47 protein-coding genes and 3 pseudogenes (1 of these 50 only partly in view) are annotated in these 57224 nt (G+C 70.4%); 24 read left to right on the top strand and 26 right to left on the bottom strand.

Translation table 11 applies throughout. The features are described 5' to 3' along the window. The 3 genes from ACZ7GJ_RS26950 to ACZ7GJ_RS26940 form a co-directional block, all read left to right on the top strand. Positions 1–1084, top strand: partial view of an ABC transporter permease gene (locus tag ACZ7GJ_RS26950; RefSeq protein WP_470755475.1) — the 3' portion only. Its footprint begins 17 nt before the window's first position; 1084 of the gene's 1101 nt are visible here — the last part of the coding sequence; its start codon lies beyond the left edge, outside the window; the stop codon is at positions 1082–1084. Continuing rightward, positions 1081–2103 (top strand): galactofuranose ABC transporter, permease protein YjfF, encoded by a 1023-nt coding sequence (gene yjfF / locus ACZ7GJ_RS26945; RefSeq protein ID WP_470755473.1) that lies wholly within the window; start codon positions 1081–1083, stop codon positions 2101–2103. Before ACZ7GJ_RS26950 ends, yjfF begins: the two co-directional genes overlap by 4 nt. A 118-nt stretch (positions 2104–2221) precedes the next feature. Next, positions 2222–3346: an aldose epimerase family protein gene (locus ACZ7GJ_RS26940; RefSeq protein ID WP_470755472.1), complete on the top strand. Its 1125-nt coding sequence runs from the start codon at positions 2222–2224 to the stop codon at positions 3344–3346. Positions 3347–3417: 71 nt separating this feature from the next. Here ACZ7GJ_RS26940 and ACZ7GJ_RS26935 read toward each other — a convergent pair whose 3' ends face one another. After that, on the bottom strand, positions 3418–4494 hold the full coding sequence (locus tag ACZ7GJ_RS26935) for a LacI family DNA-binding transcriptional regulator (RefSeq protein WP_470755471.1): 1077 nt from the start codon (positions 4492–4494) through the stop codon (positions 3418–3420). 336 nt (positions 4495–4830) lie between these two features. On the opposite strand from ACZ7GJ_RS26935, the gene araD reads away from it, so the two are divergent. Both araD and ACZ7GJ_RS26925 read left to right on the top strand, forming a co-directional pair. Next, positions 4831–5568, top strand: coding sequence for an L-ribulose-5-phosphate 4-epimerase AraD (gene araD / locus ACZ7GJ_RS26930; RefSeq protein WP_470755469.1), 738 nt, complete (start codon positions 4831–4833; stop codon positions 5566–5568). Between the two features lie 630 nt (positions 5569–6198). Next, positions 6199–8670: a glycoside hydrolase family 9 protein gene (locus ACZ7GJ_RS26925; protein ID WP_470755467.1), complete on the top strand. Its 2472-nt coding sequence runs from the start codon at positions 6199–6201 to the stop codon at positions 8668–8670. A gap of 125 nt (positions 8671–8795) precedes the next feature. Here the strand turns inward: ACZ7GJ_RS26925 and ACZ7GJ_RS26920 are convergent, their stop codons facing one another. From ACZ7GJ_RS26920 to ACZ7GJ_RS26905, 4 genes are all read right to left on the bottom strand, one after another. Beyond that, the gene (locus ACZ7GJ_RS26920; RefSeq protein WP_470755494.1) at positions 8796–10094 is read right to left on the bottom strand and encodes an RICIN domain-containing protein; all 1299 of its coding nucleotides are present in this window, start codon (positions 10092–10094) and stop codon (positions 8796–8798) included. Positions 10095–10191: 97 nt separating this feature from the next. Continuing rightward, a complete protein-coding gene (locus tag ACZ7GJ_RS26915; protein ID WP_470755465.1) occupies positions 10192–11622 on the bottom strand; it encodes an endo-1,4-beta-xylanase in 1431 nt (476 codons plus the stop codon). 327 nt (positions 11623–11949) lie between these two features. Continuing rightward, a complete protein-coding gene (locus ACZ7GJ_RS26910; RefSeq protein WP_470755463.1) occupies positions 11950–13239 on the bottom strand; it encodes a glycoside hydrolase family 6 protein in 1290 nt (429 codons plus the stop codon). Between the two features lie 57 nt (positions 13240–13296). After that, positions 13297–14268, bottom strand: coding sequence for a glycoside hydrolase family 6 protein (locus ACZ7GJ_RS26905; protein ID WP_470755461.1), 972 nt, complete (start codon positions 14266–14268; stop codon positions 13297–13299). A 270-nt stretch (positions 14269–14538) separates the two neighbouring features. Here ACZ7GJ_RS26905 and ACZ7GJ_RS26900 point away from each other — a divergent pair, with 270 nt between their 5' ends. After that, on the top strand, positions 14539–15570 hold the full coding sequence (locus ACZ7GJ_RS26900) for a LacI family DNA-binding transcriptional regulator (RefSeq protein ID WP_470755460.1): 1032 nt from the start codon (positions 14539–14541) through the stop codon (positions 15568–15570). A 106-nt stretch (positions 15571–15676) separates the two neighbouring features. Here the strand turns inward: ACZ7GJ_RS26900 and ACZ7GJ_RS26895 are convergent, their stop codons facing one another. The 4 genes from ACZ7GJ_RS26895 to ACZ7GJ_RS26880 form a co-directional block, all read right to left on the bottom strand. Then, positions 15677–18403, bottom strand: a complete 2727-nt coding sequence (locus ACZ7GJ_RS26895) for a beta-L-arabinofuranosidase domain-containing protein (protein ID WP_470755458.1) — start codon at positions 18401–18403, stop codon at positions 15677–15679. A gap of 242 nt (positions 18404–18645) precedes the next feature. Then, the gene (locus tag ACZ7GJ_RS26890; protein WP_470755457.1) at positions 18646–20145 is read right to left on the bottom strand and encodes a glycoside hydrolase family 43 protein; all 1500 of its coding nucleotides are present in this window, start codon (positions 20143–20145) and stop codon (positions 18646–18648) included. Continuing rightward, positions 20142–22361: a glycoside hydrolase family 3 N-terminal domain-containing protein gene (locus ACZ7GJ_RS26885; RefSeq protein WP_470755455.1), complete on the bottom strand. Its 2220-nt coding sequence runs from the start codon at positions 22359–22361 to the stop codon at positions 20142–20144. The genes ACZ7GJ_RS26890 and ACZ7GJ_RS26885 overlap by 4 nt, the downstream gene beginning before the upstream one ends. 9 nt (positions 22362–22370) lie before the next feature. Further along, entirely contained in the window at positions 22371–23384 is a 1014-nt protein-coding gene (locus ACZ7GJ_RS26880) for a LacI family DNA-binding transcriptional regulator (protein ID WP_363178598.1), read from the bottom strand. 230 nt (positions 23385–23614) lie between these two features. On the opposite strand from ACZ7GJ_RS26880, the gene ACZ7GJ_RS26875 reads away from it, so the two are divergent. The 9 genes from ACZ7GJ_RS26875 to ACZ7GJ_RS26835 all read left to right on the top strand — a co-directional run bounded on the left by ACZ7GJ_RS26875 (position 23615) and on the right by ACZ7GJ_RS26835 (position 33339). Further along, positions 23615–24907, top strand: a complete 1293-nt coding sequence (locus ACZ7GJ_RS26875) for an extracellular solute-binding protein (RefSeq protein WP_470755453.1) — start codon at positions 23615–23617, stop codon at positions 24905–24907. Further along, on the top strand, positions 24900–25889 hold the full coding sequence (locus ACZ7GJ_RS26870; protein ID WP_470755452.1) for a carbohydrate ABC transporter permease: 990 nt from the start codon (positions 24900–24902) through the stop codon (positions 25887–25889). Before ACZ7GJ_RS26875 ends, ACZ7GJ_RS26870 begins: the two co-directional genes overlap by 8 nt. Further along, complete coding sequence (locus tag ACZ7GJ_RS26865) at positions 25886–26716, top strand: carbohydrate ABC transporter permease (RefSeq protein ID WP_330300575.1); 831 nt, start codon at positions 25886–25888, stop codon at positions 26714–26716. The genes ACZ7GJ_RS26870 and ACZ7GJ_RS26865 overlap by 4 nt, the downstream gene beginning before the upstream one ends. Positions 26717–26785: 69 nt before the next feature. Beyond that, positions 26786–28129: a glycoside hydrolase family 30 protein gene (locus tag ACZ7GJ_RS26860; RefSeq protein WP_470755450.1), complete on the top strand. Its 1344-nt coding sequence runs from the start codon at positions 26786–26788 to the stop codon at positions 28127–28129. A gap of 29 nt (positions 28130–28158) precedes the next feature. Beyond that, positions 28159–29217 (top strand): glycoside hydrolase family 10 protein, encoded by a 1059-nt coding sequence (locus ACZ7GJ_RS26855; protein WP_470755448.1) that lies wholly within the window; start codon positions 28159–28161, stop codon positions 29215–29217. Further along, complete coding sequence (locus ACZ7GJ_RS26850; protein WP_470755444.1) at positions 29214–30260, top strand: Gfo/Idh/MocA family protein; 1047 nt, start codon at positions 29214–29216, stop codon at positions 30258–30260. Before ACZ7GJ_RS26855 ends, ACZ7GJ_RS26850 begins: the two co-directional genes overlap by 4 nt. Next, entirely contained in the window at positions 30257–31117 is an 861-nt protein-coding gene (locus tag ACZ7GJ_RS26845; protein WP_470755440.1) for a DUF6807 domain-containing protein, read from the top strand. The genes ACZ7GJ_RS26850 and ACZ7GJ_RS26845 overlap by 4 nt, the downstream gene beginning before the upstream one ends. Beyond that, the gene (locus ACZ7GJ_RS26840; RefSeq protein WP_470755438.1) at positions 31069–31788 is read left to right on the top strand and encodes a cupin domain-containing protein; all 720 of its coding nucleotides are present in this window, start codon (positions 31069–31071) and stop codon (positions 31786–31788) included. Before ACZ7GJ_RS26845 ends, ACZ7GJ_RS26840 begins: the two co-directional genes overlap by 49 nt. Positions 31789–31857: 69 nt before the next feature. After that, positions 31858–33339 carry a non-reducing end alpha-L-arabinofuranosidase family hydrolase gene (locus ACZ7GJ_RS26835; RefSeq protein WP_470755436.1) on the top strand — a complete coding sequence of 494 codons (1482 nt, stop codon included), beginning with the start codon at positions 31858–31860 and terminating at the stop codon, positions 33337–33339. 45 nt (positions 33340–33384) lie between these two features. Here ACZ7GJ_RS26835 and ACZ7GJ_RS26830 read toward each other — a convergent pair whose 3' ends face one another. The 4 genes from ACZ7GJ_RS26830 to ACZ7GJ_RS26815 all read right to left on the bottom strand — a co-directional run bounded on the left by ACZ7GJ_RS26830 (position 33385) and on the right by ACZ7GJ_RS26815 (position 36296). Then, positions 33385–34161 carry a hypothetical protein gene (locus ACZ7GJ_RS26830; RefSeq protein WP_470755493.1) on the bottom strand — a complete coding sequence of 259 codons (777 nt, stop codon included), beginning with the start codon at positions 34159–34161 and terminating at the stop codon, positions 33385–33387. An 8-nt stretch (positions 34162–34169) separates the two neighbouring features. Then, on the bottom strand, positions 34170–34700 hold the full coding sequence (locus ACZ7GJ_RS26825; protein WP_470755432.1) for a SigE family RNA polymerase sigma factor: 531 nt from the start codon (positions 34698–34700) through the stop codon (positions 34170–34172). An 84-nt stretch (positions 34701–34784) separates the two neighbouring features. Next, positions 34785–35747 carry an expansin EXLX1 family cellulose-binding protein gene (locus tag ACZ7GJ_RS26820; RefSeq protein ID WP_470755430.1) on the bottom strand — a complete coding sequence of 321 codons (963 nt, stop codon included), beginning with the start codon at positions 35745–35747 and terminating at the stop codon, positions 34785–34787. A gap of 156 nt (positions 35748–35903) precedes the next feature. Continuing rightward, on the bottom strand, positions 35904–36296 hold the full coding sequence (locus ACZ7GJ_RS26815) for a hypothetical protein (protein ID WP_470755426.1): 393 nt from the start codon (positions 36294–36296) through the stop codon (positions 35904–35906). Here ACZ7GJ_RS26815 and ACZ7GJ_RS26810 point away from each other — a divergent pair. Then, entirely contained in the window at positions 36283–36486 is a 204-nt protein-coding gene (locus tag ACZ7GJ_RS26810) for a hypothetical protein (RefSeq protein WP_470755424.1), read from the top strand. The two genes, ACZ7GJ_RS26815 and ACZ7GJ_RS26810, sit on opposite strands and share 14 nt — an antisense overlap. A gap of 15 nt (positions 36487–36501) precedes the next feature. Then, positions 36502–37550 (top strand): annotated as a pseudogene (locus ACZ7GJ_RS26805) (TIM-barrel domain-containing protein); the annotation flags it as partial. A gap of 151 nt (positions 37551–37701) precedes the next feature. Here the strand turns inward: ACZ7GJ_RS26805 and xylA are convergent. Next, positions 37702–38874, bottom strand: a complete 1173-nt coding sequence (xylA, locus tag ACZ7GJ_RS26800) for a xylose isomerase (protein ID WP_470755420.1) — start codon at positions 38872–38874, stop codon at positions 37702–37704. A gap of 96 nt (positions 38875–38970) precedes the next feature. On the opposite strand from xylA, the gene xylB reads away from it, so the two are divergent. Together xylB and ACZ7GJ_RS26790 are read left to right on the top strand one after the other, a co-directional pair. Then, on the top strand, positions 38971–40401 hold the full coding sequence (gene xylB, locus ACZ7GJ_RS26795) for a xylulokinase (RefSeq protein WP_470755417.1): 1431 nt from the start codon (positions 38971–38973) through the stop codon (positions 40399–40401). A 72-nt stretch (positions 40402–40473) separates the two neighbouring features. Then, on the top strand, positions 40474–41682 hold the full coding sequence (locus tag ACZ7GJ_RS26790; RefSeq protein WP_470755492.1) for an ROK family transcriptional regulator: 1209 nt from the start codon (positions 40474–40476) through the stop codon (positions 41680–41682). On the opposite strand, the gene ACZ7GJ_RS26785 is transcribed toward ACZ7GJ_RS26790, so the two are convergent. Further along, a complete protein-coding gene (locus ACZ7GJ_RS26785) occupies positions 41648–41911 on the bottom strand; it encodes a hypothetical protein (protein ID WP_470755415.1) in 264 nt (87 codons plus the stop codon). The genes ACZ7GJ_RS26790 and ACZ7GJ_RS26785 overlap by 35 nt on opposite strands. Positions 41912–42006: 95 nt before the next feature. Between ACZ7GJ_RS26785 and ACZ7GJ_RS26780 the strand changes: the two genes are divergently transcribed. Both ACZ7GJ_RS26780 and ACZ7GJ_RS26775 read left to right on the top strand, forming a co-directional pair. Beyond that, positions 42007–42435 carry an amidohydrolase family protein gene (locus ACZ7GJ_RS26780; protein ID WP_470755413.1) on the top strand — a complete coding sequence of 143 codons (429 nt, stop codon included), beginning with the start codon at positions 42007–42009 and terminating at the stop codon, positions 42433–42435. Next, complete coding sequence (locus tag ACZ7GJ_RS26775) at positions 42435–42644, top strand: hypothetical protein (RefSeq protein ID WP_470755412.1); 210 nt, start codon at positions 42435–42437, stop codon at positions 42642–42644. Before ACZ7GJ_RS26780 ends, ACZ7GJ_RS26775 begins: the two co-directional genes overlap by 1 nt. A gap of 181 nt (positions 42645–42825) precedes the next feature. On the opposite strand, the gene mmsB is transcribed toward ACZ7GJ_RS26775, so the two are convergent. From mmsB to ACZ7GJ_RS26735, 8 genes and pseudogenes are all read right to left on the bottom strand, one after another. Then, positions 42826–44079 carry a multiple monosaccharide ABC transporter permease gene (gene mmsB / locus ACZ7GJ_RS26770; protein ID WP_470755410.1) on the bottom strand — a complete coding sequence of 418 codons (1254 nt, stop codon included), beginning with the start codon at positions 44077–44079 and terminating at the stop codon, positions 42826–42828. A gap of 3 nt (positions 44080–44082) precedes the next feature. Further along, positions 44083–45633 (bottom strand): multiple monosaccharide ABC transporter ATP-binding protein, encoded by a 1551-nt coding sequence (mmsA, locus tag ACZ7GJ_RS26765; protein WP_470755408.1) that lies wholly within the window; start codon positions 45631–45633, stop codon positions 44083–44085. Between the two features lie 108 nt (positions 45634–45741). Beyond that, positions 45742–46824: a multiple monosaccharide ABC transporter substrate-binding protein gene (chvE, locus tag ACZ7GJ_RS26760; protein ID WP_470755406.1), complete on the bottom strand. Its 1083-nt coding sequence runs from the start codon at positions 46822–46824 to the stop codon at positions 45742–45744. A 459-nt stretch (positions 46825–47283) separates the two neighbouring features. Further along, positions 47284–47598, bottom strand: a complete 315-nt coding sequence (locus tag ACZ7GJ_RS26755) for a hypothetical protein (protein ID WP_470755405.1) — start codon at positions 47596–47598, stop codon at positions 47284–47286. A gap of 95 nt (positions 47599–47693) precedes the next feature. Next, a pseudogene (locus tag ACZ7GJ_RS26750) lies at positions 47694–47810 on the bottom strand (SDR family oxidoreductase); the annotation flags it as partial. Between the two features lie 2 nt (positions 47811–47812). Next, a pseudogene (locus tag ACZ7GJ_RS26745) lies at positions 47813–48506 on the bottom strand (zinc-dependent alcohol dehydrogenase); the annotation flags it as partial. Next, positions 48503–48769, bottom strand: a complete 267-nt coding sequence (locus tag ACZ7GJ_RS26740; protein WP_470755403.1) for an RbsD/FucU domain-containing protein — start codon at positions 48767–48769, stop codon at positions 48503–48505. The pseudogene ACZ7GJ_RS26745 and the gene ACZ7GJ_RS26740, both read right to left, overlap by 4 nt. Continuing rightward, on the bottom strand, positions 48721–49056 hold the full coding sequence (locus tag ACZ7GJ_RS26735) for an RbsD/FucU domain-containing protein (RefSeq protein WP_470755402.1): 336 nt from the start codon (positions 49054–49056) through the stop codon (positions 48721–48723). Before ACZ7GJ_RS26735 ends, ACZ7GJ_RS26740 begins: the two co-directional genes overlap by 49 nt. 415 nt (positions 49057–49471) lie before the next feature. On the opposite strand from ACZ7GJ_RS26735, the gene ACZ7GJ_RS26730 reads away from it, so the two are divergent. Genes ACZ7GJ_RS26730 through ACZ7GJ_RS26720 form a run of 3 tightly spaced genes read left to right on the top strand, consistent with a single transcriptional unit; the run spans position 49472 to position 53811 of the window. Then, the gene (locus tag ACZ7GJ_RS26730; protein ID WP_470755400.1) at positions 49472–50122 is read left to right on the top strand and encodes a DUF6338 family protein; all 651 of its coding nucleotides are present in this window, start codon (positions 49472–49474) and stop codon (positions 50120–50122) included. After that, positions 50119–50286 (top strand): hypothetical protein, encoded by a 168-nt coding sequence (locus ACZ7GJ_RS26725; protein WP_470755398.1) that lies wholly within the window; start codon positions 50119–50121, stop codon positions 50284–50286. Before ACZ7GJ_RS26730 ends, ACZ7GJ_RS26725 begins: the two co-directional genes overlap by 4 nt. Before the next feature lie 3 nt (positions 50287–50289). Further along, positions 50290–53811: a CHAT domain-containing protein gene (locus ACZ7GJ_RS26720; protein WP_470755397.1), complete on the top strand. Its 3522-nt coding sequence runs from the start codon at positions 50290–50292 to the stop codon at positions 53809–53811. Between the two features lie 87 nt (positions 53812–53898). Here ACZ7GJ_RS26720 and ACZ7GJ_RS26715 read toward each other — a convergent pair whose 3' ends face one another. From ACZ7GJ_RS26715 to ACZ7GJ_RS26705, 3 genes are all read right to left on the bottom strand, one after another. Then, the gene (locus ACZ7GJ_RS26715) at positions 53899–54753 is read right to left on the bottom strand and encodes an MBL fold metallo-hydrolase (RefSeq protein WP_470755395.1); all 855 of its coding nucleotides are present in this window, start codon (positions 54751–54753) and stop codon (positions 53899–53901) included. A 227-nt stretch (positions 54754–54980) separates the two neighbouring features. Further along, positions 54981–55361 (bottom strand): nuclear transport factor 2 family protein, encoded by a 381-nt coding sequence (locus tag ACZ7GJ_RS26710; RefSeq protein WP_470755393.1) that lies wholly within the window; start codon positions 55359–55361, stop codon positions 54981–54983. 875 nt (positions 55362–56236) lie between these two features. Further along, a complete protein-coding gene (locus ACZ7GJ_RS26705; protein WP_470755391.1) occupies positions 56237–56791 on the bottom strand; it encodes a class I SAM-dependent methyltransferase in 555 nt (184 codons plus the stop codon). Between the last annotated feature and the right edge of the window lie 433 nt (positions 56792–57224).

The following is a 57224-nucleotide window of genomic DNA, read 5'->3' as shown; positions in this document are numbered from 1 at the left end:
CAGGTCCGAGGCGGCCGGCGCGATCGGGAGACGGCTGGCCGGCCACCGCCTGCTGTGGCCCGCGCTCATCCTGCTGGCCCTGCTCCTGGGCAACCTCGCCTTCCACCACGACTTCTTCTCCGTCCGCGTACGCGACGGCCACCTCTACGGCAGCCTCATCGACATCCTGCAGTTCGGCGCACCCCTCATCCTGGTGGCGCTCGGCATGACCCTGGTCATCGCCACCCGCGGGATCGACCTCTCGGTGGGTGCCACCGTCGCCATCGCCGGTGCCCTCGCCTGTGGGCACATCTCCACCGCCGCAGATCCCGGCAGTGTCGCCACCATGCTCACGGCCGTTGCCCTCGCGCTCGGCGTCGCCCTCGTGCTGGGCCTGGCCAACGGCTTCCTGGTGTCCGGGCTGGGGGTGCAGCCCATCGTGGCCACCTTGATCCTCATGGTCGCGGGCCGCGGCGTGGCCCAACTGATCACCGACGGCCAGATCATCACGGTGACCAGCGCCCCCTACAAGATGATCGGAGGCGGCTACTGGCTGACCTTCCCGTTCGCCGTCCTCCTGGCAGCCGCCCTCGTCGCGCTCACCGCCTTCGCCACCCGTCGCAGCGCACTCGGCATGCTGATCGAATCCGTCGGCGGCAACCCCGCCGCCAGCCGCCTGGTCGGCATCCGGGCCGGCGGACTGATCGCCCTGGTCTACGTCTTCAGCGCGCTCTGCGCCGCCGTCGCCGGGCTGATGATCAGCTCCAACGTCTCCAGCGCCGACGGCAACAACGCCGGCCTGTGGATCGAGCTCGATGCGATCCTCGCCGTCGTCGTCGGTGGTACCACCCTGACCGGAGGACGCTTCTCCCTCGGCGGCACCGTCCTGGGCGCCCTGATCATCCAGACCCTGTCCACCACCGTCTACACCCTGGGTGTCCCACCCGAGACCACCCTCGTCTTCAAGGCCTTCGTCGTCATCGTCGTCTGCCTCGTGCAGTCCCCGGTCTTCCGGGCCAAGGTCCTGCGCCGCCGCAGGACGACCACTCCCCGATCCCACACCACAGCGGGCGCCGCCCCGCAGCAGCAGGAGGCAGGCGCATGAGTACCGGCATCGCGAGCGCCGCCGCTGGGCTCACCCGCCCCTTCGCGACCGTGTCGCCGCGCACCCGCACCCGTATCCCACTGATCGTCACGGCCGTCCTACTGGTCGTCATGTTCGGCGTCGGGTCGGTGCGCTACGAGGGCTTCCTCTCCGCGCAAGTGGTGCTGAACCTGCTGATCGACAACGGATTCCTCCTGGTCGTCGCGGTCGGGGCGACCTTCGTCATCCTCACAGGCGGCATCGATCTGTCCGTCGGCTCCATGGTGGCCCTCTCGACCATGATCACCGCCTGGCTGGTCGAGTCGCACGGCTGGCCCCTGGCCACCGTCATCCCCCTGGTCCTGCTGGTCGGCGCCGCGAGCGGGGCGCTCATGGGCTGGATCATCCACACCTTCGAGATCCAGCCGTTCATCGTCACCCTGGCCGGCATGTTCCTCGCCCGCGGGCTCTGCTACACGATCAGCACCGAATCCATCACGATCAGCGACCCCGCAACGGCGAAGATCGCGCAGACCCGGCTGTACGGCCCGGGGGGCCTGTTCGTATCGATCCCGGTGGTCATCGCGCTGGCCGTGCTGGTGATCGCCTTCGTCGTACTGCACCACACGCGCTTCGGTCGCAACGTGTACGCGCTGGGCGGCAACGAGTCCTCCGCACGCCTGATGGGTCTTCCGGCGGGCTCCACCAAGATCGGCGTGTACGCCGTCAGCGGCCTGTGCTCCGCACTCGGTGGCCTGCTGCTGACCTTCTACATGCTCTCCGGCTACGCCCTCCACGCCATGGGCATGGAACTCGACGCGATCGCCGCCACCGTGATCGGCGGCACGCTGCTGACCGGCGGCTCCGGCTTCGTCCTGGGCACCGCCCTCGGCGTGCTCGTCCTCGGCATGATCCAGACGGTCGTGAACTTCCAGGGCACGCTCAGCTCCTGGTGGACCCGGATCGTCATCGGCGCGCTGCTGCTCGTGTTCATCGTGCTGCAACGTCTGATGAGCGGCCGCCGCGCCGCCACCGACTGACTCCGGCTCCGGCTCCGGCTCCGCAGCCCATCAGCCCGTGCCTCCGCGGTTGCGCGCCGCGATCTCAGCTCGCTTCCCGGCGCGCCCCGCGGTGGACCGACTTCCAGGGAATACCGTCATGGAACACGCATACGAATCCGTCGAGCGGGCAGCCGAGCCCAGGCGGACCGCCGCCAGTCCGCGGACGGCCCGCCCTCTGCGCCTGGACGATGAAGGACCGGGGGAGAGGTGGCGGTTCGGCTTTCCCGGAGGGGCCTGCGCGGAGGTCCACACGCGCGGCGCCCGCCTCCATTCCCTGATCCTGCCGGACCGCTGGGGCCACACCGCCGACGTGGTGCTCGCCGCCCGCGACGCCGGCGCCTGCGAGGGCTCCGCACGCTACTTCGGTGCGACGGTGGGCCGTTATGCCAACCGCATCGCGCGCGGCCGGTTCGTCGTCGACGGCGTCACCCACCGGCTCGCCACCCAGGAAGCCGGGCACACGCTGCACGGCGGTCCCGACGGGTTCGACCAACGCGTGTGGCGGTGCGAGCCCTTCCACTCCGCGCACCGCACCGGTGTCCGTCTGTTCCTGCACAGCCCCGACGGCGACCAGGGATTCCCCGGCGCCCTCAACGTGCGCGTCACCTACACCCTGGACCGGGACGACAACCTGACCCTGTCGTACCAGGCGGTCGCCGACGCGCCGACGATCGTCAACCTCACCAACCACGCCTACTGGAACCTCGAAGGGGAGGGGCGCGGCAACGTCCTGGCCCACCATCTCCAGGTCGAGGCCCCCCTCTACACCCCCGTCGACAGCGAGCTGATCCCCGACGGTCCCCACCGCTCGGTCAGCGGCACCCCGTTCGACCTTCGCCGGTCCCGGCGGCTGTCCGACGTACTGACCCATACGGATGTGCAACTGGCCCTCGCCGGTGGCGGCTTCGACCACAATTGGGTCCTCGACGGCGCCCGGGGAGCCCGTCCCCGCAAGGCCGCCGTGCTGTACGCCCCCGTATCCGGCCGCCGCATGGACGTGCTCACCACGGAACCGGGCATCCAGGTCTACACCGCCCAAGGCCTGACCGGTGACATCACGGGCAAGGGAGGCAGGCCCTACCAGGCCTACGCGGGCATCGCGCTGGAAACCCAGCACTTCCCGGACTCGCCGAACCGCCCCGACTACCCGACGGTCCTGCTGCGCCCGGGCGAGCTGTACCGGTCCACCACGATCCACAGTTTCACCGCGGTCACCGCCTGAGGGGGGCTGCGTCGACCGTCGCCGCTGTCCGGTGCCGCAGGGGCACCGGGCGCGTGCGGGTCAGGTGGGGTTCACTTGCCGGGGGGAGTGATCCTGCGGGCCGTGCTGGCCCGCACGATGAGCTCGGGCGCCACCACCAGGTGCGTCGACTCGTCGGTCCGGCCTTCGATGTGGTCCAGGAGCAGCCCGATGCTGTCGCGGCCGAGCGAGGCGAAGTCCTGACGGATGGTCGTCAGCGGAGGTGGGAAGAACTCCGCCTCGGGGATGTCGTCGAAGCCGGCGACCGCTACGTCCTCCGGCGTGCGCAGGCCCGCCTCCCGCAGGGCCCGCAGGACTCCGAGGGCCATCTGGTCGTTGGCGACGAACACCGCGGTGAGGCCCGCTCCCTGCCCTCGTGACGCCCGGACCCGGCCCGCGAGCTGCTGGCCGGCCTGGTATCCCGACAGCGGACTCCAGTCGCCGCGCAGCAGGGGCGGCACCTCGGCGCCGGCATCTCGTAGCGTGTCCTCCCACCCCTGCGTGCGGGCCTCGCTCTCGAGCCAGTCGGCAGGGCCCGCGACATGCCACACGGTGGCGTGGCCCGACGCGAGAAGATGTTCCGTGATCATGCGAGCGCCGAGGCTCTGGTCCAGGGACACCCCTGGCAGGTCGAGGGTGTGGCCGCCTTCCACGGTGACCACGGGGCACGGTGCCTCCAATGCCGCCAGGGCCCTCACCGCGGCGCGTTGGGGGGTGACGGCGACGATCCCCTCGACGCCCCACCCGGCGAGGTGCTGCATGGCTTCGGCGAGGGCCGTCTGCGTGGCGGTCCGGAGCGTCACGGCGGACGTCAGATAGCCGCGATCGCGAGCCGCCTCCTGAACTCCCGCCACGGTGCTGGCGGGCCCGTGCAGGGTGGTGTTCACCGCGATGACGCCCAGCGTGTGGGTCCGGCGAGTGGCCAGGGCCCGGGCTGCCGAGTTGCGGCGGTACCCCAGCTGCTCGATGACCTCTGTTACGGCGGCCCGGGTCTTGGCGCTGACGTTCGGGTGGTCGCTGAGCACCCGCGAAACGGTCTGGTGGGACACACCGGCGACACGTGCGACGTCCGTCATGGTGGGCGCTCGCGAGACGTCTGGGAGCTGGGTCAACTCTCTTCCTTTCCTCATCGAGCGGCCTTCCCTCAAGGTATCGAACCAGCCGCGGCCCGCACATGTCTCGGACCGGCCGGGGGTTCGTCGATCAGGATCGATGTGGGCGTTCACATTATGCAGCGTTGGTCGCATGGTGGGGACATGAATCTTCTCGTACCTCTTGAGGTTACTGCTTGTTAGCGTTAACAATTCGATCGGGGTGGCTCTGTGGAGTGGGACAGGTGCGACAGCGCAGCCGAGATGCCCGGAGCGGCCCCGGATCAGTCCAGCCCGCTCATGCGCGACTGCGGGGCCGGCGGGACGCCGGTCCAAAGAGGCCGCCGCGCATGTCAGACAGACGGTGAGAGCGTAGTGAGCGAGACCATTCCCAAGGACCTCCGTCGCGAGGTCCTCGCGGCCAACCTGCGCATCCCGGAGGCCGGTCTGGCCACCCTCACCTGGGGAAACGTCAGTGGGGTGGATCGAGACGCCGGCGTCTTCGTCATCAAGCCGTCCGGGGTCTCCTACGCCGACCTCACCGAGGACGACCTGGTGGTGGTGGCGCTGGAGGACGGGAGGGTCGTCGACGGACACCTCAGGCCGTCCACCGATACCGAAACCCATCGGTGCCTCTACCGGGCCTTCCCCTCCATCGGCGGCGTCACTCACACGCACTCGGCGCACGCCGTCGCCTTCGCCCAGGCACGCCGCCCGATCCCCGTGCTCGGCACGACGCACGCCGACACCTTCAACGGGCCCGTCCCCGTGACGGCGGACCTCACCGCCGAGCAGTGCGCGCGGGACTACGAGTACAACACCGGGCAGGTGATCGTCGCCCGGCTCGACGGCGACCCCCGCCGGGCCGACGAGGTCCCCGGCGCGCTCGTCTCACGGCACGGCCCCTTCACCTGGGGTGCCACCGCGAAGGCTGCGCTGGAGAACGCCATCGTCTGCGAGGCCGTGGCGGAGATGGCGCTGCACACGCTGGCACTGGGCTCCCGCCTCGGAGACACCTCCGAACCGCCGAGGCATCTGCTGGAGCGGCACTTCACCCGCAAGCACGGACCGGACGCCTATTACGGCAACGCCCCTCACGCCCCGGGCGTCTGAGGCCGAGTACCGCCTCACGGCGCGGCGACCTGCGGCAGACCGCCGACGGCCTGCGGCGCCGGTGGGGGAGGGGGCGTCGGGCGATCGCGAGGTTCTGTCGCCCGCAGCACGTGAGCTCGCCCCCCTGGGTGGACGCCTCGCGGTCGCCGATGCCACGGCGCCGGCCTGGTACGACCCCGGATCGCCTGGGTCGGCCCTGTGCCGGGGCGCGACCTTTCCCGGTCGCCGGTGGCCGGTCGACTGGCTGGCGCCGCCCCCGTAGCGGTAGGCGCGGCCTGCCCGGGTCCGTCACCGCCGCGACCGGCACCTTCCCCTACGGGCGCCGCCTCCACGTGGTGCGCGACCGGGCTGGCCGCCCGTCGATGTCCAGGCACCCGGCCGACGCATGGGTGAGGCTCGGGGGTGGGGGTTGGGACGTGCGAGTCTCCTTCGCGAGGCCGGAGCCGCCTCTGATCGTCGGTTTCGGGCCACCGGTTCACGTGCGCCGAAGCCGTGGTGGCAGTCGGCCTGTTCCCGGATGCGGTTCGCTCAACCGCCGGTTCGTACCGGTGGCTTGACGGGTCCGTCAGGTGCCTGGCTTGATTGGGAGCGCTCCCACCCTGCCCCTCACCCACCGAGGAAGGCCTCACCGTGCCTCCTGTCACCCCCGCCCGCGGCGTGCCACGTCGCGCGGCCGCCGTGCTCGCCGGCTTCGCGCTGGCTGTCGGCGGCCTGTCCACGGCTGCCCTGGCCGGTCCGGTCGCGGCTGCCGCCACTGTGGCCGCCGCTGCCGACACGCCCGTCCGGGTCAACCAGCTCGGCTACCTGCCCGACGGCCCCAAGCGGGCCACCGTGGCCAGCTCCGCGACCGCCCCGCTCGCCTGGCAACTGCGCGACGCCTCCGGCGCGGTGGCCGCTTCGGGCGCCACCACGGTGCGCGGCTCCGACCAGGCGTCCGGCCAGTCCGCGCACCTGGTGGACTTCGGCGCGTACGCCGGCACCGGCACCGGCTTCACCCTGATCGTCGACGGTCGGGCGAGCCACCCCTTCGACATCTCCGCGTCGCTGTATGACGGACTGCGCGCCGACAGCATGTCCTTCTTCTACCAGCAGCGCAGCGGCATCGCCATCGACGCCGCCCTGGCGGGCGGCAGCGCGTACGCCCGCCCCGCCGGGCACCTGGGCGTCGCCCCGAACAAGGGCGACACCGGCGTCCCCTGCCAGCCCGGTGTCTGCGACTACCAACTGGACGTGCGCGGAGGCTGGTACGACGCCGGCGACCAGGGCAAGTACGTGGTCAACGGTGGCATCTCGGTCTGGGAGATGGTCAACTCCTACGAGCGGGCCCGCCGTTCGGGTGGCGACTCGGCGCTCGGCGATGGGACGCTGCGGGTCCCGGAGCGCGGCAACGGGACGCCGGACGTGCTGGACGAGGCTCGTTGGGAATTGGAGTTCCTGCTGCGGATGCAGGTCCCGTCCGGGAAGCCGATGGCCGGGATGGCCTTCCACAAGATGCACGACGCCAAGTGGACTGCCCTGCCGACGCGGCCGGAACTGGACGCCGAGCAGCGTGAGTTGCACAAACCTTCGACTGCCGCGACGCTGAACCTGGCGGCCTCGGCCGCGCAGTGTGCCCGGGTGTACGCGCCGTACGACTCCGCGTTCGCCGCGCGCTGCCTGGACGCGGCCCGGCGCGCCTGGACGGCCGCCAAGGCCAACCCGAACGTGCTCGCCCCGGCGGGGGACAGCACCGGCGGCGGTGCCTACGAGGACGCCGACGTGTCCGACGAGTTCTACTGGGCGGCGGCGGAACTCCTGGCCACCACCGGCGAGTCTCAGTACCGGGACGCCGTCACCTCCTCCCCGCACCACGCCAAGCCCGTCGACGCGTTCTGGTGGGGCGGCACCGCGACGCTCGGCCGCATCACCCTCGCCACCGTCGCCGGCGTGACCCTGCCCGCGGACGACGTGACGCGGCTGCGCGGCCTGCTGGCCACGGCCGCCGACGGCCACCTGGCCACCATGTCAGGACAGGGCTATGCAGTGCCTCTCTCCGCCACCGGTTATGTGTGGGGCTCCAACGGTTCCGTCACCAACAACGCGATGGTGCTGGCCGTCGCGTACGAGATCACCGGGCAACAGCGCTACCGGGCCGGAGCGTTGGAGTCCTTGGACTACCTGCTCGGCCGTAACGCGCTCGACCTCTCCTACGTCACCGGCTACGGCGACCGCACTTCCGAGAACCAGCACCACCGGTTCTGGGCGCATCAGAACGACGCCTCGCTGCCGCACCCGCCTGCCGGTTCCTTCGCGGGAGGGCCGAACGCCGGGCTGGAGGACCCGGTGGCCAAGGAGAAGCTGGCGGGCTGCGCACCGGCGGCGTGCTACGTGGACGACATCGGCTCGTACTCCACCAACGAGGTGGCCATCAACTGGAACGCCTCGCTGGCCTGGCTGGCGGCCTTCGCGGCTGAGCGGCGCGGCGCCCCGGCGGCGCCCGTGGTGCAGGTGGCACCGGCGGCCGTAACGGTCCCGGAGGGCGGCTCGGCGACGGTGGGCGTGCGGCTCTCGGCCGCGCCCGCGCAGAACGTGACGGTGACGGTGGCCGGGAACTCCGGCGACGAGGACCTCTCGGCAGCCGCGACCTTGGTATTCACCCCGGCCGACTGGGCGACGGCGCAGCAGGTTTCGGTCCTTGCGGCGCCGGACGCCGACGCGTCGTCGGGCAGCGCGACATTCACGGTCGGTGGTCCCGGCGTGCAGTCGGCGACGTTCACGGCGACGGAGGCGGACGACGACGCTTCGGCGGCTTCCTGCACGGTGGCGTACCGGATCGACAACGCCTGGGGCAACGGTTTCACCGCGACGGTGACCGTGAGGAACACCGGAACCTCGACGATCTCCGGCTGGACCCTCGGCTGGAGCTTCGCGGGTGATCAGCGGATCAGCAACGGCTGGAACGCCACGGTGACCCAGTCGGGCAGTACGGTCACCGCCCGGGACGCCGGGTGGAACGGCACGCTGGAACCCGGCGGCAGCGTGGGCTTCGGCTTCCAGGCGACGTATTCGGGCACCAACGCGATCCCGGCGCGCTTCACGCTGGGCGGTGCACTCTGCTCCTGAACGGTCACCACGCCCTGCCCGCCCGCCGCACCGGAATCTCCGGTGCGGCGGGCTGCCCTCGGTTGGCTCAGCTCTGATGGAGGGGAGCCAGGATGATCCTGGCTCCCCTCCATGGTGCGGGCGTGTCACTGGAACTGTGCGAAGAACCTCCAGATCTCGCCCTTGGTCCAGGTGGTGACGCCGCTCTCGTTGGGGGAGCCGTCGACCGGGCCGGGCAAATGGCCTCCGTCGAACGCGGCCCATTGGACCGGGTACCCGGCACGGCAGCCCGAGTAGGTGGTGGTGATGTGCGTCCGGCTGCCCGGCGCGGGCTCGCGCGGGCTCTGTGACGTGCAGCCGTTGTTGCTGACGAACCTGTCGCGCAGGGACCTTCCTTGCGCGATGTTGAGGACGGAGTCGCCGACGCCGTGGATTCCGAAGTAGGCGATGGGTTGGGTTCCGCCGCTGCACCCGCTGATCTCGCCGCCGGAGATCACCGCGACACCCCTGAAGACGTTCGCGCGGGTGCACGCAAGTGCGTGGCTCATTCCGCCGCCCCAGCTGAAACCGGTGGCGAAACGCTGCGCCGTGTTGACGCAGAGGCCGCCCTCGATCCGCCGGATCATGTCGTCGACGAAGGTGACGTCCTCACCGCCCGGATTGGCCCAGCCGTTGCCGAGGCCCTGGGGGGCGACGAGGATCGCGCTGTTGTTGGATTGTTCCTGTTGGCCGTAGTAGGACCAGGCGTTCCCGCTCGTTCCGCCCGAGGCGACGTCGCCGGCGGTTCCGCCCCGCCAGTGGAACGCGAGGATCAGCCGGTAGGGGTGGCTGTTGGAGTAGTTGTCGGGAACCCTGAGGATGAAGCTGCGGCTCTTGCCGCTGCTCTGGATCGTGTGCGTACCGCTTGCCAGCGTCGGGGCGCTGCCGCATCCGCCGCCGCCGGACGACAGCTTGACCATCTGCCATTGCTGGTTGGCGCCGCCCCAGTCGGTGTACTGGACGACGTTGCCGCCGTCGGCGGTGGAAGCGCCCTGCACCTCGACGGCCTTGCCGCTGTTGCGGTTGATCAGCCGGACGTGGCCCGCGTCGGAGTCGGCCAGTCGGAACTGCTGGTTGGCCCCGTTGCCGTCGGCCCGCTGCGCGATCACGGCACCGTCGGCGGTCGAGGCGCCGGCCACGTCGAGAACCCTGCCCGAATGCCGGGCCTTGAGCCGGTAGAAGCCACCGCCGGAGTCCACGAACTGCCACTGCTGGTTGGCCCCGTCGTTGCGCGTCCACTGACTGACCCGCGCGCCGTCGGCGGTGGACGCGCCGTAGACGTCCAGCGCCTTGCCGCTGTTGCGATTGACCAGGACGTACCAGGCACTGCTGTCCACCGTCGCCGCCTCGGCGGGCGCCGGCTGCACCGCGAAGAGCATGCCGATCGCGAGCGTCGCCGCCACCACGGCGGCCAACCGGGACCACCAGCGAGGCCTTCGTGGAGGGGCGGGGGAGGCCGCACCGTAGGGCTTCATCGGTTCACCCTTTCGTCGTGGCAGATCGTCAGGTGCGGGTCCACCGCTGGTTGCTGCCGCCCGAGCAGGAGTAGAGCTGGATCAGGGTGCCGTTGGCGGTGCCGTTGCCGGCGGCGTCCAGGCAGAGGCCGGACTGGACTCCGACGATGGATCCGTCGGAGTTGAGGCGCCACTTCTGGTTGTCGCCGCCCCAGCAGCTGTAGATCTGGACCTTGGTGCCGTTGCCGGTGCCGGCGGCGTCCAGGCACTTGTCGCCGTAGACCTTGAGCTCACCCCCGGAGGTGTAGGACCACTGCTGGTTGGTGCGGTTGTTGCAGTCCCACAGGTTGAGCTGGGTGCCGTTGGTGGTGCTGGCACCGGGCACGTCCAGGCAGCGGCCCGAACCGACGCCCTTGACCTGTCCGGAACCGGGCGTGGGGGTGGAGGAGCCGGCGTTGAGCGCGTTGAGCACGGAGGTGTAGGCGGGCTTCTTGTTGCCGTTGCCGTCGAACAGCAGCGGAGTCTGCTCCGATCGCCAGGAGTCGGTGTCGCGCACACCCCAGACCGTGATGCCGAGGCAGCGCGGGACGGCCAGGCAGTCGTTGGTCACGTTGGCGTAGGTCGTGGCCGAGGCGCCCTGGATGTCGAGTTCGGTGACGGCCACGTCGACGCCGAGGGCGGCGAAGCTCTGCAGGGTGGTGCGGAAATTGCTGTTGTACGGGCTGTCGTTGTTGAAGTGGGCCTGGAAGCCGACGCAGTCGATCGGCACTCCGCGCTGCTTGAAGTCCCGGACCATGGCGTACATGGCCTGGGTCTTGGCCCAGGTCCAGTTCTCGACGTTGTAGTCGTTGTAGCAGAGCTTGGCGGCCGGGTCGGCGGCGCGCGCGGTGCGGAAGGCGACCTCGATCCAGTCGTTGCCGGTGCGCTGCAGGTTGGAGTCGCGCCGTGCCCCCGAACTGCCGTCGGCGAAGGCCTCGTTCACGACGTCCCACTGCACGATCTTGCCCTTGTAGTGGGCCATTACGCCGTTGATGTGGTTGGTCATCGCCTGGCGCAACGTGCTGCCGCTGAGGTTCTGCATCCAGCCGGGCTGCTGCGAGTGCCAGGCCAGGGTGTGGCCGCGTACCTGCTTGCCGTTCTGCACCGCCCAGTTGTAGACGCGGTCGCCTGCGGCGAAGTTGAACTGGCCCTGCTGGGGTTCGGTGGCGTCGATCTTCATCTCGTTCTCGGGCGTCACCATGTTGAACTCGCGGCCCGCGATCGTCGTGTACGCCGAGTCGCCCAGCCTGCCCGAGGCGACGGCGGTGCCGAAGTAGCGGCTGCTCTGCGCCGCCGCGCCACCGAGCGTGCTCTCGGCGGCGTGTGAGACCGGCGGAGCCACCAGCATGGCGGCCGAACCGAGGACGCCGGCGACCAGCGCCGTGCGAAGAACACCGATCTTCCGGCGGACGGTGGATGGGGGAATTGCATGTGAGCGCATGAAGGAGCCTCCAGGACAGAAATCACGGAAGGATTGGAGCGCGGCAGGGTGAATCCGCGTGAACGACCCCGCGTCCGTTGACAAAGGACGCTCACGGCAGGGCGTAAAGATCCGAGGCCGCTACCCGGCACCCGGACACAGACGGGGGGTATCGCCTCGCGCCTCAGTCTGGAAACCCCGCGGAAACATGTCAATAGTTTCGAAAGGGTTTCGAGAATCCGCCCCTCTGAATAGCTCAATAGCCGCTTTTCATAGAGCGATCCTCATCGAAAACATTTCGATGAGGATCGCTGGGGGACGGGTATTTCCGTCGGCTCGCATCTCTGGTCAGCGCGGGGCCGTGTTGAACTCCAGTACGGGGTCGGCGTTCCGAACGAGGGACTTGGCCTGCTCCGGCCACCACACCCCGGCCGCGGGATCGACGACGCCGTACTCCGGGTCGATGGTGCCGCCCGGGATGCTGCGGTTGCACTGGCCGTCGGACTGGCCGACGGTCTTGATCCACAGGTAGGCGTCCACGAGCGGGACACGGGTGTTCGCGGTCGGCCGGGCACCGATGCCGCGACCGGGAGCGTTGCACCAGGTTTGCGGGTCGCCGCTGTACTTGCCTGCGGGCGGGGTCCACGCGCCCCGGCCGTCGCGGCCGGTGTCCACGACGAGGTGGGTGAGCTCCTGCGCGGGCGGGGTGCCGACGTTCTGCTGGAACCACAGGTCGGTCCAGTGCCAGGTGGACGGGTCGTCCACGTTCACGGCGTTTCCCGGCTGCCCGTCGTTCGGCGCCACGGGGGAGTAGTACTGGCTCGCGCACCAGTCGGGGTGCCCCTTGGCCCAGTCCGGGCCCTTGGTGGCGAACCACAGGCACTGGGACACCCAGGTGCCGTAGTGGGTGGACAGATCGGTGGCCAGGTAGTTGGAGACGTTCAGGGAGAAGCCCTGGGTACGGGTGACACCTGCCTGGAGGAGGCGTTGCGCGATGTCGCCGACGCTGCGCCAGTGGCTGTTGCCGGCATCCAGGTAGACCACGCTGTTCGGCTGCCGCTCCAGGGCGTCGATCGCGTGGTTGAGGTCGGCGAAGCGCCCGGTGGTGATCGCGCCGGTGGGGTCGCTGCCGGGCCCGCAGTCGGAGGGGAGGTTGGCCAGCCCGTCCGGTTCGAGGATGACGACGGCCTTGCTGCGGCCGATCCCCCGGGCGAAGGCGCTGATCCAGGCCTGGTACTCGGCGTCCGACTGTGCGCCGCCTGAGGAGTACTGGGAGCAGTCGCGCAGCGGGATGTTGTAGGCCACCAGGACGGGAACCGTACGGGTTCGCTCGGCGCGGCGTACCAGGTCGCGTACGCGGGATTCGACCTGCTCCGGGGTGCCGTCGGTGAACCAGGCGGCCTCCGGCCAACTGGCCAGTTTCGCCATGGACCTGGCGCCCTCGAAGTCCCGGTGGAGGAGGTCGGTGACGGCTTGGTGGGCCGCGTCGCTGTCGGGATCGACGTAGAAACGGGTGTTCGGGGGAAGGGTGTGGGAGGCCGGCGCGGAGCTCGCATCGGCAGAGGCCGGGGCGATGGCGCCGAGGAGCAGCGTGAGCGCGCTCGCTGCCAGGGCCAATCGGTGCAGGGGGATACGCACGGGGTTCCTTCGCTAGAGGTGCTCGGGTGCCGGGCCCTGAAGGGAGGGGAGGGCGGGTCAGTAGCCGTAGATCATCTTGTAGGCGACCTCCGGCAGGAACTGTCCGGCCGAGGAGCCGGCCCCGACACCGCAGTTGCCGTCGGACTCGCCGGGGATCTTGATCCACAGCAGCATCTCCGCACCGCCGCCGCGCTGGGTGGGAGTACCGATCCGGCGGCCGGCGGGGTTGCACCACTGGCCGTTGGAGCCGTTGCCGTTGCGGCTGGTGTCGACGACGAACGGCTTGGTGTAGCCGTAGGACCGCAGGGCGGAATTGACCGCGTTGCCGTAGGAGGTGTTCTGGTCGGTGGTGAAGTAGTTGGAGACGTTCAGCACGAAGCCGCGCGCCCCGCTGACCCCGGCGGCGGCGAGCTGCTGCGCCATGGTCGAGGCGCCGATCCAGCCGGGGTTCCCGGCGTCGAGGTAGACCCAGGTGTTGGGTGCCTTGGCATTGAACTGGGCGATCGCGTTCTTCAGCATGGCGTTGCGCTCGGCGATCTGAGCAGCTGTCATGCAGCTCTCGTGGCCGAGCGCGTCGGGTTCGAGGACGACGACGGCCGGGCGGCTGCCGATGCCACTGGCGAAGGCGGCGATCCAGGCGTCGTACGCGGCGCGGCTCCCGGCGCCGCCGCCGGAATGACCGGCGCAGATGTCCCGGTTGGGGATGTTGTACGCGACCAGGACCGGCAACTTGTCGTAGGAGTCCGCGCGGCCGACATAGGCGCCGGTGGCGGCGCCGATGTCGCCGCTCCAGTTGCCGAACCAGCGGGCCGCCGGGGTGTTGGCGATGGACGTCCGGATCGCCGCCGCCCGCCCGTCGCCGGGGTTCGCGTTGGTCCACCGCAGGGCGGAGTTGTCGGGGTCGGTGTAGAAGCCGCTGGTCATGGTGGTCGGGTCGGCGGCGTAGGCCGGGCCGGCGTTGATCAGGGCGAGAGCGGCGGTGAGGGCACCGGCCAGCAGGGCGGATGCGGCTCGGACGGACTTGCGCATGGTTCTTCCTCCGGTGGGGGTGGGGAAGTGGAAGCGCTTCCAGTTTTGGGTGTGGGGTCGGATCGCGCTGATCGGATGATTGGGGCCGTCGCCTGGGTGTGTCAAGTGGTTGAACACGGAAGTACTGGCACGGCCGGTATGGCGTCATTGGTTGGAAGCGCTACCAGATTGAGACCCAGGACGACATCTGTGTGCAGGTCCGAAGCCCGGCGATGCATGGAATCATGGCCGCTGTTCGCCGTCCGCGTGAGCCCGAGGAGCAGTTCTTCCATGGAGCCGTCACCCAAGCGCATGCCGACTCTCGACGAGGTGGCCGCACGCGCCGGTGTATCGCGCACGGCGGCCTCCCGGGTGATCAACAACGCCCCGCACGTCAGCCGCGCCAAGCGGGAGGCGGTCCAACGGGCGGTGCGCGAGCTGGATTTCGTACCCAATCCGGCCGCGCAGGCCCTCGCGACCCGCAGGGTCGGAGCGGTGGTGCTGGCGGTCTCCAGCGACGAACCGGGGCTGTTCGCGGACCCGTTCTTCGCGGAGGTCATCGTCGGCGTCAGCGAGGCGCTGGAGCAGACCGAACTGGAACTGATCCTGCTGCTGGCCAACACCCCGCGCGGCCGGGAGCGGTTCGAGCGGCTGCTGCGCTCCCGCCGGGCCGACGGCGTCATGCTGATGGCGTTGCGGGGCGACGATCCGCTGGGCCGCCTCGGCGAGGAGGTCGATCTGCCCGTCGTCTTCGGCGGACTCCCGCTCATCGGGGAGCCCACGTGGTACGTGGACGCCGACAACCGGGGCGGCGCCCGCCTGGCCGCCGAGCACTTCGCGCGCACGGGCCGCCGACGCCCCGTCATGATCACCGGCCAGGTGGACGCCAGGGCCGCGGTTGCGCGGGAGCAGGGGTTCACCGACGGTCTGACCTTGTCCGGCCTGCCCCTGCTCGGGGTCGAGCCCGGGCAGTTCACCGAGGAGGGCGGCGCCGAGGCGATGGAGCGGCTGCTCCGGGCGCACCCCGATCCCGACGCGGTGTTCGCGGCCTCCGATGCGATGGCCATCGGCGCCCTGCGCACCTTGCGGGAACGGGGGCTCCGGGTGCCCGAGGATGTCGCGGTGATCGGCTTCAACGACCTGGCGAGCGCCCGGCACACCAGCCCGCCGCTGACCACGGTCCATCAGCCGGTACGCGCGCTGGGGCAGGAGATGGCCAGGATGCTGGTCAGTGCCATCGAAGGACACCGCCCCAGCCCGTTGATCCTCCCGACCCGCCTGACCGTGCGCGAGTCCGCCCCCGATCTGCCCACGTCGGCCTGACCGGTGAGCGCTTTCGGCAGGGTCGGCCCGATCCGACGCGAGCGCCTCCAAGTCGATTTCCCGTCGCCGCGAGCGGCCTGTGGCGATCGGGGGACTCGGCGTGGGGTCAGATGAATCGCCACAGGTGGTCGTTGGTGCCGTTGTCGTCCCACAGGACGGTCTGTGCTCCCTGGGCGGTGGAGGCACCCGAGACGCCGAGGACGCGGCCGCCGTTGGCGCACTGGATCCTGAAGGCGTCGCCGCCGCCGTGGCGCAGGCGCCACCGGTGGTCGGCGGTGCCGTTGTCCGCCCACTGGACGATCCGGGCGCCGTTGGCGGTGCCGCCGTTCTCCACGGCGAGGACCTTGCCGCTGTGGGAGTTGCGCAGCCGCAGGTGGCCGCCGGTGTCGACGACGGCCGTCCAGAGATGGTCGGCGGTGCCGTTGTCGTCCCACTGGACGGCGAGGCCGCCGTCGGCGGTGGACATGTCCCGCACACCCAGGACCCGCCCGCTGGCGACGTTCTGGATGCGCCTGGCGCCGTCGGGGACGAACTGCCACTGGCTGGAGGGGACTCCGGCGTCGGGCACCTGTACGGCTCCGGCGCCGTTGGCGGTGGAACCGCCTTCGATGCCCAGCAGCTTACCGGTGTGGACGTTCTGAAGCTTGTGAAAGCCGTTGCCGGCGTCGACGACGGTCCACCGGTGGTCGGCGGTGCCCGTGTCGGCCCACTGGAGGATCGGGGCGTTGTCGGCGGTGGACATGTCCTTCACGCCGAGGACCTTTCCGCTGTGGAGGTTGCGCAGCCGCAGTGCGGTGCCGTCGAGGAGGAGGATCCAGTCGTGGTCGGCGGTGCCGGAGTCGGTCCACTGCAGAGCGAGGCCCCCGTCGGCGGTGGACATGTCCCGGATGCCGAGGACGAGTCCGCTGGCCGCGTTGACGAGACGGAAGCCGGGACTGTCGGTCCGCCAGTAGACGGTGTAGTTGAAACCCTGGGCGTCGTGGAAGGGGCCGAGGTCGACCTTCGCGCCGTTGGCGGTGGCCGTGAAGGCGAGCACGGTGCTGCTGGTTCGGGTGATCGAGGAGGGGTCCAGGGCCGGGAGGGAGGGCAGCGTGGTGCTGCCGTAGTTGCCGGCGAGGATGACGGGGCCGTAGGCGATCGCCGCGACACCGGGGTTGTCGTTGGCGGCCTGGAGGGCCACGCGCATGGGGAGCTTCACGGTGACGATGTCGCCGGAGGCCCAGGACCGGGTGAGCGTGGCGTAGGTGCCCGGACCGGCCGCGACGGTCTGGGCGACGCCGTTGACACTGACGGTGGCGCCCGAAGTCCATCCGGGGATGCGCACGCGCATCGACCAGGTCCCGCCGACGCCGCCGGTGACCTTGAGCGTCGTGGTGTCGACGGCCGGATAGGAGGTGGTCTGGGTGACGGTGATGCCTCGCTGGGTCCAGTCCAGGACGGAGGGGAGGAACAGGTTCACGGTGAGGGTGGTGCTGCCGTCGTGGAAGTAGATGGAGTCCATCAGCTTGGTGTTGGACTCGACGCCCGTTCCCTGGCAGCACCAGAACGTGTCGTAATCGTTGCTCCAGGTGCCGCCGCCCCACGCCGGGCCCCTGCCGCGGCGGCCGCCCGGGTTGAGGGGGGTGAAGTAGGTGATGTGTCCGTGCGGGTCGGCCGGGTTCTGGGCGCCGATGACGTGGTTGAGCAGCGCCTTCTCGTAGAAGTCGAAGTACGACGCCCGGCCGGGGTCCAGCTGCCACAGTTCTCGGGTCAGCTTGAGCATGTTGTAGGAGTTGCAGAGCTCGCAGGTGTCTGCGACGAGGAAGCCGGAGATGGCGTTCGGGGCCCGGAAGTGTTCCGCCTGGCTGTTACCGCCGATGGCGTAGGTGTGCGAGGTGGTGCAGATCGTCCACGCGTTGGCGGCGATGTCGAGGTAGCGGGTCGTCCCGGTTGCCTTGTACTCGCGGACGGCTCCGATCCACTTGGGCACCTGCGTGTTGGCGTGCAGACCGTTCAACTGGTCCAGGTTCGCGGCGAGGGGGTCGAAGACCGCCGCATGGTCGAACCGCTGGGCGGTCGTCAGCCAGCGTGCGTCGCCGGTCCGTTGGTGGAGGTCGGCCAACACCTCGTTCATGCCGCCGAACTCGACGCCCATCAACGACTGCATCGTGCTGCGGCTGAGCGCGGCGGTGCGCCGGTCGACCCAGCCGGCGAGCGCGAGGAGCACGTCGCGGGCCTGCGTGTTACCGATGAGGCGCCACACGTCGAGCAGACCGGCCATGGTCTTGTGGACGCAGTAGTACGGGACGTTCCCGTTGTTCAGCGTGCCTGCTTCAAGCCTGGTGAAGTCGGCCTCGGGGAAGCCCGACAGGTAGCCGGCGGAGAAGCCCGCGGTGGAGTTGTTGGCCTGGCACTTGGCGAGTTCGGCCACCATGCGGTCGGCCTTGTCGCGGCAGGTGGTGTCCCCGACCGCGGCGTAAGCCTGGGCCCATGCGGTGAGGAAGTGGCCCTGCACGTGGGTGCGGAAGGGGAACGCCGGGTCGTCCCATCCTCCGGTCGGGGCGGCGGTGTTGGTGGAGAGCCGGTGGTTGGAGCGGAAGTTGTACAGCAGGCGGTCGACGTCGATGAAGCGGAGATAGGCCAGGGTGCGGTTCTGATTGTCGAGCCAGCGGCTGCTGGTGAGCCGGACCTGACCCAGGTCGAACGGGAACGCCGACACTCCGACGTCGGATCTGACCGCGGGCGTCTGCGCCGCCGCGGAGACAGTGTTCAGCACGGGGCCGACAGCCGCGGCCACGGCCGCGACGCCGGTCGCCTTGATCATGGCACGTCGGCTGAAGGGCGGAACCGGCATGGCGAACTCCATGGTCCGTGAGGAATGAGGGTGCCGCGCACAAGGCTGTCGGACCTCGACTGGTGGCTGCGAGGTCGGTGCGGCAGCTGCCTGCTGCGCACGAGTGTTAACGCTCACAATTGACGTGTCAATACAACGGGCGGCGGCGACAAGGCCGTTCCGCGCGCCACCACACGGGGAAGTGAGGTGCGAGCGGGCAGGTGGCGGACGCTGACCGCCACCTGCCCGCGGCATCAGCGACGTCAGCTCCTGCCCGGCGGTTCCTGCGGGCTCGGGCAACTGATGTCGAACCACGTGAAGTGGGCTTGGTTGGTGGAAGGACGGCCGTTGGAGGTGGCGTACAGGCCGAGCTGGATGCTGGTGAACAGCGGGGTGAGGAAGGTGGCTTCGACGGTGGTCAGGTCCTGCCAGGCTCCTTCGGGTGCCGCGTGGGCGAAGGTGTGGCTGAAGCCGCGGATGCGGACCCCCAGGCGAACGGGGCCCGGGGGGACGCGAGCGCCGGCCAGGACCTCGGCCCCGCGGCGGAGGCTGAGTCCTTCCGCGGTACGGAGGAAGAGGAGATGGGTGTCGTCGTCGAGGAGTACGGCGAGGCCCGCCTGTTCCTCCGGCGCGGTGGGGGTGAAGTGCAGTTCGGTGGAGACGTCGCAGTCGGGCTGTTCCTGGGGGCGGGCCAGGAGGGACGGGGTGGTGCGTTCGCCGAGGCGTTCGGGGCGGAGCTGGAGGCGGAGCCCCTCGCCGGTGGTCCAGAACCGATCCGGCGGTGTGCGCAGGCTGCTCCAGTCAGCGCCGAGCGTCGCGAAGTCGTCGTGGACGGGGCGACGGAGGTCGGTGTGGACGACGGGGGAGAAGACCGGCCAGCCCGCGTCCCAGGTGATCCGGCTGAGGAAGGTCTCGCGGCCGAGGGCGGAGCCGGGGCGGACGCCCAGGAGGACGGCCCGCCAGTCGCCGTTCGGGGTTTGGACGAGGTCGGCGTGCCCGGTGCAGGTGACCGGACCCTTGGCGGGCGGTAGCACCGGATTGCCGGGGGCGCCCTCGTAGGGGCCGGTCACGCGGTCGGCGCGGGCGGCCACCACGCTGTGGTCCACATCGGTGCCGCCCTCGGCGGTGACCAGTAGATAGCTGCCGCCGGTCCTGTAGAGGTGCGGGGCTTCCGACCATCGGGCGCCGGGGTGGCTCCCCGACCACAGGACGTGCTCGGGTCCCGTCAGCCGTCGTTCCCGGGGAAGGTATTCGCGCATCCAGATCTCGGTGCGGCCCGCGGCTTCGTCCACGACTCGTGCGGCCGTGAACCAGGCCCGGCCGTCGCCCTCGCCCTCGCCCTCGCCGTCCCCGTGCCCATCGCCGTCGTCCGGCCCGTCGTCGAAGAACAGCGACGGGTCGAAGCCCTCGCCCTCCAACCAGTGGGGCTCCGACCACGGCCCCGCCGGGTCGGTCGCGGTGACGACGAAATGACCCGGGCCGTCCATCAGCGTGCAGACGAGGTGGAAGACCCCGTCATGGTGCCGGATCGTCGGCGCGAACAGACCCCGAGAGGGCTCGCACCCGTCGAGGTCGAGCTGGGACGCCCGGTCGAGCGCGGAGCCGATGCGCCGCCAGTTCACGAGGTCACGGCTGTGGAACACGGGAAGGCCCGGGAACCATTCGAAGCTGGACGTCACCAGGTAGTAGTCCGATCCCACCCGGCAGACGGACGGGTCGGGCCGGAACCCGGGCAGTACGGGATCACCGAAGTAGCTGGTCATGGAGCCGGGACGATCTCGACCGGAACGGACAGCACCCGGTCGGCCGCAGGGTGACGTACGGGGCCCTCCAGAGTGAAGGAGCCCTGGAGCGGAAGGTCGCCGCTGGACCGTCCCACGGCCACGCCGATCTCCCCGGGCTCCACTCTTCTGCGCAGGTCGAGCCCGGTGAAGGAGGTCCGGTCGGCATGGACCGAGAAGGTGATACGGGAGGCCGCGCCCGGCCGCAGTTCGACCCTGGCGAATCCGGCGAGCCACCGCTGCGGCCGGACGACGGACGCCACGGGGTCGGAGAGGTACAGCTGGACCACTTCGGTCCCGGCCACCTCGCCGACGTTGCGTACGGTGACCGAAACGGCGACGGCCCCGTCCGTCGCGGCGACGGGATCCACGGAGAGCTCCGAGCAGGTGAAGCTGGTCCAGCTCAGCCCGTGTCCGAACGGGAACAGCGGGGTCGGGTCCACCGAGCTCCAGTCGGTGTGCCCGCCGAGCCTGGCGTGCAGGTAGGTGCCGGGCTGGCCGCCGACCTGGCGGGGGATGGAGACGGGCAGCCGCCCGGACGGTTCCGCGGCACCGCTGATGATCCGGGCCAGCGCCGTCCCGCCCTCCTCACCGGGGAGGAAGGCCTGGACCACGGCCGATGCGCGCTCGGCGAGCGTGCCGAGCGCATAGGGCCGTCCGGATACGAGGACCAGGACGGTCGGCACCTCCGAGTCCAGAACGGCGGAGGCGAGCGCGGCCTGATCGCCTGGCAGGTCGAGGGTCTCGGCGTCGCAGCCCTCTCCGGAGGTGCCCCGGCCGAACATGCCGGCCCGGTCCCCGAGCACGAGCAGGTTCACGTCCGGATCGTCCGCGGTGACCGTGAACCCGGCAGCGGTGAGCGCCTCGCCGAGCGTCGGGATCTTCAGCCCGAGGTCGCCGGGCAGCGCCACGTGGTTGGGGAAGGAGTAGCAGCCGAGGAAGGACTGGGGGTCGTCGACGTAAGGCCCGCTGATCGCGACCCGGCACGGCCTGAGCGGCAGGATGCCGTCGTTGGCGAGCAGTACGGTGGACCGTTCGGCCAGGAGCCTGGCCAGTGCCCGGTTCTCCGGCGGGTCGAGGTCGACCGGCTCGGGCTTGACGGGTTCCCAGGCGGGGTCGAGCAGGCCGAGCTCGGCCTTCTGGAGCAGGACCCGTTCCGCGGCCCGGTCGATGAGCTCCTCGGGCACGCTTCCCGCCCGCACGAGTGCGGTCAGCGGCTCGCCGTAGCACCGGGCCGTGGGCAGCTCGACGTCGATTCCGGCGGTCAGCGCCAGCGCGCCGGCCGCGCCCCGCGATCCGGTGACACCGTGCCGGGTCTCCAGGAAGGAGACGGCGTAGTAGTCGGCGACGACCACTCCGCTGAACCCCAGCTCGCCCCGGAGCAGTTCGGTCAGCAGCCGTTCGTCGGCGGCCACCGGAACGCCGTCCACGTCGGTGTAACTGTTCATCACCGACCGGGCGCCCCCCTCGCGCAGGGCCCGTACGAAGGGCTCGACCAGTACGTCGGCGAACTCGCGCGGTCCCGAGGCGACGGGGGCCATGTTCCGGCCGCCGCGCGAGGCCGAGTACCCGGCGAAGTGCTTGAGCGTCGCCACGATCCCGGCGCCCTCCAAGCCCTGCACGTAGGCGGTGCCGATCGCACCGACGAGATAGGGGTCCTCGCCTATGCACTCCTCGGTCCTGCCCCACCGGTAGTCGCGGACCACGTCGAGCACCGGAGCCAGCCCCTGGTGGACGCCGACCCGCCGCATCCCCGCGCCGATGGCGGCGGCCATCTGCCGCACGAGTCCGGGATCGAAGGAGGCGCCCCAGGCCAGTGGCCCGGGGAAGACCGTCGCTCCGAACGTCATGAACCCGGTCAGGCACTCCTCGTGAGCGACCGCCGGTATCCCGAACCGGCCGGCTCCGGTCACCTGCCGCTGGAGCGAGGCGAGCCGCTCCATCCCGGCTTCCGCGGTGATCGGCGCGGTTCCGTACACCCGGGTGAGCTGGCCGAGGCCGTGGGCGACGATGTCGTCGAGGCCGGGCGCGGACTCGCCGGAATCGTCCTCCATCGGCGCGACGGGTGCGCCCGGATCCGAGGGCAGCGCCCAGAAGCCGGCGAGCTGACCCGCCTTCTCCTCCAGCGTCATCCGTTTCAGCAGATCGGCGACTCGTGCGGACGCGGGCATGAGGGGGTCACGCCAGGGCTCGGTCAAGGAGTTCTCCTAGGAACGGGGCGGGGCGGTGGAGAGCCGGACCTTGAGCTCGGTCGAGAGCTCCATCCGGGGGCTGACCAGGGGTTGGCCGTCCAGGAGCTGGAAGAGGGTGCGGGCGGCGAGCCGGCCCATCTCCTCCAGCGGCTGACGCACCGTCGTCAGCGGCGGGGACAGCCATTCGCACATCGGCAGGTCGTCGAAGCCGACCACGCTGAGGTCCTGCGGGATGCTCAGTCCGCCCTGCCGGGCGGCTTCGTAGACGCCCATCGCCTGCTGGTCGCTGCCGGCGAAGACGGCGGTCGGCGGCTCGGGGAGGGCGAGCAGTTCCCGGGCGCGCTGGAACCCGCCCTCGTGCTGGAAGTCGCCGAACCGGATCAGGTCGCGGTCGACCTCGATCCCGGCCCGCTCCAGCGCGGCGCGGTACCCGTCGATGCGGGCCTGGCTGCAGAGCATCTCCTTGCGCCCGCCGATCGCGGCGATCCGGCGGTGCCCCAGCTCCAGCAGGTGTTCCGTGGCGGCGAGGCCGCCGGCCCAGTTGGTCGCGCCGATGCTCGGGACGCCGTTGCCCGGCAGGTCGATCGGGTCGATGACGACGAGTGCCACCCCGGCCTGTTCGACCTGGGCGCGCTGGGCCTGGGTGACCGAGGCGGTGACGAGGATGACGCCGTCGCTGTGGTGCAGGACCGGCAGCGCGGCCCAACTCGAAGGCGTGGCCTCGCCCGGTGGGACGAGCGATACGACGGTGCCGACGCTCCGCTGGGCGCACTCGGCTTCGACGCCGCGCAGTATCTCCACGGCCCACGCGCTGTCCAGACCGCCGATGATCAGGTCGACCAGGCCGGACCTGCGTGCCCTGGCCTGCGCGCCGGGGTGGAGGTAGTTGTGGGAGCGCAGCAGGCTCTCGATCCGTTCGCGTGTCGCGGGTGCGACGTCGGAGCGGCCGTTGACCACCTTGGACACGGTGGCCTGGGAGACCCCCGCCTCAGCGGCGATGACGGCCAGGGTCGGGCGCTGCTCGCTCAACTTCTCTCCTCCGTGCGGACCCTTTGGGTTGGCGACAGGTATCGCAAACTTTCGAAGAGTTTCCGGTCGGCGAGACTTGGTTGTCAAGCCACAAGAGGGCTGCTGCTGAAGGGAATTCGGTGAGAAAGCTTGACCGGGCGGCTTCACGTTCCTAGTTTGTGGCAGCACGAATTCGAGGAAGTTACGAAACATTTTCGAACCGAGCCCGCATTCACCACCCCGGAGGTCCCATGGCCAGCACACCCCCGAGTCGACGAAGCTTCCTCGCGCTCTCGGGCCTGACCGCTCTGTCCGTCTCGCTCACCGCGGCCTGCGGCGGAGGGGGCTCCGGCTCGGGGTCGGCGGCCGACGGGAAGGTGGCCTTCGCGTGGTGGAACATCGCCACGACGGAACCGGGCAAGTCCCTGTTCCCGCAGATCTCCGAGGCGTTCACGACCGCTCACCCGAACATCACGATCAGGACGACCTCGTTGGAGAACGAGGCGTTCAAGTCCAAGCTGACCGCCAACACTTCATCGGGCAAGCTCCCCGACGTCTTCCAGACCTGGGGCGGCGGCGTTCTGCGGCAGCAGGTCGACGCGGGGCTGGTCGAGGACCTCACCGAGGCGTTCGGCTGGTCGTCCGACCTCACCCCGGTCTCGTTGCAGGCCTATCAGTTCGAGGGCCGGACCTACGGGGTGCCCTACGACGTCGGCATGGTCGGCTTCTGGTACAACAAGAAGCTCTTCGCCGAGGCCGGGATCACCGCTCCGCCGGCCACCTGGGCCGAGTTCCTCGAAGACGTCAAGAAGCTCAAGGCGGCGGGCGTCACTCCGATCGCGCTCGCGGGCAAGGAGAAGTGGCCGGGCCACTACTACTGGGCCTACCTCGCGATGCGCGTCGCAGGCCTCCCCGCGCTGGAGCAGGCGGCGACCACCAAGGACTTCACCGGCGCGGGCTTCGTCCAGGCGGGCACCCACCTCAAGGAACTGGTCGACCTCCAGCCGTTCCAGACGGGCTTCCTCGGCGCCGGCTACTCCACCCCCGGCGGCCAGGCCGCGACCATGGGCAACGGCAAGGCCGCCATGGAGCTGATGGGGCAGTGGGCACCGTCGGTGCAGAAGGACGCGGGCGCGGACCTCGGAGCGGACCTGGGCTTCTTCCCCTTCCCGACGGTCGACGGCGGCGTCGGCCGGGCCACCGAGGTGTTCGGCGGTGGCGGCGGCTTCGCGCTGCGCAAGGGCGCCCCGAAGGAGGCGCTGGACTTCCTGAAGTTCTTCGTGCTGGAGAACGAGTCCAAGCTGCTGGCCTCCAACGGCTACCTGCCGGTGGTCAAGGGCGCGGAGAGCCAGCTCACCGAGCCCAACAGAAAAGTGGTGGCCGACAGCCTGGTCAAGGCGACGGGCTTCCAGCTCTTCCTCGACCAGGCCTACCCGCCTGCGGTGGGCCAGGAGGTCAACGACAGCGTCGCCGACCTCATCGCGGGCAAGAAGACGCCCGAGCAGGTCACCAAGTCGATCACCGAGGCTGCGAAGGGTGCCTAGCTCCGTGTCCACCCTGACCAAGGAGCGTACGAAGGACGCCGTGCCGGCGCGCCCGCACGCCCCGCCACGGTCGCTCCTGCGCGGATTGGGAAGCTGGGCGTCGGTCGCCTGGTTCCTCGTCCCGGCTCTGGTCCTCTTCCTCGTCTTCGTCCTCGCCCCGATCGTCGTCGCCGTCTACACCGGCTTCTTCAAGTGGGGCGGGATCGGCCCCCTGGACGACTTCATCGGCTTCGAGAACTACGCCGCGCTCTTGCGAGATCAGGTCTTCCTCGGCGATCTGAAGCGCGGGCTGTACCTGATCGCCCTGTCGATCACGGTGCAGTTGCCGTTCGCGCTGTTCACCGCGGTCCTGCTCAACCAGCGGCTGCGCGGCCGGGCCGTCTACCGGATGCTGTTCTTCGCGCCGTACGTCCTGTCCGAGGTGGTCACGGCGGTCCTCTTCACGATGATCTTCCTTCCCGGTGCGGGCATGGCGGACCATCTCGCCGGCGCCCTCGGCCTGGAGGGGCTGCAGGGGAAGTGGCTCGCCGATCCCTCGACGGTCATGCCGACCCTGTTCGTGGTCATGACCTGGAAGTACTTCGGCTTCCACATGATGCTCTTCCTCGCCGGACTGCAGGGCATCCCGAGCGAGATCCTCGAGGCCGCCTCCATCGACGGCGCGGGCGCATGGCAGCGCTTCCGGCACGTGACGCTGCCGCTGCTCGGCCCGACGATCCGGATCAGCGCCTTCCTTTCGATCATCGGGGCCATCCAACTCTTCGACCTGGTGTGGGTCATGACGGCGGGCGGGCCCAACCACTTCTCCGAGACGATGGCGATCTCGATGTTCCAGTTCGGGTTCAAGCGCTACCAGGTCGGCTATGCCAGTGCGATCAGCGTGGTGCTGTTCATGATCAGCCTGGTCTTCTCCCTCTTCTACCAGCGCTACGTGCTCCGCCGTGACCTGAGCGGGGCCGTCACCTCGGGAGGTGGCCGATGAACGCACGCAGGACGGCACGAGGCCTGTCGCTGCACGCCGTGGTCTGGCTGATCGGCGCATTCGTCGTCGTGCCGCTGGTCTACGCGGTGATCTCCGGGTTCAAGAGCACCGGCGAGCTGACGACCAACCCGTTCGGGCTGCCCGAACACTGGAAGACCGGCAACTACACCGGCATTCTCGGCGACGGAATGTTCTGGCGGCAGATCGCCAACAGCGCGGGCATCGCGATCGGCACCACGTGCTGCACGGTGGCTGCCTCCGCGATGGCGGCGTTCGTGCTGGCCCGCTACGCCTTCCGGGGCAGGGAGCTGTTCTACACGCTGTTCACGATCGGGCTCATGTTCCCGTTCGCCGTGGCCGTCCTGCCGTTGTTCCTGCTGCTGCGCAACTTCGACCTGCTCGACAACCCGCTCGGAGTGATCCTCCCGCAGGCGGCCTTCGGGCTCCCCATGACGATCATCATCCTGCGCGGCTTCTTCCGGACCATCCCGGCGGAGGTCGAGGAGGCGGCCATCATGGACGGCTGCGGCAAGTTCCGCTTCTTCTGGAAGATCCTGCTGCCGATGGCGCGTCCGGCGCTCGGCACGGTGTCGGTGCTGGCGATCGTCGCGAGCTGGAACAACTTCTTCCTGCCGCTGCTGGTGTTCAACGACCCGAAATGGCAGACCATTCCGGTCGGAGTCCAGCAGTTCCAGGGCCAGTACTCGACCGACTACGCGCTCGTCCTCGCCTACATCGTGCTCGCCATGGTCCCCGCCCTCGCGTTCTACGCCGTCGCCGAGCGGCAGTTGATCGGTGGCCTCACCGCGGGTGCCACCAAGGGCTGACCCGTCCCGCACGACCTCCACCCCCGAGGAGACATCGTGAAACGTCTGATCGCATTGGCAGTCCCAATTTTGTTAGCGCTAACATCGCAGGCCGCGGCCGCCCCCGCGCGAAACGGCATCGACTTCCGCACAGCGCTCCAGCCCATCGACGGATTCGGCTTCTCGATGGCCTTCCAGCGGGCCGACCTGCTGCACGGCGCGCGCGGCCTCAGCCCGGCCAAGCAGCGCGAAGTACTCGACCTGCTGCTCAGCAAGGACAAGGGTGCGGGCCTTTCGATCCTGCGCCTGGGCATCGGGTCGTCGACCGACAGGGTCTATGACCACATGCCGACGATCCTGCCGGCCGATCCCGGCGGGCCGGACGCCACACCGCAGTACTTCTGGGACGGCTGGGACGGCGGCCAGGTCTGGCTCGCCAAGGAGGCCAAGGCCTACGGCGTCAAACGGTTCTACGCCGACGCCTGGAGTGCCCCGGCCTTCATGAAGGCCAACGGGAGCGAGAACAACGGCGGCGAGCTGCGGCCCGAATGGCGCCAGGCCTACGCGAACTACCTCGTGCAGTACGCGAAGTTCTACCGTCAGGAAGGCATCGGGATCACCGACCTGGGATTCACCAACGAACCCGACTGGACGGCCACGTACGCCTCGATGCGGTTCACCCCGCAACAGGCCGTCGACTTCCTCAAGGTGCTCGGGCCGACCGTCCGCGCATCCGGACTGAAGACCGAGCTGGTCTGCTGCGACGCCGCGGGCTGGGACCGGCAGGTCGCCTACACCGAGGCCATCGAGGCGGACCCCGCCGCCGGCAAGTACGTGCGGACCGTCACCGGCCACCGCTACAGCGGTCCGACCACGGTCCCGCAGCCGACCGACAAGCGCGTGTGGATGTCGGAATGGTCTCCGGACGGCGCCACCTGGAACGAGAACTGGGACGACGGCAGCGGCTACGACGGTCTCGCCGTCGCCGCCGACATCCAGAACACCCTGACCGTCGGCAACGCCAGTGCCTACGTCTACTGGACCGGTGCGTCCCTCGGCGCGACCCGGGGACTCATCCAGCTCGCCAACCCCGGTGACGACTACCGGGTGTCCAAGCGGTACTGGGCCCTGGCCGCCTTCAGCCGCTTCATCCGACCCGGCGCCGTCCGCGTGCCGGTCACGAACGCCGACCCGGCACTGCGGATCACGGCCTTCCGTAACACCGACGGCAGCCGCGTGATCGAAATCCTCAACACTGCGACCACCGAAAGCTCCACCGAGTTCTCCCTTCGCGGCGGGCACGACCGGCACCCCGACGGCTACGTCACCGACGGGACCCGCTCGATCACCCCGGCCGACATCGTCTCCACGCACGGCACGACCCTCACGGCGACGCTCGCCCCGCGCGCGCTGACCACGATCGTCCTCGACTGAACCGCCCGCACCCCGAGGAGCAACCCGCCATGTCCCGTCACATCTCCGTTCCCCTGTCCCGGATTCTCACCGCCCTGTCCGCCGCCATCTGCCTCTCGGCCGGTCTCGCCGCAGCGCCCGCAGCCGCCGAGCCCCGTCCCCGGACGCTCGGCGAACTGGCCAAGAAGCACCACAAGTACTTCGGCTCCGCCACCGACAACCCCGAGTTCACCGACGCCGCCTACCTGAAGCTCCTCGGCAGCGAATTCGGCCAGACCACCCCCGGCAACGCCATGAAGTGGTACGCCACCGAGCCCGAGCGAGGCGTCTTCGACTTCACCGACGCCGACGAGGTCGTCGCGTTCGCCAAGGCCCACCACCAGAAGGTCCGCGGCCACACCCTCGTCTGGCACAACCAGCTCCCCGCATGGCTCACCGAGGGCACCTGGAGCGCCGACGAGCTGCGTGCCATCCTCAAGAACCACATCCAGACGGAGGTCCGGCACTTCAAGGGCCAGGTGATCCACTGGGACGTCGTCAACGAGGCCTTCAACGAGGACGGCACCTACCGCGAATCGCTCTTCTACAAGACGCTCGGCCCCGGCTACATCGCCGACGCCCTGCGCTGGGCCCACGAGGCCGACCGGCACGCCAAGCTGTACCTCAACGACTACAACGTCGACGGCACAGGCCCCAAGAGCGACGCCTACTACACCCTGATCAAGCAGTTGAAGGCCGACGGGGTCCCGGTGGAGGGCTTCGGCATCCAGGGCCACCTGGCGCTCCAGTACGGCTTCCCCGGCGACGTCCAGCAGAACATGCAGCGCTTCGCCGACCTCGGGGTCGAGGTCGCGATCACCGAGCTCGACATCCGGATGAACCTCCCCGCGACCCCGGAAAAGCTCGCCACCCAGGCCACCTGGTACGCCGACTACGTCAAGGCCTGCCTGGCGGTCAAGAAGTGCGTCGGCGTCACCATCTGGGACTACACGGACAAGTACTCGTGGATCCCCTCCGTCTTCCCCGGTGAGGGCGCGGCGCTGCCCTACGACGAGAACCTGATGCCCAAGCCCGCCTATCACTCGATCAGGAAGGTGCTGGGCGGATGATCAGGACGGCGATCGTCGGAACGGGCGGGATCGCGGGCGTCTGCCACATACCCGCCCTCCGGGCGCAGGCGCACCGGGCCCAGATCGTGGCAGCCGTCGACGTGGACGCCGGGCGCGCAGAGGAGTTCGCGGCCGAACACCGCATCCCCACGGTCTACACCGACCTGCACACGATGCTGGGGGAGCAGAGCCCGGACCTCGTGCACCTGTGCACGCCTCCGTTCCTGCACGCCGAACAGGCCGTTGCCTGCCTGGAGTCGCAGGTGTGGGTGTGGTGCGAGAAGCCGGTGGCCCTGTCGCTGGCCGACCTCGACCGGATCCGTCGCGCCGAAGGGCCCGCCCGCGCGGGCTCGGTGTTCCAGCACAGGTACGGCTCGGGGTCCCGGTACCTGCGCGACCGGATCACGGCCGGGACCCTGGGCCGCCCGCTCGTCGCGCAGTGCGTCACGGCGTGGTACCGCGACGACGCCTACTACGACGTGCCCTGGCGCGGCACCTGGGAGAGCGAGGGCGGTGGCCCGACGCTGGGCCACGGCATCCACCAGATGGACCTGATGCTCGGGGTGCTCGGCGAATGGGCCGAGGTACGCGCGATGGCCGGCCGCCTCGATCGCGACGTCCAGACCGAGGACGTGTCCGCAGCCCTGGTCCGGTTCGACAACGGAGCCATCGCGACGGTCCTCAACAGCGTCCTTTCCCCGCGCGAGGAGAGCTACCTGCGCTTCGATCTCACCGACGCCACGGTCGAGCTGCGGCACCTGTACGGCTACTCCAACGCGGACTGGACCTTCACCACAAGGTCGCCGGGCGTGAAGTGGGAGCTGCCGGACGATGTGCCCAGCTCGCACACCGCCCAGCTCGCGGCCTTCCTGGACGACTACGAGGCCGGGACCCGGCCAGATCTCGGCAGGCCCACCATGGAACTGGTCACCGCCCTGTACAAGGCCGCGATCACCGGCCTGCCGGTCCGGCGCGGAGAGATCGACGAGGCCGACCCGTTCTACGGCTCACTCAACGGAGGGCGCCCGGGGGTGTTCCGGTGACGTTCGAACTCCTCGAGAACGAGGACTCGCTGACCGTCCGGGCTCGCGACGTCGACCTCTTCCGGTACGTGTACCGGGCGGCCATGGACCCCTTCGAGGCGCCGAAGCCCTACCTGCATCCGGTGCGCACGCTCGCCGGCGACGTGGTCACCGGGTACCGGCCGCACGACCACCGCTGGCACAAGGGCATCCAGATCACGGCGTCATGGGTGTCGGGGCAGAACTTCTGGGGCGGCGGCACCTACCTGCGCGGCCAGGGCTACGTGGACCTGCCGAACCTCGGCACGATGCACAGCCTCGCCCTGTCCGCCGAAACGGCCCACGGCCGCGCGGTGGTCACCGAAGCCCTGGCCTGGCACACGATGGCGGGGGAGCACTGGATCGACGAGCACCGCACGCTGACCGCACACGACGTAGGGGCCGACTTCTGGACCCTGGACGTCACCACCTCGCTGACCAACGTCCGCGACAGCGGTCTGGTGTTCGGCAGCCCCGGCACGCAGGGCAGAGAGCTCGCCGGATACTCCGGCCTGTTCTGGCGCGGCCCGCGCGCGTTCGCCGGCGGCGAAGTGATCGGCCCCGCGATGGGCGAGCAGGGCGCCTGGCTGGCATTCATCGGCGCGCACGACGAGGTCGACCGCTCCTCCACGCTCCTGTTCCTGGACGATCCCGACGCCCCCTGCCACTGGTTCGTCCGCAGTGAACCCATCCCCGCCGTCAACCCGTCCCTGGCGTTCGACAAGGAACTGCCGCTGGCCCCCGGCGACACCGTGTCGCGCCGCTACCGGATCGTCGTGGCCGACGGCGCATGGACCGCCGGGCACCTGTCCCGCCACATCGCGGAACACTCGTGGTGACCCCCTTCCCCGGCGGCGTGGGGATCTCCGGGTTGACCGTGTACGACTGGGAGGCCGCCGACGGGCTGTGTGGCGGCACACCCCACATGCACCTCGTCTGCTCCGAGGCCTACATGGTCACCGGCGGCGCGGGCAGCGTCCAGACGCTCACCACCTCCGGCTTCGCCGACACCCCGCTGCACCCCGGCGACGTCGTCTGGTTCACCCCCGGCACGGTCCACCGCCTCGTCAACGGCGGCGGCCTGCGCCTCATGGTGCTCATGCAGAACAGCGGACTCCCCGAGGCGGGCGACGCCGTCTTCACCTTCCCTGCTCCGGTGCTGGCCGATCCCCACGCCTACCGGAAGGCGGCCGCCCTGACCGGCGACCATTCCGTGGCAGCGCGCCGCCGCCGCGACCTGGCACTCGAGGGTTTCCTGGCCTTGCGCGAAGGCGGGCTGCCGGACTTCCACGTCGCAGCCCACCGCCTGAAGCGTGAGCTCCTGGACGCCTGGTGGATCCGCTGGCGTGACGGACCCATGGCCGCTGCCGTCACGACCGGCCGTCAGTTGGAACGGCTGAAGGCCGGAGACCTCTCCCACCTCGGCCACGGCGCAGTGTCACGACTGGAGCGCCCGGAGCACCAACGCTTCGGCATGTGCGGCCGCCTTCAGACCTATCCCTCCCCCTGACTCCCCGACGCGGCCGCTCCGCGGTTCGCCGGGGTCACCTCACCCCCACCCCCCGAAGGAGCTCTTCCGATGTTGCTTCGCCAACCATCCCCGGTCCACCTGAGACGACGCCTGCTCGCAGTCCTCGCGCCCTTGCTGCTCCTGACCACCTTCCTTGTCGTCCAGCCCGCCGACGCGGCGCCGGTCATCGACACCAACGCCTCGTACGTGCTGGTCAACCGCAACAGCGGCAAAGCCCTGGACGTCTACAACCTGGCGACCAACGACGGCGCCCGCATCACCCAGTGGACCAGGAACGATCAGAGCCAGCAGCAGTGGCAGTTCGTCGACTCCGGTGACGGTTACTACCGCATCAAGTCCCGACACTCCGGCAAGGTGCTGGACGTCCAGGGCCGGTCCACCGCGAACGGCGCCTCGATCGTCCAGTGGGCCGACGCGAACGGGACCAACCAGCAGTGGCGCCTGGCCGACAGCTCGGACGGCTACGTGAGGTTCCTCGCGCGCCACAGCAGCAAGGCCCTCGAAGTGCAGGGCGGGTCCACCGCGGACAACGCGAACGTGGTCCAGTACGACGACTGGGGCGGCACCAACCAGCAGTGGCAGCTCGTCAAGGTCGGTGCCGGCAACCCCGGCGGGTGCGACCTTCCGTCGACGTACCGCTGGACCTCGACCGGCGCACTGGCGCAGCCCAAGGCCGGGTGGGCGTCGCTCAAGGACTTCACCGTCGCCCCCTACAACGGCAAGCAGCTCGTCTATGCGACGACGCACGGCGCGGGGCCCGGAACGGGCTGGGGCTCGATGAACTTCGGCCAGTTCGGCAACTGGTCGGAGATGGCCTCGGCCAGCCAGAACTCCATGTCGAACTCCGCCGTCGCGCCCACGCTCTTCTACTTCGCACCGAAGAACATCTGGGTGCTCGCCTACCAGTGGGGAGGCGGAAGCGCCTTCTCCTACCGCACGTCGAGCGACCCGACCAACCCCAACGGCTGGTCGTCACAGCAGGTGCTCTTCTCCGGAAGCATCGCCGACTCCGGAACGGGACCCATCGACCAGACGCTCATCGGCGACGGCACGAACATGTACCTGTTCTTCGCCGGTGACAACGGCAAGATCTACCGGGCCAGCATGCCCATCGGGAACTTCCCGGGCAGCTTCGGCTCAAGCTCGACCGTGGTCATGAGCGACACGACGAACAACCTGTTCGAAGCCCCGCAGGTCTACAAACTCCAGGGCCAGGACCGCTACCTCATGATCGTCGAGGCGATCGGATCGCAGGGCCGGTACTTCCGCTCGTTCACGGCCACCAGTCTGAACGGCTCGTGGACGCCCCAGGCCGCGACCGAGGGCAACCCCTTCGCCGGCAAGGCCAACAGCGGCGCCACCTGGACCAACGACATCAGCCATGGCGAACTGATCCGCACCACCGCCGATCAGACCTTCACCGTCGATCCCTGCAACCTGCAGTTCCTCTACCAGGGACGCGACCCCAACTCCGGCGGCGACTACAGCCAATGGCCCTACCGGCCAGCTCTGCTGACACGGCAGCGCTGACGACGTGACACGGGCGGGCTCGGCGGAAGGCCGAGCCCGCCCGGATCAACGGCTCGGAGGGAAACCTCCCCAGACGGACACGGAGCCGCGCTCGGACTGGGCGTCGACGCGGTAGCCGTCCTGCGCGGTACCGCGCACGCCGGTGGAGTGGTTGTACTGGCCGGCGAACTCGTGCTGTCCGGCCGGGACGGTACGGCCCGGTTTGAGTGCCCAGCGGTAGACCAGCGCGCCACCGGTCTCCTGAACGGTGACGGTGAAGTCGTCGCCGGGCAGGGTCCGCCAGTTGCCGGTGTCGCGCACGCCGCCGGTCTGCACGATGCGCAGTTCGACGGTGAGCGAGGTGAGCGGCTGAGTGGTCCTGAGGGTGAGGTTGCTCTGGGCCCAGTAGACGGTGCTGTGCGGGTCGATCGACCCCTCCGACCACAGCGGGCCGTTCTGGGCCCGGCCGCTCGCCGACGGGGTCGGGCGGGGCCGAGCCAGGGTGCCGGTGGGCGGCGCGGTGGTCGCCGGTCCCGGGGCGGCGGCCGGGGGAGCGGAGCGCGTCGGCGTCGGTGTGGCCGTCGGTGAGGGTGTGGCCGGTGTGCTGTCCGACGGTGGCGGGGTCTGGACGATGCCGGCCGCGGCGAGTCCGCCGGTGGCCAGGACGCAGGCGGTGGCCAGGCCGGCGAGGGCGCCCCTGGGCCATGACCGCAGGCCGGATCGTGTGCGATGACGGACGGCGGGAGCGGCCGCGCCGCGCTGCACGCTGGCCAGCATCCGTGCGCGGTCGGGCCGGTGGGCCTCGGCGGCCTCGCGCAGTTGCCGGGCGATGTGCTCGTTCACCGGTTCGTTCACCGGTTCCTCCCTCCTGTCGCCAGTTCGCCGACCGCTCGTGCGCCGAGTGCTCTCTCCAGCTCGGCCATCCCCTTCGAGGTCTGGCTCTTCACCGTACCGACCGATATGCCCAGCGCCACGGCGGTGTCCTTCTCCGAGAGGTCGAAGGCGTGCCGCAGCACCACGCATGCCCGCTTGCGGAACGGTAGCCGGGCGAGCGCCGCACGGACGTCCAGCACGGCAGCCACGTCCGGTCCGTCGGTCTTCTCGGGGCTGCGGGTCCAGAACAGCAGGACCCGGCGCCGTTCGCGGACCGCACTGCGGCTCCGCTCCCGGGCCATGTTGGCGACCACCCCGCGGGCGTAGGCGATCGGGTGGTCGGCCGCGCGGAGCCGGTCCCAGCGTTGCCACAGCGCGATCAGCGCGTCCGAGGCGAGGTCGTCAGCCGCGTCCGCCTCGCCGGTCAGGAGGTGGGCGAGACGGGCGAGTTCGGCGTAGTGGCGGTCGAAGAAGTCGTGGAATTCCGCGGACGTGTCGTCGAGGAGCATTTCCCGCCGTTCGCCCTCTCCCTAAAATGTGAACGTTAAACAATCGGTGTGAGCCTAGCAGCGTCCCCCTCCGCGGCGGCGCGGTCAATGCCGGGCGAACTGGACGCGGGTCGGCTGGACGGCGTCGGGCTTCAACGCGATCGCGTCGACGGTCAGTCGCTCTCCGTAGATGTCGGTGACCCTGATCGCCCCACCGCACCCGTTGCCGGCGGGGGAGAGGAAGTAGTTGTAGTCGGTACGGGACAACCGCTGCCAGCCGCCGCCGGTCCGCACCTCCAGCGTGGCCACCGGGTTGCGGTGACCGATCACCTGGATCCCGCACCACCACTGGCTGGACCCTGTCTTGTACCGGATCGACATGGTGTCCGCCGCCGTGGCGGGGCTCAGCAGCGTCCAGGTGATCGGGAGCCGGCCCACCGAGAGCTCGGCGAGCTTGCCGAAGGCCTCGTGGCTCAGGTCGAGCTGACCGGGCGCGCAGGGCAGCGGGCACTCGTTGACGATCCGCACCGTGATGCTCGCCCCGCCCGCGGCGCGGACGAGTACGTACGCCCCGCAGGCACCGGACGACTCGTAGTCGGTGTGGTTCATCGCCGCGACCATGAGGTCCCCGGACGGGCCGAACGAGCAGGCGCCGTTGCCGTCGGCCGCGTCGTAGGACGTGGCGACACCCGGGTAGCTCGTCCCCGGTTTGATCCGCCCGGCCAGGGAGGCGGTGGACGGCACCGTACGGGCGCTGCTGGTGGCGGGCGAGGGGGACGGGCCGGCGGAGGAGGCCGAAGGGTGCGTCGTGGGGGTGGGCGTGGGCGTCGGTGCGGCCGACGGCGTCGGGGCGCCGGTGGCCGAGGGCGGGGGGCTGGTGGCCGACGACGGCGGCGCCGAGGGTCTGGCTCCAGCCGGGGCGCCGGTGGCGGCGCCGCCACCGTTCCCCATGAGGAACGCGACGGCCAGGCCGATCAGCGCCCCGACGGCCACCAGTGCCACCGGAATGCTCTCGACCAGTCCTTGCCTTCGCCGCGCCCGCGGGTCGGCGTGCTTCGTTGCCCTCATGCCCATCCAATTCGGTAGATCCAGTCGACGCTGCACCACTCGGTTGCCGCCGAAGACGAAAAGGTTGCCGATCCGGCACGAACAGTTGCCGCCGTCGCGGCGGAGGTTGCCGCCCAGCGGGAAATTCTTCGGCCGAGCCCCGTCGCCCCGGCGTGCTCAGGACGCGACGAAGACCCGCACGTCCCAGGCGCCGAGAGAGACCGAGCCGCCGGCGGGCACCGAGGCGCCGTCGAGCACGTCCGTCAGGTGCACCGGTGCCTGGACCCGGGTGGGCTGCCAGCTCCAGTTGTGCACCACGTGGACGCGGCGCCCGTCCGGGGCCGTCCCGGTGGTCGCGGTGACGGACGCGGGCAGGTCGCGCCAGCCACTGGTGGCGGCGGGGACCAGCCAGGCGGCCAGCGCCTTGGCGAGGTCACGTCCCGGCACGGTGCCGACGCAGGTCACCCGGCCCTCGCCGTGAGGGCGGGTGGCGATGGAGGGCCAGCGGCCGAAGTGCGGGTGGTCGTACTCGGCCAGCACGGTGGCGTCCGCGACGGTGAGCCCGTCCACCCACCGGGTCGCGGCTGCGCCGGCGGGGAGCACCAGAGGGCTGCCGGGGGCGGACCGGCGCGAGCAGGGCGCCGGGAAGGTGCGCCGGGACGGCGACGTCGCGGAGCTCTGCGCCGGCGAACTGACCCTGCGGGTGGACACCTCCCGGCCGTGGCAGCTGGAGTTCACCGCCGGCGGCGCCGGGTGCTGACGACGGTGGGCGAACGAACGCTTCGTCATCCACGGTCCGACCCCCAAGGACGTACTCGCCCGCTACACCGCCCTCACCGGACGCCCGGGGCTGCCGCCGGCCTGGGCCCTGGGCCCGTGGCTGACCACCTCCTTCACCACCGACTACGACGAGGCCACCGTCAACCGCTTCGTCGGCGGCATGGCCGAACGCGGCATCCCGCTCAGCGCCTTCCACCTCGACTGCTTCTGGATGCGCGAGTACTCGTGGATCAACCCGTACATCGCGCAAAGTCCGAGCTGTCCGCCGAGGGCATGCGCGAGGGCTCCGGAGAGCGCGTGCCCACCGATGTGGAGCGGCACGACGGCTCCGACCCGGAGCGGATGCACAACCACTACACCCACCTGTACAACCAGGCCGTGTTCGAGCTGCTCCGGGAGGAGCGCGGGGAGGGGGAGGCGCTCCTGTTCGCCCGGTCCGCCACCGCGGGCGGCCAGCAGTACCCGGTGCGCGGGGGCGCCGACTGCGAATCGCACTTCAACGCCATGGCGGAGTCGCTGCGCGGGGGTCTGTCCCTCGGCCCGTCCGGCTTCGGCTTCTGGAGCCACGACATCGGCGGCTTCGAGGGCACTCCGACCCCCGCGGTCTTCAAGCGCTGGACCCAGTTCGGGCTGCTCTCCTCGCCCAGCCGGCTGCACGGCAGCAAGTCCTACCGGGTGCCGGGGGACTACGGGGAGGAGGCCGTCGCGGTCACCCGCGAGTTCACCCTGCTCAAGCACCGCCTCGCCCCCTACCTCCAGTACGCGGCGCAGCAGGCGCATGCCACCGGCGTCCCGGTGACGCGCGCGATGGTGCTGGAGTTCCCGGACGACCCGGCCGCCGCCACGCTCGACCGGCAGTACCCGCTCGGCGACGACCTGCTCGGCGCCCCGGTTCTCACCGAGGACGGCACGGTCGAGTACTACGTGCCCGAGGGGACGTGGGCCAACGTCCTGACCGGCGACCGGGTCACCGGCCCGCGCTGGGTGCGCGAACAGCACGGCTTCCACACCGTGCCGCTGTTCGCCCGCCCGGACGGCACCTTGCACGTCAGCCCGGCCGGCACCCGAGAGGCCGAGCTGCCCCATCCGGCCTGAGGCCGGCCCCCGGAGCCCCCGGCTCCGGGCTCTCGGTCGGGCAACGACGGAGCCGGACCGTGCCACCGCGCACGGTCCGGCTCCGTCGTCGTGGGTACGGTCAGCGGGCGCCGAGGAGGTGTTCGAGGGCCAGCTGGTCCAGCTGCTCGAAGGCCATGCCGCGCCGGGCGGCGGCGTCGACGTCGAACTCCTCGAAGGCGGCGGTGTCCGCGAGCAGCCCGGCCAGGCCGTCCTCGGCCGTGGGGAGGGCGAGGTCGGGCAGCCGGGAGGCGGTGAGCGCGGCCTGCACCTCCGGGTCGGCCCGGAAGGCGCGGGAACGCTCGGCCAGCAGCAGGTAGTTGCGCATGCAGCCGGCCGCCGAGGCCCAGACGCCGTCGAAGTCCTCGGTGCGCGGCGGCTTGAAGTCGAAGTGCCGCGGGCCGTCGTAACCGGCGGACTCCAGCAGGTCGACCAGCCAGAAGGCCTGCCGCAGGTCTCCGGCGCCGAAGCGCAGGTCCTGGTCGTACTTGATGCCGGACTGGCCGTTGAGGTCGATGTGGAACAGCTTGCCGTGCCACAGGGCCTGGGCGATGCCGTGCGGGAAGTTGAGCCCGGCCATCTGCTCGTGGCCGACCTCGGGGTTGAGACCGACCCGATCGGGCCGCTCCAGGGCGTTGATGAACGCCAGGGCGTGGCCGACCGTGGGCAGCAGGATGTCGCCGCGTGGCTCGTTGGGCTTGGGCTCGATCGCGAAGCGCAGGTCGTAGCCCTGCTGTTCCACGTACTCGCCCAGCAGGTCGAAGGCCTCCTTCAGTCGGTCGAGCGCAGTGCGCACGTCCTTGGCCGCGCCGGACTCGGCACCCTCGCGCCCGCCCCAGGCGACGTAGACCGAGGCACCGAGCTCGGCCGCCAGGTCGATGTTGCGGATCGTCTTGCGCAGCGCGTAGCGCCGTACGTCGCGGTCGTTGGCGGTGAAGGCGCCGTCCTTGAAGACCGGGTGGGTGAACAGGTTGGTGGTCGCCATCGGGACCTTCAGCCCGGCGTCGTCCAGCGCGGTGCGGAAGCGCTTGACGGTCTGCTCGCGGGTGGCCTCGCCCGCTCCGAAGGGGATCAGGTCGTCGTCGTGGAAGGTGACGCCGTAGGCGCCGAGACCGGCCAGTCGCCGCACGGTCTCGACCGGGTCGAGGGCGGGGCGGGTCGCGTCGCCGAAGGGGTCGCGGCCCTGCCAGCCGACGGTCCACAGACCGAAGGTGAACTTGTGCGCGGGCGTGGGGGTGAGGGCGTCGCTGGACATGGAGGGGCTCCGGATTCAGTGCCGAAGGGGTGTTTGTAATGACTCTAAACAAATTAGTATGCCGGGACGTCAGAAGGAACCCCATCGGAGGAACGCATGCCCGAGCAGCGTGTCGTGATCGGCTTCGACAGCTCCACCCAGTCCACCAAGGCGCTCGCCGTCGACCTCGACACCGGCACCGTCCTGGGCAGGGGCCGCGCCCCGCACACCGTCAGTACGGGCGCCGGCCGCGAGAGCGATCCCGAGCAGTGGTGGGACGCCCTCGGGGAGGCCGCGGCGGGAACAGGCTGGGCGGACCGCGCGGCCGCCGTCTCGATCGCCGGCCAGCAGCACGGTCTGGTCACCCTGGACGCGGCCGGAGCGCCGGTCCGCCCGGCGCTCCTCTGGAACGACGTCCGCTCCGCGCCCCAGGCCGCCGAGTTGAAGGCCGCGATCGGCGCCGCGGAACTCGCCCGCCGCACCGGCAGCGTGCCCACTGCCGCCTTCACCGCCCCCAAGTGGGCCTGGTTGCGCGCCCACGAGCCCGCCGCCGCCGACCGGGTCGCGGCCGTCCGCCTGCCCCACGACTTCCTGACCGAGCGGCTGACCGGGGAGGCGGTCACCGACCGGGGCGACGCCTCGGGAACCGGCTGGTGGGGTCCGGACGGCTACGACCGGGACGTCCTCGCCCGGATCGGCCTCGACCCGGACCTGCTGCCGGAGGTCCTGCCCCCGGGCGACCGCGCCGGTGTCGTGCGCGCCGGGACGCCGCTGCGCGAAGGCGCGCCGGTGGCCGCCGGCACAGGCGACAACATGGCCGCGGCCCTCGGCCTCGGCCTGTTCGCCGGGCAGCCGGTGCTGAGCCTCGGTACCTCCGGCACCGTCTACGCAGTGGGCCGGACCAGGCCCGCCGATCCGAGCGGCACCGTCGCCGGCTTCGCCGACGCCCTCGGCGGCTGGCTGCCACTGGCCTGCACGCTCAACTGCACCCTCGCCGTCGACCGCTTCGCCGCCCTGCTCGGACGCGGCCGCGATGAGGTCGAGGACGGCGGCACCGCAGTGGTCCTGCCCTACCTGGACGGCGAGCGGACACCCGACCTCCCGGGTGCCTCCGGCCTGGTCCACGGGCTGCGCCACGACACCACTGCGGGGCAGCTGCTGCAGGCCGCCTACGACGGCGCCGCCCACGCCCTGCTCGTCGCCCTGGACGGCGTGCTGCGCGCGGGCGGCGCGGACCCGTCGGGCGACGAGCCGCTGCTCCTGATCGGCGGCGGCGCCCGCGGGCAGACCTGGCAGCGGACCGTCCTGCGGCTCTCGGGCCGCGCGGTCCAGGTGCCCGACGCACAGGAACTGGTTGCGCTCGGCGCCGCCGCCCAGGCCGCCGCGCTGCTCACCGGCGAGCCCGCCGACGCCGTCGCACGCCGCTGGAAGACGGCGCGGGGCCCGGTGCTGGAGCCGGTGAAGCGGGACGAGGAGGCGCTGATGCGGATCGGGGATACGCTGCGTCGGGCCGGGGCCCTGCAGGGAGCTTCGGCCGAGGACCGGTAGGAGGGGCGGCGCGTGACAGTGGTCGGCAAGGCGAAGGGCAGCGCGGGCAATGGGCCCGCTTCGCTACAGGACATGCGGCGGCGTAACCTCTCGGTCGTCCTCGGCGCGGTCGCCGCGCACGGCTCGCTGTCCCGCCCGCTGTCCCGTGCGGACGTCGCCGGACGCGTCGGCCTGACCAGGGCGGCCGTCTCGTCGCTCGTCGACGAGCTGATCGGGCGGGGTGCGCTGACCGAGGCGGAGAGCCCGCCCGACGGGCGGGTCGGTCGCCGGGGACGCGCGCTGTCCGTGACCGGTGAGGGCCCCGCCGGCGTCGGTCTGGAGATCGGCGTCACCCACCTAGGCGCGTGCGTGGTGGACCTGCGCGGCGAGCCGCGGGTGTGGCGCCGGGTGGAACGGGCCAACGCGGGCCGGCCGGCCGGGCTGGTACTGGCGGAGGTCGCCGCGCTGGCCGCCGAGGTGGAGTCCGAGGCCGCCGCCCTCGGACTGCGGGTCGAGGGCCGCGTCCTGGCCGTGCCCGGGGTGGTGCCGAACGGGTCCGGCGGACTGGTCGAGCGCGCGCCCAACCTGGGCTGGCAGGGCATCCGGCTCGCCGACCACTGGCCCGACCCGGACACCGTGCCCGAACCGGAGAACGAGGCGAACCTCGGGGCGCTGGCCGAGTACTGGAGCGCCGGGCAGGCCGTGGAGACCTTCGTCCACGTCTCCGCCGAGACCGGGATCGGCGCCGCCCTGGTCATCGACGGGCGCTTGTTCCGGGGCGCCCGCGGCTTCGCCGGTGAACTCGGGCACATCCCCATCCAGCCCGACGGCGTCGAGTGCGCCTGCGGTGCCCGGGGCTGCCTGGAGCAGTACGCGGGTGAGGCGGCCGTGCTGCGTGCGGCCGGCCTCAGGCAGCACGGCCGTGCCCCCGGCGGTACCGCCGGGGCCGGAGCGGCCCCGGCCGGCGACCCGGTCGCCCTGCTGGCCGAGCGCGCGGCTGCCGGGCACGCGCCCACCCTGGCGGCGCTGGACGGCGCCGGGCGGGCGCTGGGCCTCGCCCTCGCCTCGGCCGTGGAACTCATCGACCCGGACGGCCTGGTCCTCGGCGGCGCCTACGCCGAACTCGCCGACTGGCTGCTCCCGTCCGTGCGCGCCGAGTTGGCCGCCCGGGTCACCGTGCGGCCGTGGGACCCGGAGGCGCTGCGCCCGTCCGTGCTGGGGCGGCGCGGGCCGCTGCTGGGCGCGGCGCTGACGACGGTCCGCCGGATCATGGCGGACCCGACCATGCTGCCCGTCGGCTGACCCGGAGCCCGAGGCGCTCCCGCGCCCGAACCCAGGGGCCCCTGCCGCGGCAGTCGTGCTCGACCACGAGCATCGCGTGCCCTTCCAGGGTGGTGACCCGTACGTGGACGTACTCGCCGTCGTGCTGCCAGGCCAGCTCCTGCCCGGCGGGCTGCAGCCGCACCGAGCGCGGCGCGGTGTCGAGCCGGACGGCGACGGGCAGGTGTGGGACCTGACCCGGCGCCCGCACTCCTGGCTCGACGCACCGGAACTGGCAGCCGTCCGGCGTGACTTCGGGCCGTCCGACCTGTCCCCCAGGCCCGTGCGGCGGACATTGACCGCACCGTGCTGGTGCAGGTCGTGCCGGATGCCGCCGAGACCGAGGAGTCGTTCGCTCTGGCCGCCGCCGAACCGCTGATCGACGCCTTCGGGCCCGAACGCGTGATGTTCGACTCCGACTGGCCGGTCTGCCTGGTGGCCACCTTCTACGCACAACTCGTCAGCGCAGCAGACGAATTGACGCAAGGCCTCGAACCGCACGAGCGCGCCCAGGGTCTTCGGCGGCACCGCGAACCGGATCCACGGGCTGGACGAACCGACCATGTCCGGCGCCGAGAAGGAGCCGTCATGAACGTCCGACCCGCCTACGGTCAGACCGGGCTCGACATCGACGTAGACCCCGCCGTCACCACGATCGTGGAGCCGCTGCACCACCCCGGAGCCGCCGACGAGACGGCTGTGCTCCGCGCCGTGCTGCGCACCCCCGTCACCTGATGATCCAGTCCTCCTGCCGCGTGGTGATGCACACCTCCTACCTCCGCGACGCCGACCTGGCGACGGCCCACTTCGAGCAGACCTCCGACATCTCGGCGACGGTCGCCGAAGCGCTCGCCGCGGCCGGTCCGGGCGCCCGCGCGTGCGTCCTGCCGGAGGGCCCGATGACCATCCCGTACTTGCGCCGGAGCGGAGCGACGGCGACATGACGCAGGGGCGGATCCTGCTCTGCCGGCCAAGCGTCTTACGCCCGGGGGAGGAATACCCCTCCACCACGGGCTACCGGTTCTCGGCGGACCACCGTTGACCGGGGTCGGGATCGTCCACCGGCAGTGACAACGGGGTCCGGCCGCGCCCCCGAGGGACGCGGCCGGACCCGTACGGACCAGGTCAGGAACCGGCCTTGCGCTTGTTGTAGACGTCGAATCCGACCGCGGCCAGCAGCACCAGGCCCTTGATGACCTGCTGGTAGTCGGTGCCGACGCCGACCAGCGACATGCCGTTGTTGAGCACGCCGAGCACCAGGCCCCCGATGAGGGCGCCGAGCACCGTGCCGACGCCGCCGGAGGCCGAGGCGCCTCCGATGAACGCGGCGGCGATCGCCTCCAGTTCGAAGTTGATTCCGGCCTGCGGCGTACCCGCGTTCAGACGCGCCGCGAAGACCATGCCGGCCAGGGCGGCCAGCACACCCATGTTGACGAAGGCGAGGAAGACGACCCGCTTGCTCTTGACGCCCGACAGCTTCGCCGCGGCCTCGTTGCCGCCGATCGCGTAGGTGTGGCGGCCCAGGATGGAGTTGCGCATCAGGTACCCGAAGGCGACCAGCAGCACGCCGAGGATCAGCAGCACGATCGGGAAGCCGTGGTAGCTCGCCAGCAGCAGGGTGAACACCACTACCGCGGCGGCGATCGCGCCCAGCTTGGCCAGGAAGAAGCCGAGCGGGAGCAGGGCGAGGCCGTAGCGGGCGGCCTGCCGTCGGCCCCGGACCTCCTGGAGGACCGCCACCACGAGCACGACGAGCCCCAGCAGCAGGGTCAGGTTGTGGTAGTCGGTCTGCGGTCCGACCTCCGGCAGGAAGCCGCTGCTGATCTGCTGGAATCCCTTGGGGAAAGGAGCTACCGACTGCCCCTGCAGCACGATCTGCGTCCCGCCGCGGAAGAGCAGCATGCCGGCCAGCGTGACGATGAAGGACGGGATGCCGACGTACGCGATCCAGAACCCCTGCCAGGCACCGGCGGCCGCGCCGATCAGCAGTGCGGCGGCCAGCGCGAGCGGCCACGGCACGTCGTGCTTGACCATCATGACGGCCGCGGCGGCTCCGACGAAGGCGGCCAGCGAACCGACCGAGAGGTCGATGTGACCAGCGATGATCACGATCATCATGCCGATGGCCAGGATCAGGATGTAGCTGTTCTGCTGGATCAGGTTGGTGACGTTGAGCGGCTGGAGCAGGATGCCGTCGGTCCAGATCTGGAACACCACGACGATCAGCGCCAGCGCGACCAGCATGCCGTACTGCCGTATGTTGCCGCGCAGAGCCCGCACCAGCAGGGGGGCGACACCGCCACCGCCTCCGGGCTTGGCAGGCAGGCCCGTTGTGAGTTCCGTGGTGTCGGTGGTGTCCGTGGTCTCTGTCTGGGGCATGCCTTACACCTGCTCGTTCTCGGTCGCAGCGCTCACGGTCATGAGGCGCATGAGTGATTCCTGGGTCGCGTCCGCGCGGTCCACCTCACCGGTGAGCCGGCCCTCGGTCATCGTGTAGATGCGGTCGCACATGCCGAGCAGTTCGGGGAGTTCGGAGGAGATGATCAGAACCGCTTTGCCCTGGGCCGCGAGCTCGGCGATCACCTCGTAGATCTCGGCCTTGGCGCCGATGTCGATGCCCCGGGTGGGTTCGTCGAGGATCAGCACCTCGGGCTCGGAGAACATCCACTTGCTGAGGACGACCTTCTGCTGGTTGCCGCCGCTGAGCTTCCCGGTCTCCGCGAACACCGAGGGCGCCTTGATGTTCATGGTCCTGCGGAACGACTCCGCGACCCGGGTCTCCTCGTGCTCGTTCACCCAGCCGCGCCGGGCGACCTTGCCGAGCGCGCTCAGCGAGATGTTGCGGCTGATGTCGTCCATCAGGTTCAACCCGAGGTGTTTGCGGTCCTCGGTGACGTACGCGATGCCGTGGCCGATCGCTTCCGGGACGGTGCGCGTGCGGACCTCCTTGCCGTCCAGCAGCACCCGGCCCCCGGTACGGCGCCCGTACGAGCGGCCGAAGACGCTCATCGCGAGCTCGGTGCGTCCCGCGCCCATCAGGCCGGCGATGCCGACGATCTCGCCGTGCCGCACTTCGAGCGACACGCCGTCGACGACCTTGCGCTGATGGTCGATCGGGTGGTGGACGGTCCAGTCCTCGACGGCGAAGGCGACCTCGCCCACCTCGGGGGTGCGCTCGGGGTACCGGTGCTCCAGATCGCGGCCGACCATGCCCCGGATGATCCGGTCTTCGGAGATGCCGTCCGCCTCGACCGCGATGGTCTCGATGGTCCGGCCGTCGCGCAGGATCGTGACGGAGTCGGCGACCTGGGCGATCTCGCCCAGCTTGTGCGAGATGAGGATGCAGGAGATGCCCTGGGCCTTGAGCTCCAGAATGAGGTCGAGCAGCTTGCGGCTGTCCTCGTCGTTCAGGGCGGCCGTGGGCTCGTCCAGGATCAGCAGCCTGACCTTCTTGGCGAGCGCCTTGGCGATCTCGATCAGCTGCTGCTTGCCCACGCCGATGTCGGCGATCCGGGTGTGCGGGCTCTCGTCCAGGCCGACCCGCTGGAGCAGCGACCTCGCGTGGGTGAGCGTCTTGTTCCAGCTGATGATGCCGCCGCGGTTGGCGTGCTCGTTGCCGAGGAAGATGTTCTCCGCGATGGAGAGGTACGGCACCAGGGCGAGCTCCTGGTGGATGATCACGATGCCGCGTTCCTCGCTGGCCCGGATGTCCCTGAAGGCGCAGGGCTCGCCCTGGAAGAGGATCTCGCCCTCGTAGGAGCCGTGCGGGTGGACCCCGCTGAGCACCTTCATCAGGGTGGACTTCCCGGCGCCGTTCTCACCGCAGACGGCGTGGACCTCGCCGGGGGCGACGCTCAGGGTGACGTCGGAGAGCGCTTTGACACCGGGGAAGGACTTGCTGATCGAACGCATCTCGAGGACGGGTCCGGCCATGGTGGTGCATCCGTTCGACAGGGGGCGGTACGGGCGGGGGCCTGTCGGGTGACCGTCCCGCCCGTACGCGCCCGGCTCTGATGTGGGCCCTGTGCGCTTGTCCTGTGGCTACTTGAGCTGGTCCGCGGTGTACTGCCCGCCGTCGACCAGAACCTTCTGGTAGTTCTCCTTGTCGACGCTGACCGGCTGCAGCAGGTACGCCGGGACGACCTTGACCCCGTTCTCGTACTGCTTGGTGTCGTTGACCTCGGGCTTGCCGCCGGTGAGCAGGGCGTCGCCCATCTGCACCGCGACCTTGGCCAGTTCGCGGGTGTCCTTGTAGACGGTCTGGGTCTGCTCACCCGCGATGAGGGACTTCACCGAGGCCAGCTCGGCGTCCTGGCCGGTGACGATGGGCAGCGCCTTGCCCGAGCTGCCGTACCCGACGCCCTTGAGGGAGGACAGGATGCCGATGGAGATGCCGTCGTACGGGGAGAGCACCGCGTCGACCCGGGCCGAGGTGTACGACTTGCTCAGCAGGTTGTCCATCCGGGACTGGGCGACACCGCCGTCCCACCGCAGTGTGGCGACCTGGCTGAAGCCGGTCTGACCGCTCTGGACGACCAGCTTCTTCTGGTCGACGTACGGCTGGAGCACGCTCATGGCGCCCTTGAAGAAGAAGGTGGCGTTGTTGTCGTCCGGTGATCCGGCGAACAGCTCGACGTTGAAGGGGCCCTTGCCGCTCGCGAGGCCCAGTTTGTCGACGATGTACGTGCCTTGCAGGACGCCGACCTTGAAGTTGTCGAAGGTCGCGTAGTAGTCGACGTCCCCGGTGCCGCGGATCAGGCGGTCGTACGAGATCACCGGGATCTTCGCGTCGGCGGCCCTGTGGAGGACGTTGGTGAGCGAGGAGCCGTCGATCGCGGCCACCACCAGCAGCTTGGCGCCCTTCGTGATCATGTTCTCGATCTGCGCGACCTGGTTCTCGACGACGTTGTCGCCGTACTGCAGGTCTGTCTTGTAGCCCTTGGCCTGGAACTGCTTGACCATGTTGTCGCCGTCGTTGATCCAGCGCTCCGACGACTTGGTGGGCATGGCGATACCGACGAGACCACCCTTGGTGTCACCGCCGTTCGCTCCGTCGCCCACACCGTTGGCGCTCTGGCCGCAGGCAGTCAGAGTCAACGTGAGGCCCGCAGCAGCGAGGCCCATCGAAACCTTCCGCACAATTCCTCCAGTGGTATGCCGCGATCGGCGCGACCTCGGCGGGGGCCTCGGATCGGGTCGTGCGGGGGGTCGAGCACCGGTCCGAGGTGGGAGGGGGCCGGTTGTGCTCGGGGTCGGTACGGCGGACCGGGTGGCGGGGTGAGTGAACCCCGCCGGAGGCCCGGGTGAGTGCCGCTCTGGGCTGGCGTTACATGAGTGTTAACGCTCACAGAAACCGCGTCAAGTGGCCGGAGATCACCGTTGGATATAGCGATGGTGAAGAGGAGACGCCCGCGACGATGAGCTTGACGCAGCAGATTGTTAGCGTTAACAATCTGCTCGGACGTGGACCCGATCGCCTTCGTGGTCCCGTAGAAGTCGACGTGATCGAAGTACCGCCTGGCGCAGCCCGGATCGAGGGCCGGCCGGTAGCCGTCCACGTGGCCGCCGCCGTAGCTGTCGAAGTCAGCCGTGCTTGCCTGCGGTGGCGATGCCCGGCATGACGGGGACTCCCAGTTCCCGGCATTCGGCGACGACGTCCGGGTCGAAACCGGGGGAGACCACGAACCGGGCTCCGGCCGCAACCGCCCGTTCGGCCAGCTGGGGGGTGAGCACGGTGCCGGCGCCGACGGTCAGTGCGCCGTGCGCGGCCATCGCTTCGAGCGCCTGCTCGGCGCCCGGTGTGCCGAAGGTGACCTCCGCACACCGGGCCCCGCCCGCCGCGAGCGCGTCGGCGAGCGGGGCGGCCATGGCGACGTCCGCCACGGTCAGCACCGGCATGACCGGGACCCCGGTCGGCGCAGCCGCCGGATCACCGGACGAACCAGCCCGACCGGCTGCCCGAACACCGGAGTGGCCCTTCGGTAGATCGGTGGTCACCGGCCCAGCCACCCTCCGTCGACCGCGAAGACGGTGCCGTGGACGTACGCGGCGGCGTCCGAGGCCAGGAACACCGTCGCACCCGCCAGATCGTCCGCACTGCCCCACCGCCCGCGTCCGCGCCCGCACCTTCCGCCCACTGCTCGACCAGCGCGGGCACGTCGTCCTCGGCCGGATCGAACGTCACCATCCCCAACTCCTCTGCGAGCGCCCTCCGGTGAGCACTCGGCTCAGCCACCCGCACCTCCGCACCGGCCGCCCGCGCCACCAGCGCGATCAGGACGCCGACCGGGCCACCACCGACCACCACGACCTTCTCGCCCTCGACCACCCGGGCCCGGCCCACATCGTGGACCGCGACCGCCGTGGGCTCCACCAGTGCGGCGCGGTCCAGCGGCAGGGAGTCCGGCAGCCGCACCAGCGTGGCGGCGGGCACGGTCCAGCGCTGCTGCATCGCGCCCGGCGAATCGATGCCGAGGAAGTCCAGCTGCCGGCAGACGTGTTGATGCCCCACGCGGCAGGCCGGGCAGGTGCCTTCCCACCGCAGCGGCATCACGGTGACCGCGTCTCCGGGCGGCCAAGCCCTCCACGCCCGGGCCCACGCGCACCACCCGGCCGGACATCTCGTGCCCCAGCACAGCCGGCGCGGACACCCGGCCATCCATGTCGCCGTGGAAGATGTGCAGGTCGGTGCCGCAGATGCCGACGTAGGCGGGCGCCAGCCCCACCTCACCGGGACCCGGCGGGCGGACCTCGGCCGCAGCCGTGTCCAAGGTACGGGCAGCCGTGTATCGGACAGCAAGAGTCATCGCGTCGTCAGGGTCCCTTCAGTGCGAACGCCGATGGTCAGCAGCAGGTTGGCGTAGGTACGGACGTCGCCGGTGACGATCGCCGGCGCCAGGTCGGGCGAGCGGGCGGCGTCGTAGGACTCGAAGCGGCCCAGCGTCTCGACCGGGACGGGCGCCAGCATCGAGCGGTACTCGGCGATGGCGGGGGGCTCCGGTTCGCCCTCGGGCGGCACCATCACGTGGGCCGACTCGACCGGCAGGGCGCGCAGCAGGACGTCGAGCACGGTGGTGACGTCCAGCAGGCCGGGGCCAGATTGAGGTGGACGGTTCGGGCACGCTCGGCGGTGGCGGTGCTCGCCGGGTAGTGGCCGTCGGCGAGCAGCACCCGGGCGCCGTGGCCGGCGCCGGCCAGGGATCCGAGGATCCCGGGATGCAGTAGTTCGGTCAGGAGCACGGGAGTGTCCTCATCTGACACTCCCGACTGGTTGGAGGCCGGCGGCAGGAGTGCCCGCGGAGCTGATCCGCCGGCCTGACCCTTGATCAGGCGTGGGCCGGAGGCAGTACTTTGCATCGGCGCGGGCACGCGGACCACTGGTCTTGGGTGACGCGCGCCTGGGCAATCGAGTTGGTCCGGCCGGGCATGCGAACTTGTTCCGGGGGCCTCGTGGCCTTCGCTCATCGGCCGTCAGCGTTGTCAGTGGCTCGGGATACGGTGCGAAGTGATGGGCCGGACGGAGCTCGTGAGGGACTCGCGGCCATGGGGGGTGGGTGGGAAGGTCCCCGGCACCCAGCTCGGGACTGGATTGGTATCCACGTCCCCACCCCCCGGCTCCGCCCTTGAGCGTGGGTTGCGCTCTGATCATTCACTCGTCGTAGTGCTCTGTGCCGCTGCCTCCCAGTAGCCGCGGAAACGGCTGTTCTGCCGACCGCGGAAACGCAAGCCAGTAGCCTGATTCAACGGGGTCCGCGAGACATGGGGGTGGTGAGTGCAGGCGCCTGCGACCGTCGTGCAGCTCGCGCTACTCGTCCTTCTGGTGCTGCCTGGGGTCACCTATCAGTTCGTCCGGGAACGCCGCCGTGGGCCAGTGCCCGGTGAGCGTGATCTGGGCGAGCGGGTGCTGCGGGCGATCGTCGCATCGATCGCGCTGGACGCCCTGTACGCCGTGGTGGCGGGACCGGCGCTGGTTCGCCTGGCTCGGGGCACCAGCAGCGGCTGGGACGGCTTCGTGGAACGGCCGCGAGTGGTCGGCTTCGTCGCCTTGGTGCTGTTCCTCGTCGTGCCGGCCGTGGCGGCGGTTGGCGTTTCCCTGGTGGATCGGCAGCGGCGCAAGGCTCGGTTCCTGCAAACGCCCAGCGCCTGGGACCACGCGTTCCGCGACCGCGAACCGTGCTTCGTGCGCGTGCGGCTCAAGGACGGCAACTGGGCGGGCGGCTGGTACGGCAACCGGTCGTACGCCTCCTCGTACCCCCACCCGCCCGAGCTGTACCTGGAATCGGCGCGCACGATGGGTGCCGACGGGGCGTTCGGCGCGCGCGTGCGCGGGACGGCGGGCCTGCGGCTGCGGGCGGAAGACTTCGACGTGCTGGAGTTCGTCGAAGCCGGAGAACCGGCGGCCGTGCCGGGGGAGGAGCAATGATGGCGCACGAACCCGAACTCTCACCCGAACCCGAGCTATCGCCCGAAGAGGCGGCGCTGCTTCAGGAGGCCGCGGAACGCGGCTACACCCCGAAACGCACGATCGCCGAGCCGGGCGAGGCGCCCGGCGGCCCGGCCGGCACCTCGAACGGCAACGAGGGCTGACGCGTGGGTGGCGGGCCCGCGAACGTCTTGGCCGAGCGGTTCTGGGAGGCGTTCCACGTGGCCCGGCACAGCGCGGATCCTGCGTCGGTCGAGAAGGCGATCGACCTCGGCCATGCCGTGCTGGCCACCGAGGACGTGGCCGAGCGCCACTCGATCCTGTCCAATCTCGGGGGCCTGCTGCAGACCCGGTACCACCAGACCGGCGACTTCGAGTTCCTGCAGGAAGCCATCCGCAAAGTCACGGAGGCTTACCTCCTGGTGTACGAAAGCCCGGAGGATTCGGCCAGCTACGCCAACAACATCGGCATGCTGCTGCACACCGCGTTCCAGCACAACCAGGACCGCGGCACCCTGGCCAACGCCCTGGACTGGAGCCGGACGGCCGTCGACGAGGAACCGTCCACGCAGAAGGCGTTCTACCTGGGTAACCTCGTTGTCGCGCTGCGGACGGCGTTCACCGTGACGAAGGACCTCGCTCCCCTGGCGGAAGCCGTAGAGCACGCGCGGGCCGCCGTCGAGTGCTCCCCCGACGACGTGCTCACCGCGAGGAGCCTGCACTTCCTCGCCGCCGTCCTGCGCGACTGGTCCCGCGCCACCCGTGAGACCAGTGTCATGGAGGAGGCCGTCGACGCCGCGCGGCGAGCGGTGGAGCTCACGCCGGCCGGGTCGTCCGACGTGCTGGGCCGGTTGAAGATCCTCGCGTACCTTCTCGACGACCACTACCGGGCTCGCGGAGCGCGCGATGATCTGGCCGAACTGCTCCGGGTCCGGCAGACGCTGGTGGCCCACACCCCGGTCACCGATCCGCGGCACTCGCAGAACCTCGTCGAGCTGACCACCACGGAACGAGCCTGGGCCGCCCTCACCGGCGAGCGCCCGAAGTCGATCCCCGGCGGGGGGGAACGCGCCGACACCCAAGCCGAAATGTGCGGCAGGTACGCCGCCGAGTTCAAGCAGACCCGGGACTCGGCCCTGCTTGAGCGGGCGATCGAGCTCGGGCGCTCGGTGGCGGCGGCGACCCCCGCCGGGCACCTCCGCCGCGGCGTGCGGCTGGACCACTTCGCCACGGCGCTGGCCACCCGCGGTGAAGCGTTCGGGGACCACGCCGCGCTCGCGGAGGCGGTCACCATCGAGCGGGAGGCGGTCGCCTGCACGCCGGCGGGCCATCCGCTGCAGGTCCAGTTCATGTGCAACCTCGCCGTCAACCTGAACGCGTTGTTCCACGCGACCGGAGACCTGGCCCACGTCATAGAAGCGATCGACGTCGCTCGCCGTGCCGCCGAGGCCACCGCCGGGCAGGGAGACCACCCGCGTTCACTCGGGATCCTCGCCGTCGTGCTGCACAACCGGTTCCGGGTGACCGGCGAGCTGCAGGTGCTGTCGGAGGCAGTCGGCCTCGCGCGGGAGTCCGTCCGCCTCGGCGCGAGCCTGGTCGCCGGGCAGGCACAGCGGCTCTCCAATCTCGGCGCCATGCTGTCCGACTGGTTCACCAGGACGGGCGAGGCGAGCGTGCTCGACGAGGCGATCGACGCCCACCGCGCGGCCGCGGATGTGACGGCGGACGACGACCCGGACCGGGCAGTGCGGCTGGCAAATCTCGGCGGTGTGCTGGAGATGGCGTACGAGAAGTTCGGCGACCGCAACGCATTGCGGGACGCGATCGCAGCGCGTCGCGCGTCCGTGGCCGCGACTCCGCAGGACAGCCCGCACTGGCCCGGGTACACCGCGAACCTGGCCGCTGCGCTCGGCGACTGGTGCACGAACCCGGTCGCACCCGCCGAAGCGCGACGGGAGCCGCCGGATCCGCAGGTCCTCGCAGAGGCGGTCAGCCTGGCCCGGAGTGCGGCGCGCAGGCCCGAGCAGGACTCCTATTTCCGGGCGGGTTTGCTGACCTGCGTCGCCAACGTGCTGGCGCTCGGTTTCCGGCACCTCGGTGACGCCGATGCGCTCACCGAGGCACTCGACTACTACCGGGAGGCCGCAGCGTCTGCCGGATCGCCGGCGGAAAGCCGGGCGGAAGCGGGGGACCGCTGGGGTCGTCTGGCCGCCGAAGCCGGGCAGTTCGACGTGGCCGCCGAGGGGTACGCCGCCGCGGTCCGGCTACTTCCCCGGCTCGCCGGGCGCCGCCTGGGCCGCGAGGACGCCCAGTACTGGCTCGGCCGGTTCGCCGGGGTCGCCGCCGACGCGGCCGCGTGCGCGCTGGCCGCCGGCGACGAGGTGAGCGCGGTGACCCTGCTCGAATCCGGGCGCTGCGTGCTCGCCGCCCAGGCACTCGACAGCCGCGGCGATCTTTCCGACCTGCACGAGCGGGCACCCGCGCTGGCCGAGCGCTTCCGGACGCTCACCGCGGAGTTCGAAACCGACACCACGAGCGACCGCGTGGCCCTCGCCGACGAGCTCGACGCGGTGACCGACCGGATCCGCGCGCTGCCCGGGATGGAGCGGTTCCTACAGCCCCCGCTGCTCACCGATCTCACCGCGCAGGCGCACGAGGGCCCGATCGTGTACGTCAACGTCAGCCGGCACCGGTGTGACGCGCTGATCATCACTTCGGACGGGGTCCGGTCACGCGCGCTGGACCGGCTGAGCGAAGAGAGCGTGAGTCACCGCGTACGCGCTCTGCACACCGCGTTCACGGAGGGGCGGATGGCCGCCGAGCAGACGATCCATGACACGCTCGAATGGCTGTGGGACACCGTCGCGAGCCCTGTGCTCGGCGAACTGGGGCTGACGGCGCAACCAGCCGCGGATAGTCCGTGGCCAAGGATCTGGTGGGCCCCGGTCGGGTCGCTCAGCCTGCTCCCCCTGCACGCGGCAGGCCACCACCGCGACGGCGGGCCTGTGCTCCTCGACCGCGTCGTCTCCTCAACAACGCCGACGATCCGCGCTCTGGGCCACGCCCGCGCGGGCCGCCGCGACGACCGGAACGAGCCGCGGCTGCTGGTGGTCGCGATGCCGCACACTCCGCACGCCCCGGACCTGCCTGGCGCACAGGCCGAAGCCGACCACCTGGCCGCTCTCATTCCCGGCGCCACGGTTCTGGTCGGAGCGGACGCGACTCGTGACGCCGTTCTCGACGCCTTGTCGACCAGTGGCTGGGCACACTTCGCCTGCCACGGGTACAGCGACCCGGACAACCCTTCGGACAGCCACCTCGCGCTGCACGACCACGACCACGCGCCGTTTCGGGTGCTGGACCTTTCCCGGCTGCGCCTGCGGAACGCGGAGTTCGCGTTCCTATCGGCCTGTGACACGGCCCGCACCACCGCGGGCCTGTCCGACGAGGCGATCCACCCGTTGGCGGCCTTTCAGATAGCCGGGTTCTCCCAGGTGGTCGGCACGCTCTGGCGCGTCGACGACGCCGTAGCACCAGCCTTCAGTCAGCAGATCTACCGCGAGTTGATCGCGGATCGATCCGGTGCGTTGTGCGCGTCGGCGGCGGTCCACCGCACGGTCAGGCACCTCAGGACGAAGTATCCGAACCTGCCGTCGGTGTGGGCCGCCCACGTCCACGCGGGCGCCTGATTGCGCGACTCCGTCGTATCGGAGGTTGATCCGCAGCCGACTCGGCCAGCTACGTCGGTACCTGGTGCGCCGGGCCGCGCCATTCTGTCAGAGGGTCTTTGCCCTGTTCGATCCGCCCCACAGCGAGCCCGGGTTGGCTCGGTTCGGGTACAGCGCGAGCATCGCCTCGTACAGTTCGGCCGCAGTCTCGGTCTCGGCGTCGAGCCGGTTGAAGTCCGCCAGGAACTGCTTGGTCTCGGCCAGGATCTTCGGGTCATCGGGCAGGTCGGGCTTCTTGTGGCCAGCGACGACGAAGGCGGGGTCGAGCGCGGCGAGCGTGTCGGTGGCGCGCATCCACTCCTCGCGCGACGCGGTGGTGGTCTCGCCCATGTACTGGTGGATGCCGTTGTAGGCGACATCGCCGGCCACGACGAGCCGCAGGTCCGCCGCCCACAGCGCGGTGCTGCCCTCGCAGTCGGTGTAGCCGGTCTCGATCACCCGCAGCTCGTGTCCTTCGAGGGTGAACGTGTCGCCGGCCAGGACCTCCGGGAAGACCTGCGGCGCCGGGACCTGCCCCGGAAAGCGCGCGGTCCAGAAGGTATCGAAGTAGGGCGGCGTGCCTTCGGACCTCGCCTTCGCCACGACTGCGGCGGTCGAGACCGCCTTGGCCTGGGGGAAGGCCTCAAGGAGCTGCTTCACGCCGAAGGCGTGGTCGCCATGACCGTGCGTGATGTAGACGTAGGCCAGATGACGGTCGTGCGCCTTCACCCAGTTGACGAGCTGTTGGTTCTGTTCAACCGTGAGGAACGTGTCGACCACCACAGCGTCGCGCTCACCGTAGATCAGCGTGGCGGTGTTGGAGACCCACTGGAGGTCTTCCTTCCCGGGCGGCAAGTCGCGCGTAAGGCCCGGCCGGCGGAGGCACAACGTGTCGTACTGCAGTGATGATGTGGGCGCCGTCATGGTGTGTTTCCTTCCAGGGCTGTGACGACTGGCGACGAAGTTCTGGCGGCTCTCGATCCGGTGGCGCCGGAGGCGCTCATGGACCACTCGCCCATGCACGGCCGATTGTCACTGTATGTTACGAATAGTGATGGTGCATGGCGGGTCACATGCCGCGGAATGTCGGGAATCCAGCTCAGCCGGCCTGGACGGCAGGCCGAGGTCAGGACTACGCGTGGGGATCGCCTTCAGAACATGCCGACGTAGTCGGCGGAAGTCTCCGGAACGTCCTGGATGACGTCCCAGTGCTCGACGATCCTGCCGTTCTCCAGGCGGAAGAAGTCGGCCAGGGCTTGGCCGGGCTTGCCGGGTTCGAGGATGAGGTGGGAGTGGGTGACGACCATGTCCCCCTCGGCGATGACGCGCTTGATGTCCAGGCGGATCTCCGGGTAGGCGCTACGCATCTGCCTGTTGAACTCGATGAACCCCTCGTCGCCGAACTGCATGTCAGGGTTGTGCTGGACGTACCCCGGGCCGAGGTAGTCAGCGATCGCCTTCTCGATCCCCCCAGCGACCACCATCTGGAAGTAGTCGACGACAACCTTCTTGTTCTGCTCAAGATCCGACACAGCTGCTGCTCCCTGCCGGGACTCGGGGTCTGCCTCGACCTGGCACACGGGTGCCGTCGTGAGCGGGACCCCTTCAGTGTTGGTGAGGGAAGAACCCCGCGCCATTTATGGGACAGCGAGCCCCCCAGCACGTGGCCATGATCGATCGCGGCGCTTCCCGCGCCGACGGCTCCCACCCGGAGGAGCTTCAGGGATACCGAGGCATGGACTGGTCCAGTTCCGATGACATCGGAGCGGATCACCCGAGACGGAGACCCACGGCATTCGGGAAGCGAGTGGCGACTGCAGCCCGGAAAGCACTCGGATGAAATGACACGACGATGAGACAGAACCCTCCCGCCATGCCATGGAACAAACCCACAATCCGCAGATCACAGCCTGGGCGCTCGGACACGAGCCAGGAGATCCTACGGCTGGTGTAGGTTCTCAAAAACGGCGCCATATTCTCAGAGCTGACTGCATATCAGGGCCGTATATGGCGTTGTACTGAGAATTGCAGCTCAGCATCCCTCGGGGTACGGGAAGTCGTCCCTCGCACGGGCCGGGGTGCTGCCCCGGCTGCGGGCGGAGGGCATGAGCGTGACCGAGCCGAGACCGGTGCCCGGGATCCCCGCCCCTGACCTGCTTCTCGGGGCTCTCATCGCGATCCTGGAGCCTGACCTCGGCGAGTCCGACCGGTCCGACAAGGTCGACAAGTGGGCGAGACGTCTCAAGACCCGCGACGACTATCCCGTCACACTGCGCAGCCATGTCCTCGCCCGCGCCGACGGCGCCGGACACGTCCTCTTCGTCGATCGGCCCCCGACTGAAGGAGGTGAACCTGCGGCACCCTCGCCATTGACCGCGCCAGACACACAGGAGGGCCACGGCACCGGTTACGGCCTGGGCCTGCGGGCGTGCAGGACGTAAGCCGGCGGAGAGTTCCGCCAGACGGTGCGGCCGGGGACGACCTCTTCGAAGCGGTCGGCCAGCAGGTCGCGGAAACGGCGGGCGGAGGCCAGGGGGACAGCGTGGCGGTAGGCGAAGGTCGTCAAGGCGCCCTCCGGTGCAAGGACCGCGGTCAGTTCTTCGATGAGTTGTTCCTGGACCGTGGTGGGGAAGAGGGACCAGGGCAGGCCGCTCACCACCACGTCGGCCTGGTCGACGCCGCGTTCGTCCAGGAGCTGGCGCAGATCCCCGGCATTGCCCTGGATCACCTCGGCCGCCGGGTAGCGGTCGCGAAGGAGCTCGGCGAGGCGCGGATTGATCTCCACGGCGAGGTGACGGCCGCGTCCAGCGAGTTTGCGCTGGATCTCTGCGGTGAACGGCCCTGTTCCGGGGCCCAGTTCCACGACGACGGGGTCCCCGCGTTCTGGGATGGCGCATGTGACGGCGCGGGCCAGATGCCGGGAACTGGGCGCGATGGCACCGATGTGTGAGGGCGAGCGCATCCACTGTCCCAGGAACAAGGTCGCCTCACAGTGGCGTGAGAGGTCCGTGGTGCCTCGATTGGTGTCGGTCATGTGGTTCCTCTGCATGCGTGCGGATGCCGGTGCACGGACTGATCCCGGCCAGGTCCGTAGGCCGGCAAAGGCAAGGGAGCCGTGGCCTTGCCTTCACTCCGGCACCTGGGCGCTCGACGTTTCACGAAGTCAGTGGCGGCGAACGTGGCGGTGAGCGGCATGCGTACGGCGGCCGGGCGACGGTGGCACGGCGGATGGGCCCGACCGCGCCCATGCCTGGCATCCTCAAGAACGTCGGCTGACGGAGTGGGGGGGCGTCGCGGGGGGGGGGGGGGAGACAAGACGGGGGGAAGAGCAGCGCAGGGGAACAGATCCGCAAGGGCTATCGCGTCGGCGGGGTTTTGTGTTGGTTTTTTTTCCT

The sequence above is a fragment of the Streptomyces sp. NPDC037242 genome, from assembly GCF_055604165.1.
The sequence above is the reverse complement of the archived record's forward strand: the minus strand, read 5'-3'. Positions and strand labels throughout refer to the sequence as shown.

Coding starts and splice junctions, on each gene's coding strand:
- yjfF (WP_470755473.1), top strand. CDS start 1,081: ATGAGTACCGGCATCGCGAGCGCCGCCGCTGGGCTCACCCGCCCCTTC.
- ACZ7GJ_RS26940 (WP_470755472.1), top strand. CDS start 2,222: ATGGAACACGCATACGAATCCGTCGAGCGGGCAGCCGAGCCCAGGCGG.
- ACZ7GJ_RS26935 (WP_470755471.1), bottom strand. CDS start 4,494: ATGAGGAAAGGAAGAGAGTTGACCCAGCTCCCAGACGTCTCGCGAGCG.
- ACZ7GJ_RS26915 (WP_470755465.1), bottom strand. CDS start 11,622: ATGCGCTCACATGCAATTCCCCCATCCACCGTCCGCCGGAAGATCGGT.
- ACZ7GJ_RS26905 (WP_470755461.1), bottom strand. CDS start 14,268: ATGCGCAAGTCCGTCCGAGCCGCATCCGCCCTGCTGGCCGGTGCCCTC.
- ACZ7GJ_RS26900 (WP_470755460.1), top strand. CDS start 14,539: ATGGAGCCGTCACCCAAGCGCATGCCGACTCTCGACGAGGTGGCCGCA.
- ACZ7GJ_RS26895 (WP_470755458.1), bottom strand. CDS start 18,403: ATGCCGGTTCCGCCCTTCAGCCGACGTGCCATGATCAAGGCGACCGGC.
- ACZ7GJ_RS26890 (WP_470755457.1), bottom strand. CDS start 20,145: ATGACCAGCTACTTCGGTGATCCCGTACTGCCCGGGTTCCGGCCCGAC.
- ACZ7GJ_RS26875 (WP_470755453.1), top strand. CDS start 23,615: ATGGCCAGCACACCCCCGAGTCGACGAAGCTTCCTCGCGCTCTCGGGC.
- ACZ7GJ_RS26865 (WP_330300575.1), top strand. CDS start 25,886: ATGAACGCACGCAGGACGGCACGAGGCCTGTCGCTGCACGCCGTGGTC.
- ACZ7GJ_RS26855 (WP_470755448.1), top strand. CDS start 28,159: ATGTCCCGTCACATCTCCGTTCCCCTGTCCCGGATTCTCACCGCCCTG.
- ACZ7GJ_RS26850 (WP_470755444.1), top strand. CDS start 29,214: ATGATCAGGACGGCGATCGTCGGAACGGGCGGGATCGCGGGCGTCTGC.
- ACZ7GJ_RS26840 (WP_470755438.1), top strand. CDS start 31,069: ATGGACCGCCGGGCACCTGTCCCGCCACATCGCGGAACACTCGTGGTG.
- ACZ7GJ_RS26835 (WP_470755436.1), top strand. CDS start 31,858: ATGTTGCTTCGCCAACCATCCCCGGTCCACCTGAGACGACGCCTGCTC.
- ACZ7GJ_RS26825 (WP_470755432.1), bottom strand. CDS start 34,700: ATGCTCCTCGACGACACGTCCGCGGAATTCCACGACTTCTTCGACCGC.
- ACZ7GJ_RS26820 (WP_470755430.1), bottom strand. CDS start 35,747: ATGAGGGCAACGAAGCACGCCGACCCGCGGGCGCGGCGAAGGCAAGGA.
- xylA (WP_470755420.1), bottom strand. CDS start 38,874: ATGTCCAGCGACGCCCTCACCCCCACGCCCGCGCACAAGTTCACCTTC.
- xylB (WP_470755417.1), top strand. CDS start 38,971: ATGCCCGAGCAGCGTGTCGTGATCGGCTTCGACAGCTCCACCCAGTCC.
- ACZ7GJ_RS26790 (WP_470755492.1), top strand. CDS start 40,474: ATGCGGCGGCGTAACCTCTCGGTCGTCCTCGGCGCGGTCGCCGCGCAC.
- ACZ7GJ_RS26775 (WP_470755412.1), top strand. CDS start 42,435: ATGATCCAGTCCTCCTGCCGCGTGGTGATGCACACCTCCTACCTCCGC.
- mmsB (WP_470755410.1), bottom strand. CDS start 44,079: ATGCCCCAGACAGAGACCACGGACACCACCGACACCACGGAACTCACA.
- mmsA (WP_470755408.1), bottom strand. CDS start 45,633: ATGGCCGGACCCGTCCTCGAGATGCGTTCGATCAGCAAGTCCTTCCCC.
- chvE (WP_470755406.1), bottom strand. CDS start 46,824: ATGGGCCTCGCTGCTGCGGGCCTCACGTTGACTCTGACTGCCTGCGGC.
- ACZ7GJ_RS26755 (WP_470755405.1), bottom strand. CDS start 47,598: ATGCCGGTGCTGACCGTGGCGGACGTCGCCATGGCCGCCCCGCTCGCC.
- ACZ7GJ_RS26735 (WP_470755402.1), bottom strand. CDS start 49,056: ATGCAAAGTACTGCCTCCGGCCCACGCCTGATCAAGGGTCAGGCCGGC.
- ACZ7GJ_RS26725 (WP_470755398.1), top strand. CDS start 50,119: ATGATGGCGCACGAACCCGAACTCTCACCCGAACCCGAGCTATCGCCC.
- ACZ7GJ_RS26715 (WP_470755395.1), bottom strand. CDS start 54,753: ATGACGGCGCCCACATCATCACTGCAGTACGACACGTTGTGCCTCCGC.
- ACZ7GJ_RS26705 (WP_470755391.1), bottom strand. CDS start 56,791: ATGCGCTCGCCCTCACACATCGGTGCCATCGCGCCCAGTTCCCGGCAT.